Here is a 57,671-nt window from a genome sequence, read left to right as displayed (position 1 = left end):
CAACTCGGCACGCTGAGAAATTGGGAGCAAGGTCGACGTGAGCCGACCGGCCCGGCCAAAGCACTGCTAAGGGCAATTCATAATGACCCTGAGCATGTGCTCAACGCCCTGGCAATTTGAAATCAGCCAACATACTGAATTCGGTTTTCCATCGCGCGGATAGATCTTGTGCGACTAAAAACAAATCGGCCGGGCTCCCATGGGGACCCGGCCGATTTCGTGAAGCCATGGCAGAAACTAGATCAGCAGAAACAGTGCCAGCAAGCCACCGAAGATTACCCACTTTTCCAGGTAGTAGCGGGTACGGTTGGTCTTCTTCAAGGCCTTGCCGCGCACGCGAATGCCGTAGATCTTGGCGAAAAACTTGTTGATCCCACCGGTCTTGTCGTTGGCATCATTCGGCGACGCCGCAGCCGACATCACATTACGGCTGAACCAGCGGTTGAACGCCGTTGCCCAGCGATATTTCAGCGGCCGCTCGACATCGCAGAACAGGATCACGCGGTTCTTGTCGGTCTTGTTTTCGGCGTAGTGGATAAAGGTTTCGTCGAACATCACCGGTTCGCCGTCGCGCCAGTGGTAGTCCTGGCCGTCGACATTGATGTAGCAGCCCGGATCGTTCGGCGTTTCCAGACCCAGGTGGTAACGCAAGGAACCGGCGTAGGGGTCGCGGTGGCGGACCAGGCGCGAACCCGGCGGCAACTCGGCGAACATCGCGGCCTTGATGCTGCCGATGCTATTGAGCAGTTCCGTGGTGCGTGGGCACAACTCGACGGCGGAAGGATGGTTGTCGCCGTACCACTTGAGGTAGAAACGCTTCCAGCCGGTCTTGAAGAACGAGTTGAAGCCCACGTCGTTGGGCGTCTCGGATTTCTTGATCTCACCGGCACGCAACAAGGCCAGGGCCTCGGTGCGGATTTCCTGCCAGTTGTCCTGCAACGGCTTGAGTTCGGGGAAGTCGGCCGGCTCCAGATACGGACGGCTCGGCACCTTGGAGAACAGGTAGAGGAAGCAGTTGATCGGGGCCAGGAAGGTCGAATGGTCGCTCAGTTGCCGGCCCAGCTTGTGCCGGACCTTGCCGCGCAGGTGTACGTACGCGATGGACAAAACGTAAACAGCAATGATGATGAGTTTCACGGGCGTCGTCACAGAAGTCGAAAGGACACGCTACCTTTCATGTATCCGGTGGCCCGGTGCACACAGGCCGGGGTCCAGACATCGCAAAGGTAGCCAACGCACTAGGGTAGAACAGCAGGCGTATGGGTTTCCAGTGTTTCATCTCCCGGATGAAAGCAAACCGCTATCTATTACAGGATTTTCTTACAGTTTTACCGGTCCTCCGACCTCTCCTGTAGGAGCGAGCTTGCTCGCTCCTACAGGAGAGTCTTCAGCCTTCAGCCAGCATGGCATCCACTTCCGGCTTCCCGGGCGAAGTCGCCGGCCCCCAGCGCGTCACCGCCAGGGCCGCCGCCGCATTGGCGCGCCGGGCCGCCTCGGGGGCATCCAGCCCCGCCGCCAGCCCGGCGAGGAACACACCGCAATGGGCATCGCCCGCACCGTTGCTGTCCACCGCCTGCACCTTGAAACCGGGAACATGCTGGTGCTCCCCAGCCCGGCTGACCCAGCAACCGTTCGGGCCGTCACGCACCACCAGCAGAGCCCCCTTGGCCAGCCGCTCGCTCAAGCTGTCGAGGGAGCCGGCAATATCCGCCGCTCCGGTAAAACCCAGGGATTCGACGCTGTTGCTGGTCCAGATATCGATGCGCGGCAGCAAGGCCGCCATCGGCGCGGCGTCCGGCGAGTTGACCAACGGTCCCGGATCGAACACCACGCTCACCTCCTCAGGCAAGGCCAGCAACCACGCCAGCAACGCCGGCGCCTTGTCCGGGTATTGTAGGCTGTAGCCGCTGACATAGACGTAGTCGTCGGCCTGCACCGCAACCCGGGCCAGCTCTTCAGCCGAGACGCCGCCCTCCGCGCCGATATAGGAAATGAACGTACGCTCGGCGCTGGCTTCAGTCAGCGACACGCAGAGCCCGGTGTCCTTTTCGCTGTCGCGGTCGAGGGCGATCTCGACCCCTTCCGCCGTCATCGCCTGCCGGGCCAGGTCGCCGAAACGCCCATGACCGTGGCGCCCGAGGTAGACCACGGGCAAACCGTTGCGCCGGGCAGCGGCCATGACGTTGAAACCCGCACCGGCTTCGAAACTGGCGGCGTTCGCCAGGGCGTCGCCGCCGGTGCTCGGCAGTTGGTCGAGGGACATGACCAGGTCAACCATGACCTGGCCGGTATGCAGCAATCTAGCCATTGGCATTCTCTACAAACGCGGCACGGCGATCCGCCGCACCACCGAGCACGGCGTAAATACCGCCGGCAACCAGAAAGGTGACGATCCAGCCCAGGCCGTTGTGACCCAGCCAGGAGTCGGAGAGGAAACCGCGGAACCAGGTGGTCTCGGCGGTGGTGCCGATGGTGGTGAAGCTGAAACCCAGGACAATGGCCACGGCCCAGGCACCGAACGCGCGCCATTCGATACCACCGCTATACCAGTAGGCACTGCTCGGACTGACGTCCAGCAGGTCTTTGGGGCTGTAGTACTGGCGATGCACCAGGTCGACCACGAAGATCCCGACCCAGGCGGTGATCGGCACTGCCAGCAACGAGATAAAGGTGATGAACGGGCCGTAGAAGCTGTCGGCGATCAACATGAAGTAGATGGAGCCGGCGAAGATCGCCACGATATCGACGATCACCGCATGCACGCGCTTGACCTTCAGACCCAGGGTCAAGGTGGTCAGGCCTGCCGAGTACACCGACAGGTTGTTCGACAGCAGCAGCCCGCCGAACGCGGTGATCAGGTACGGCACGGCCATCCAGGTCGGCAGCATGTCGCGGATCGCGATGATCGGGTCGGTCGCCTGGGCCAGATCGTGGTTGCCCACCGACAGCAGGCCGCCGAGGGTAATCAGCAGCACCAGCGGGATACCGGCGCCGAAAGCCGCCGAAGCCACCAGACGCACTGCCTTGACGCTCTTGTGCTGGTAGCGCGACATGTCCGCGCCAGCGTTGGCCCAACCGATCCCGGTGCCGGCCGCCATGGTGCCGATGCCGATGATCATTGCGCTCATCGGTGCCGGGGTGGCATTGAACACCGCGCTCCAGTCGATGGTCGCGCAGAGGAAACCGCCCACCAGGATATTCAGGGCACCGAAGACATAGGTCGCCCACTTCTGGATCACCAGCAGGGTCGCATGCCCCAGGCCCGAGACCGACAGGGTCAGCAGCACGAAGATGGCGATAAACAGCAGCGTCAGTACCGGGGCGCTCTTGGCCTCCACCGGCGAGTGGAACAGGATCGAACACAACGACAGCAGCACAAATGCCGCGGTGGTGGTGTTGACCGTTTCCCAGCCCAGGCGCGACATCAGCGAAACGATGGTCGGGCCGATATTGCCGCGCACGCCGAAGATCGCTCGCGACAGGGTCAGGCTCGGTGCGTGGCCGCGACGACCGGCGATGGAGATAACCCCCACCACCGCGAAGGAACCCGCCGCGCCGAGAATCGCGACGATGATCGCCTGCCAGATCGCCAGCCCGCGAAAGGCCACCAGGGTCGCCCCCAGCGGCAGGCCGAGAATACTGATGTTGGCCGCGAACCAGACCCAGAACAGTTGCAGCGGATGGCCGTTGCATTCGGCTTCCGGAACGGGTTCTATGCCGCGGGTTTCCAGTTGGCCGGCACTTTGGCCGGCGTTTGATGAAGTCATGGTAGTTCGCTCCTGATGCCAATTGTTGTGGTTGTTGGGCAGTGCGGAAGGTGTAGAAACCCCTGGGCCACTTCCGGGCCCCCTTCGTCTGCAGTCCATTGCGTGTTGTTGTGTGTCAGGCGTTGCGCAGGGCGATCAGCCCTTGAACCAGTGGCACCAGTTCCAGCGCATTGACTTCGATGATTTTCGCGATCATCTCGGCGGGCCAGCAGTCCAGGCCATCGCAGGCCCCGAGCATGGCGCCGAGGATGCCGGCGATGGTGTCGGTGTCGCCGCCGATGCTGGCGGCCAGGCACAGGGCCTCGAAGGCCTTGAGCTTGCCGAGCGCGACCCGTTGGGCCAGCGCAAAGGCCACGACCACCGACTCCTGGGACGCCACCGAGGTGCCGACCACGTCATACAGCAGGTCGGCCAGTTCGGCGTCCGGGCAATCGCGACTGAGCTCACGGGCCCAGCGAATCCGCGGCCCCAGGCGCCCACCAGCGACCCAGTGACCCTGCTTTTCGGCGGTAAAGGCCATCTCGGTGCCGATATCCAGCGCCTGCGCCAGACTCTGGCGATTGATACCGCTGGAGATCACCGCAGCCACCGCGGCTGCGCTGGAGATTCCCAGGCTGGTGTTGTGGGTGACCTGGCACGCCTGGACCACCGCCTTGAGAAAGCTCAGGGGCTGGGCGATATCGGCGGCGATGCCCACCGGGGTAATGCGCATGGCCGCGCCGTTGGTGGTGCCGTAACGCCCGGATTCTTCCGGGCTGTGGCCAGCGAGGATCATTTCAATGGCGCGCTTGGTCGACGGCCCGAGCAGGTCCTGCGAACCCTTGGCCTGCATCTGCGCTTCCCAGGCGATCAGCCGCTCGGCCAGCAGGGCCGGTTCGATATAACCGTTGCCATCGATCAGCAACTGCGCGACCAGGATCGCCTGCTCGGTGTCGTCAGTGATGGAGCCGGCTGGCATGTTCGGCGCGATAGGCTGGTCGGGACCGGCGTCGATCAAGGTGGTGATGCTGCCGAAGCGAGCCTGGATTTCGGCGCGGCTCAAAGATTGGGTCGGCATGCCCAGGGCATCGCCCAGGGCGAGGCCGTAGAAGGCACCGAGGGCGCGATGAATCGGGGTCATGTCGGGTTTCCAAACGCCAGGTGCAGGCGGAAATGCAAAGGGTCCAGCAGGCTTTCGACCTGCTCCATGAAACGTCCCTGCTTGTCGTAGGTGGTGCGCAAGGCCTTGAGGAAGACCGTGCCCAAAGGGCGCCCGAGCAACTCGGCGTCTTCCACGGACAAGGGTTCGGCGCCGATCCATTGATCGCCGCGATCACCGACATAGCCGTAGGCCGCCAGGGTGATGGTCAGGGAGTTGTCGATCAGTCCGACGCTGGGCAGGCCTTCCAGGCCGCCGCTGGCCGGTATCAGCGAATGTTCGAGGGAGACCGCGGTGCCTTCGGTATTGCGCCGGCGCCGGTCGAGGGCGATGAACTGTTCGATGCCGTAGCGACTGAACAGGTCCGGCCGCGTCACCGCCTCCAGGCGCAACACCTCGGTGTTGATCATCGCTCCACTGTCTGCCAGGGCCTGGGCCCAGCCGGCGCGCTGGTCGAGGGGAATGCCATCGTAGGTGACGATGGAGCCCACGCCGCTCTGGGTCGCGATGTAATTGCGCCGCTTGAGCTCGGCCAGGGCCTCACGCAGCGTGCCACGGCTCACCGAGAATTCTTCGGCCAACTGATGTTCACCCGGCAACAGCAAGCCGTCTTCAAGAAGACCGCTTTCGATGCGCCGGATCAGCTCATCGACCACCTTTTTTTTCTTATCAAATCGGACATGTCTAATCATGTACAAATTGATAACCGAAACAGGCTCAGGGACGCAAGGATTTTATGTTGCTGGGAGATGAATGGTGGTGTTCTTCAGGACGCTATCGCCAGCAAGACGACTCCCACAGGACTGCGTCTCAGCACAAAAGGATCGTGCTACCGAGGTTTCTGCAGGAGCAGCCGATCGACGCTCGATTGCTCGCGATCCGCCGATAGGCGGAATCCAATCAGGGCTCGAGACCGATGGGAAAAAACTCGCCGCAGCTCCAGACGCCCAGCCAGGATTGACCGTCAATTTCCCGGGTTACCGCCAGTTCCACCAATTGGTAGAACACATTGCGGTGAATCAGAGCCTCGAGATTGACGCGCACATGCAGGTACGGCGCCGGCTCCTGGGTCAGTGGATCGATGACTACGCGGATCGGATGTTCAACGCCCGCCACCACCTGTTCATCGACATTGCTGGTGAACAGCAGCCGTTGCGCCTCACCCTCGCCTTCGACGCTCAAGGTCAGCGCCACGAACGGCGCATCGTCGACCTTGATTCCGACCTTTTCCACCGGCGTGATCAGGAAATAATCATCGCCGTCACGGCGAATAATGGTGGAGAACAATTTGACCATCGGCTTGCGGCCAATCGGCGTGCCCTGGTAATACCAGGTGCCATCACGGGCGATACGCATGTCGATATCGCCGCAGAATTGCGGATTCCACAAGTGAACCGGCGGCAGCCCCTTGTCCGTCCTGGGGATTTGCGCCAACAGATCGCTGGTCTTGCCCGGCTCACTCATACTCAATCCGACATCCACTGTTCACCGATGCCCAACAGACTACGCGCATATTCGGCCAAGGGGGCGGCGATCTGGTCTTCGGGCTTGTTGTTGTGGAACGTCAACAAGCCACCACGGCTCTTGATCCGCGCGCTATCGATCAGGTATTGGGTGCCGGTCTCAAGCAACATGATCTGGATCACACCGGTGTCCACGCCCAGGCGGTCGACGGATTGCTGGTCGGCCCATTCGTCGGAGTTGCCGATGCGGTCGTCAGCCTTGGCGAAGCGCGTGTACAGCAGGTAGTGCGCGCCAGCGGAACGGGCTTCGGCCATGGCCTGGTCAAGACCGAGGGGCGCACGGGCGCGACGCACCATGGGGAAATATTCGATGAAGCCGTTGAAGGCTTCCTCGGCCACCACGTTGGGACGCGGGTAAGCACTGCCGGGAGGCGTAAAGGCGCCTTGGGCAATATAGATAAAGGAGTCCGGCTGGATGCGCAGCGAATGGAGCCGGCGCGTATCACTATGATCGAGCAGGCCCGCATCACTCATCTGAGAGCGAACACCTTCGCCCATGTCACTGACACTCATGCAGCCGCCCAGCGCCAATAACGCCAGCAGCACAACCAGGCTACGCATCCTACCCTCCAGAGGCCGGTGACGGAAAACCGGCGAATAATCGCGAGGATGCAGCTTCCGCGCCAGATCAGCCACCGATGATTTTCATCACCGTCGCACCGCCCGAGAATGCCACTTCCTGCTTGTCGCCCAAGGCCTTGACCAGCAGCCGCTGCAACGCCGGCAGCGCCTCGTGGCGGGGCTTGTCGAGCAGGTCGCCGACATAATGCCGGTTGCTCGACGACAGGCAGCCATGCAGCCAGCCGGTGGACGACAGCCGCAAGCGCGAGCAGGTCCGGCAGAACGGCACGCTTTCGTTGGCGATCACGCCGAAGTGACCGCGCCCCGGAATCGCGTAACGCACCGCGGTGGCATCCACCGGGGCATCGGCCTGCAGGTATTCATAGCGCTCGCCGATCAACCCCAGCAACTGCTGGAGGCTGACGAACTGCTGGAGAAAGGCATTGCCGTCACTGGCCAGGTGGCCCATGCGCATCAGTTCGATAAAACGCAGCTCGTAGCCGCGTTCAAGGCAGTAGTCCAGCAGCGGCATCACCTGGTCGAGGTTCTGCCCCCGCAACGGCACCATATTGACCTTGATCTTCAGCCCCGCCGCCCTCGCCTGCGCCATGCCGTCGAGCACGCTGGCCAGGTCGCCGCCGCGGGCAATCGAACGAAAGGCGTCAGCGTCCAGGGTATCGAGGGAGACGTTGATCCGCCGGATCCCGGCATCCACCAGCAACGGCAGTTTGCGCGCCAGCAACTGACCGTTGGTGGTCAGGCTGATGTCTTCCAGGCCCATCTGGCCGACCGCGCCCATGAAGGCTTCCAGCTTCGGACTGACCAACGGCTCGCCGCCGGTAATGCGCAGGCGTTCGATCCCCGCCGCCTCGATCAGATAGGCCACGCCACGCGCCATGGCCTGCGCCGACAACTCATCCTGGGCAGCCACCAGCCGCTTGCCGTTGGGCACGCAGTAGGTACAGGCGTAGTTGCAGGCGGAGGTCAGGCTGATGCGCAGGTTACGAAAACGCCTGCCTTGACGGTCAACGATCATGGAACACTCCGGCGATGGACTCTGGAACGCGCAAAACTTGACTCATAAATCAAGTTTTGACAAGCCCTATCCCTGAGTATAGGCCTGGGGCATTGCGCCATATAGGAAAACATGACGCAATCACCCGGCCGAATGCCTTAACTGGCGGGCAGTTCGGGGTCGCGCTTGCGCTTGTTGCCCATGCGCACGCCGATATCCATCAGGAACTGGAAGAAACCTTCCTGATCTTCCAGCACATTGCTCCAGAACGGCGAGTGGTACAGCGCGACAGCGCCATGCACCAGGGCCCAGGCGGCGCAATAGTGGAAATACGGCGGCACGTCCTCGAGCTTGCCTTCGCTGATACGCCCCTTGATCAGCAAGGTCAGGCGTTCGAAGTTGGACGCACGGATCTTGTGCAACTCCTCGACCATCTCCGGCACCTGGTGGCCCTTGACCACTTTTTCTTCCAGGCGGTCGAACAGGCGGTAACGTTGGGGATCGCGCATACGGAATTCGAAGTAGGCCCGGGACAGGGCTTCCTTGTCCTTGTCGACATCCGCCGAGTGCAGCAGCTCGTTCAAATCACGCTCGTAGTCGAGCATCAGGCGCAGGTAGATTTCCGCCTTGGATTTGAAGTGCTTGTAGATGGTGCCTTTGCCGATACCGACGGCATCCGCGATCATCTCGACGGTGACACTGTCTTCACCTTGTTCGAGGAACAGCTTTAGCGCGGTATCGAGAATTTCTTGCTCGCGGCGACGAAACTCACGGACCTTACGGGGTTCTTTGTGCATAAGAAAAGGTCTGTAGGGGCAAAATCGAAGCCAAGCATTATGCCTGACTCACGCCAAATTGCACGAATCATCCGAGGCCTTTCGTTTTCACTGTCGACGAATCAGGCCGCACCAGTCAGAAAGGCTTCGCGACGGTCACGGATCGTCGCCGTCGGCAGCCGCTGAAAAGCGTTCCGGCGCGAAGAGAACTCAACAGAAGCGCCGGTATTCCAAATCTGTTTAAAAAATGAGCAACGGTCACTGGACGTCGAGCGATCCTGACCAATACTTGAATTGTCGGCGCGACATCTCCCCCAAGTGGCGCGTCGATAAAGGCACCAATGGACTGTGAGCCTTTGTTTTACTCCTAATGGTCTTAACCCGGATTCACCCCCCAGAACCCGGGTTTTTTTTGCCCACGATTTGAGCCTTCCACTAGCTTGTGGGAGCCGGCTTGCTGGCGATGGGAGCGACGCGCTGCCCTGTCAGACCGCGTTGCCGGAATCGCCAGCAAACCCGCGCTACGCTCAAGAGGCCACATGAGCCAACGGAAACAGGCGCTTGAAGTTCTCGGTGGTCTGCTCGGCGAACTGCTCGTACGGCACCCCGCGCAGCATCGCCAGGTAGTCGGCGACATCCCGTACATACTGCGGCAGGTTCGGCTTGCCACGATGGGGAATCGGCGCCAGGTACGGTGAGTCGGTTTCCACCAGCAGGCGATCGGCCGGCACTTGCCGAGCGACGTCACGCAAGGCATCGGCATTGCGGAAAGTGACGATGCCCGAGAGGGAAATGTAGAAGCCCAGGTCCAGCGCCGCCTTGGCCATCTCCCAGTCTTCGGTGAAGCAATGCAGCACGCCGGCCTGGGGCAGTTGCGCTTCACGCAGCAACGCCAGGGTATCGGCGCGTGCGCCTCGGGTGTGGACGATCACCGGCTTGCCGGTCTGCCCGGCCGCCTCCAGGTGCAAGCGGAAGGACGCCTGTTGCACGTCGGCGGCTTCGGGCTCGTAGTGATAGTCGAGACCGGTTTCACCAATGGCCACGACGCGCGGATGCTCAAGCTCGCGCAGCAACCAGTCGAGGGCCGGAGCGGCGTCGGGCTTGACGTCCAGCGGGTGGACGCCGACCGAACAGTCGACATCGGCATAACGCTCGGCCAAGGCTTTCACGTCGGCTGCATTATCGACACTCACGCCGATACACAGGAAGTGCCCGACCCCGCGCTGACGCGCCGCGTCGAGGGCTGCATCGAGAGAGCCCGCATGTTCAGCGAGATCCAGGCGGTCGAGGTGGCAATGGGAATCTACAAGCATAAAAAGGCGACAACTACATCGTATGGGTGGGACGGTCGGACTTCAGAGCGCCGGCCAGATGGGTTTCGATCTTGCTGCGGGCGGTGTTGTCGCCGTCGTTGAATTGCACGCCGACTCCCGCCGCACGGTTGCCCTGGGCTCCCTTGGGAGTAATCCAGGCGACCTTGCCGGCGACCGGAATCTTTTCCGGTTCGTCCATCAGGTTGAGCAACATGAACACCTCGTCGCCCAGCTTGTAGCTCTTGCTGGTGGGGATGAACAGGCCACCGTTCTTGATAAAAGGCATATAGGCCGCGTACAGCACGGACTTGTCCTTGATGGTCAGGGACAGGATACCGTTGCGCGGGCCGGGACCAATGGGTTCGTTCATACTCGCTCCGGTCATGCAGATAGCCGATTCTAGGCCCATCGCCTCAGTGTTGGGTAGGTAAAGCTGCCCATTGCACCAACAGTGCTTCGAGCAACAACACCCGATTGAGGTTGGCCTTGCTCAGGACCTTCTGGCGCTGGGCGAGAATCCAGTCCTGGATCGACAGAACCTTGTCGCGGGTCGTTTTCTGCGCCAGGTATTGCACCACCTTGCGCATATCCCCCAGACCCAGGCCGGCTTCGTCCTCGGTCAGTTGATAACGCAGGATCAAACTCGACCAATCGCAGAACCAGTCGAACAGCAACAACAACGGAATGGCGTTCCAGCCTTCAGCCAGCTGGGTGGCCGATTGCTGCTGCTTGAGCAATTTCTTCACCCCGTCGACCACCAGCGCCCGCTGTTCGCGAACGCCCTGGGCCTGGAGGCTGACAGCAGCCAGGGGTGAACCCGCCGCCAGGGTCAGCAGCTCGACCCGTTCTTCTTCGCTGCTGTCCGGCAACGCCGTCGCCAGCCATTGCAGGCTCATGGCCTCGCTCGGCAGCGGACAGGCCTGTTGCACGCAACGGCTGCGGATGGTCGGCAGCAAACGGCTGGACTGGTGACTGACCAGCAGCAACACGGTATCGCCGGAAGGTTCCTCAAGGCTCTTGAGCAAGGCGTTGGCGGCGTTGATATTCATCGACTCCACCGGCTCGATCAGCACCACCTTGCGCCCGCCCAGTTGTGCGGTCTGGACCACGAAGCTGACCAGATCGCGGACCTGGTCGACCTTGATCGCCTTGTCGGCTTCTTCCGGCTCCAGAATGTAGTTGTCCGGATGGCTGCCGGCGTTCAGCAACAGGCAGGACTTGCACTGTCCGCAGGCATTGAGGTTTGCCGGGCTCTTGCACAGCAGCAGCGCCATCAGCCGTTCGGCCAGGGCGCGCTTGCCGATGCCCGCCGGGCCGTGGAGCAGATAGGCATGGGCGTGCTGGGGCCGCCCGGCCATTTGCTGCCAGAGGCCGTCCTGCCAGGGATAGGCTTCAGCCACGGTGCCGCTCCAGGATTTCCGGCAGCAGCAAGTCGAGGGACTGTTGCACCTGGGCCAGCGTCTGGGCCGCATCCACCAAGCGGTAGCGCGACGGATCGGCTTCGGCGCGTTTCAGGTAGGTGCTGCGCACGGCGTCGAAAAACACCCGGCCTTCCTGCTCGAAACGGTCCAGCCGGCCCCGGGCGCTGGCGCGGGCCAGGCCGACTTCCACCGGCAGGTCGAAGACCAGGGTGAGGTCAGGGCGCAGCTCGCCCTGGACAAAATGCTCCAGGGTGGCAATACGCTCCGGGGACAGGCCGCGACCACCGCCCTGGTAGGCATAGGTGGCATCGGTAAAGCGGTCACACAGCACTATCGCGCCACGGGCCAGGGCCGGACGGATCACCGTGGCCAGGTGCTGGGCGCGCGCGGCGAACACCAGCAGCAGCTCGGTGTCGGCACACATGGCCTCGTCGCTGGTCGCCAGCAGCAGTTCGCGGATCCGTTCGGCCAGCGGCGTACCACCGGGCTCGCGGGTCAGCAGGACATCGACGCCCTGGGCCCGCAGGCACGCAGCCAGGTAATCGCGGTTGGTGCTTTTGCCGGCGCCTTCCGGGCCTTCCAGAGTGATAAACAAGCCAGTCACGGGCAGTCCTTAATCAGGGTCATTGCGAGTCTTTCGCCTCGGCGTCGGTTGACGCCGGTGCCGCGGGTACAGGTTCGACAGCCGGGGCCGATGCGGGTTTCGGCGTAGGCCCGGGCGCCTCGGGCGTCGGGCTCTGGGCCGGGGCCACCGTTGGAGTCGTCGGTGCTGGCGCAGTTGCCGGAGCAGAAGCCGGAACCGTCGGCGCCGGTACAGCTGCCGGAGCAGAAGTAGGAACCGGCGGCGCGGGTGCAGCCGTCGGAGCCGTGGCCGGCGCCGGGCTGGAACGATAGTCGGCCCGACGCTTGAGCTGGAACTCACGCACCGCATTATTGTGGGAGTCCAGGTCGTCGGAGAAGACATGGCTGCCATCGCCGCGCGCCACAAAATACAGGCTGTTACCCGCTACCGGGTTCAACGCGGCGTGAATCGCCTCGCGGCCGACCATGGCAATCGGGGTCGGCGGCAAGCCGGCGTTCATATAGGTATTGTAGGGGTTGGCCTCCCGCAGGTGAGCACGAGTGAGCTTGCCGGTATAACGCTCGCCCAGGCCGTAGATCACCGTCGGGTCGGTCTGCAACAACATGCCCTGTTGCATGCGCCGGACAAACACCCCGGCGATCTGGCCACGTTCCTGGGGTACGCCGGTTTCCTTTTCCACCAGCGAGGCCATGATCAGGGCCTGGTAAGGCTCGGTATAAGGTGCATCGGCAGAACGTTTCTGCCACTCCTGGGCCAGGACACTGTCGAGGCGATCGTAGGCTTTCTCCAGCAGTTCGGCATCGCTCATCCCGCGCACGAAGCGATAGGTATCCGGGAAGAAGCGACCTTCGGCGAAGACATCCTTGTGCCCCAGCTTGGTCATGACTTCGCTGTCACTGAGACCGGCCAGGGTTTGCTGGAGCTTTTCGTTCTTGGCCAAGGCCGCACGCACCTGGCGGAAGTTCCAGCCTTCGACCAGGGTCAGGCTATACTGCACCACTTCGCCGCGTTGCCACAGGGACAGCAGCGAACGCACATCCATACCCGGCGTCAGCCGATACTCGCCGCTGTGCAACGGCACACCGGCAAGATTGAAGCGCCAGTAGAGGCGCAGCCAGAAGGCGTCCTTGAGCAAGCCTTCGGATTCGAGGCGATTGAAGGTGCCCGTCGGTGTCGCACCGGCCGGAACATCCAGCAATTGTTCCTGCTTCAGGTTGAGGGGCTGTTCCAGCGCCGAATGCAACTTCCAGGCGGAACCGCCCAGGAGCAAACCGGCCAGCACCAGAACGGCTTGCAGCAGCACCAAGAATTTACGTCTCAATTCAAACTTCCAATAGCGCGCGGGCAATGCCTTGCAGTTTACGGGTGAGCGGGCCAACCGACCAGCTCAGGTCGGCAAAAGCCCGGACGGGCCAAACGCCGTAGACGCTGTTACAGAGAAAGACTTCATCAGCCTGTCGGAATTGCTCCAGGCTGATATCGGAAATATCGACAGGAATCGCCAGGGCTTGCGCCTCGTCCAACAGCTGCGCCCGCATCACCCCCGCCACGCCACAACGGCTAAAATCAGCGCTACGCAGCACACCGGCCTGCACCAGGAACAGATTGCTGAACACGCCTTCGATCACCCGACCCGAGGTGTCGAGCATCAAGCCTTCGGCATATTCGGTACCCTGCCATTCGGCACGGGCCAGGACCTGTTCCAGGCGATTGAGATGCTTGAGCCCGGCCAGCAAGGGCTGCTCGGACAAACGCGTGGTACAGGGGAAAAGAGCAATACCCTGCTGCTGGTAGGCCTGTGGATAAGTCGCTGGCGGACTGCCTTGCAGGATACGCCGCGGCTGCACATCCGCCGACGCCGCGTAACCGCGCTGGCTGTCACCACGGGTGACGATCAGCTTGAGCACGCCCTCGCCCAACGCCGCGCTGTAGGCGAGCAGCTCGCGGCGAATCAGCCCGTGATCCGCCGCGATACCCAGGCGCCGACAACCGTCAGCCAGGCGTTGCAGGTGCCGTTCGAGCAGCACCGGCTCGCCGGCTTTCACGGCGAGGGTCTCGAACAGACCATCGCCGTAGGCCAGGCCACGGTCCTTGAGGGACAACACATCGCCCGGCTGGCCGTCGACCCAGCTGTCCATCACTCGGCGAACCGGCGGAACACCAGGGAGCCGTTGGTACCGCCAAAGCCGAAGGAGTTGGACAACACCACATCAATGGGCATGCGCCGAGCTTCGTGGGGAACGAAATCCAGGTCGCAGCCTTCATCGGGCTCATCGAGGTTGATGGTCGGCGGCGCCACCTGATCGGCAATCGCCAGCACGCTGAAGATCGCCTCGATGGCACCGGCGGCACCCAACAGGTGACCCGTCATCGACTTGGTGGAACTGATCGCCAGCTTGTAGGCCTGCTCACCGAACACCTGCTTGATCGCCTGGGCTTCGGCCAGGTCGCCAGCCGGTGTCGAAGTGCCATGGGCATTGATGTACTGCACCTGATCCAGGTTCAGCTTGGCATCGCGCATGGCGTTGGCAATGCAACGGGCCGCACCGGCGCCGTCGGCGGGTGGCGAGGTCATGTGGTAGGCATCGCCGCTCATCCCGAAGCCGATCAGCTCGGCGTAGATGGTCGCGCCACGAGCCTTGGCGTGCTCCAGCTCTTCGAGCACCAGGGCACCGGCACCGTCGGACAGCACGAAGCCGTCACGGCCCTTGTCCCACGGACGGCTGGCACGGGCCGGCTCGTCATTGCGCGTGGACAGCGCACGGGATGCGCCAAAACCGCCCATGCCGAGACCGCAGGCAGCCATTTCGGCACCACCGGCAATCATCACATCGGCTTCATCGTAGGCAATGTTGCGCGCGGCCATGCCGATGCTGTGGGTGCCCGTGGTGCACGCCGTCGCGATGGCATAGTTCGGCCCCTGGGCACCCAGGTGGATGGACAGGAAACCGGAAATCATGTTGATGATCGAACCGGGGACGAAGAACGGCGAAATGCGCCGTGGGCCCTGGTCGTGCAGCGTGCGGCAGGTTTCCTCGATATTGGTCAGACCACCAATACCCGAACCCATGGCGACGCCGATGCGCTCACGGTTGGCGTCGGTGACCTCGAGGCCGGCGTTACGCACCGCCTGGAAGCCGGCTGCCAAGCCGTATTGAATGAATAGGTCGAGTTTGCGAGCTTCTTTGGCCGACAAGTACTCTTCGACATTGAAGCCTTTTACCGAGCCGCCAAAACGGGTGGTATAGGCAGAAAGGTCCGTGTGTTCGATCAGACCAATGCCACTGCGGCCAGCCAGAATGCCCTGCCAGGTACTCGGAACATCGGTACCCAATGGCGACAACATCCCCATGCCGGTGACTACGACGCGTCTACGCGACACAGCACTCTCCTTTATCCTGTTGACGACACTTTGCCTCACACCTAAAGAAAAAACCGCACGCCATAATGGCAGTGCGGTTTTTCCATGACAGCAGGCAACGATTACAAACTATTACGCCTGATGCTTGGTAACGTAGTCGATAGCGGCTTGAACGGTAGTGATTTTTTCAGCTTCTTCGTCAGGGATTTCAGTCTCGAATTCCTCTTCCAGAGCCATCACAAGCTCAACGGTGTCAAGGGAGTCGGCACCCAGGTCTTCAACGAAGGAAGCAGCGTTAGTCACTTCTTCTTCTTTGACGCCCAGTTGCTCGGCAACGATTTTCTTGACGCGTTCTTCGATGTTGCTCATACCTTGTTTTCACTCCTAATGGAAAAATTCAGGCAGCTGGCCGGTGAGTCAGTGTATAGAAAGGCTTTTCAGCTTTTCAACCGAAAGCTTCAGCCTTTGTCCCCCTTTGCCCTCTGCCCCTGAATAAGTTGCAGCTTTATAACGGATTTTAGACAGCTGGTATGACATTTTTTTGAAGCAATCCGTCACATTTGAATTACATGTACATCCCGCCGTTCACCGGGATTGTAGCCCCAGTCACGTAAGCCGCACCGTCCGAAGCCAGAAAAGCGACCACTTGCGCGATCTCTTGAGCCTGGCCCAGACGGCCCAGCGGAATCTGCGTCAGCAAAGCTTCACGCTGCGCTTCAGGCAATTCGCGGGTCATATCGGTGTCGATGAACCCTGGAGCCACCGAGTTTACCGTAATCGAGCGCGAACCGACTTCACGCGCCAATGCACGGCTGAAACCTTCGAGACCGGCCTTGGCTGCTGCGTAGTTTACTTGGCCTGCGTTGCCCATGGCACCCACAACCGAACCAATATTGATGATTCGACCCCAACGCGCCTTGGTCATGCCACGAAGAACGCCCTTGGACAGGCGGAACAGACTGTTGAGGTTGGTATCGACCACGTCGTACCACTCGTCATCTTTCATGCGCATCATCAGGTTATCGCGGGTGATACCGGCATTATTGACCAGGATCGCCGGTGCGCCGAACTGCTCGCTGATGCTCGCCAGGACGGCGGCAACCGATTCATCGCTGGTTACATTAAGTTCCAGGCCGGTGCCCTGAATGCCGTGCTCCTTGAGGGTTGCGGCAATCCGTTCGGCACCCGAGGCCGAGGTCGCGGTGCCGATGACCACGGCGCCAAGACGCCCCAGTTCAAGGGCGATGGCTTGGCCGATACCACGGCTGGCGCCGGTGACCAGTGCAACTTTACCTTGCAGACTCATGCAGGCTTCTCCTGATTCAGGCCCGCGCCGCGCGCGTGGCGGCGAAGGCATCCGGGGTGTTGAGGTTGGAAGTATTGACGCCGTCGGCGCAACGCTTGTTCAGGCCGGCCAGCACTTTGCCGGGGCCGCATTCGACCAGCTCGGTAGCGCCGTTGGCGGCCAGGCACTGGACCGACTCGACCCAGCGTACCGGCTTGTAGAGTTGTTCCAGCAGATCGCGCTTGAGGGTCACCAGGTCAGTGGCCACCTGGGCACTGACGTTCTGTACCAACGGGATCTGCGGTGCCTGCCAGTCGATGGCGGCAACGGATTCGGCAAAACGCTCGGCAGCCGGGCGCATCAGCTCGCAATGCGAGGGTACGCTGACCGGCAGCGGCAAGGCGCGCTTGGCGCCTTTGGCCTTGCAGGCCTCCATGGCGCGCTCGACGGCGGCCTTGGACCCGGCGATCACCACCTGGCCCGGCGAGTTGAAGTTCACCGCACTGACCACTTCGCCCTGGGCGGATTCGGCGCATGCGGCAATCACGTCGGCATCGTCCAGGCCGAGGATCGCCGCCATGGCGCCCTGCCCGGCCGGAACCGCTTCCTGCATCAACTGACCGCGGCGCTCCACCAGCTTCACCGCATCACCCAGGCTCAGGCTGCCGGCGGCGACCAGCGCGCTGTATTCGCCCAGGCTGTGGCCGGCGACATAGGCCGGACGCGCACCGCCTTCAGCCAACCACAGACGCCACAGGGCAATCGAGGCGGTGAGAATGGCCGGTTGAGTCTTGTCGGTCTGGTTGAGCTGCTCTTCCGGGCCCTGCTGGGTCAGCGCCCAGAGGTCATAACCCAGGGCATCGGAGGCTTCTTTGAAGGTCTCCAGGATCAGCGGGTATTGCGCGCCCAACTCGGCCAGCATGCCGAGGGACTGCGAACCCTGTCCTGGAAAGACGAATGCGAGGGATGTAGACATGTAACAAGCCCCTAATGATCTTGTCGTCGGAGAATTGACGTCCCGCCGTGGCGGACGCAAGAAACTGTCAGTTTGGATGGCTGATTGAACTGAGCGGTCACATTTAAGCATTCCCGCGGGAAAACGCCTAAAGCAATAGCTCCTCCAGGCGACCGTGCAGGCGCTCGGGGAGGTTTTCCTGGATCTCGATCAAGGCCCGCGCAATCGCGCTCTGGAAACCCTCGACCCCGGCGGAGCCGTGACTCTTGACGACAATGCCCTGCAAGCCGAGAAAACTCGCGCCGTTATGTCGTGCCGGGGCGAGATCGGCCTGCAGGCGCTTGAGCAGCGGCAGGGCCAGGGCACCAACCAGCCGCGAAGCCAGGCTCTGCTTGAACAGCGCCTCGATCCGCGCAGCGATCATGGTCGCCAGGCCTTCGCTGGACTTGAGCAGGATATTGCCGACAAAACCGTCGCACACCACCACGTCGGCCTCACCGCGATACAGCCCATCACCTTCGACGAAACCGATGTAGTTCAGCCCCCGCGCTTGCTGCAACAGCGTCGCTGCCAACTTGACCTGCTGGTTGCCCTTGATGTCCTCGGTGCCGACATTGAGCAGGGCCACACGCGGCCGCACCACGCCAAGGGCCTCGGCGGCCACCGCGCCCATCACGGCGAACTGGAACAGATGTTCGGCACTGCAATCGACATTCGCCCCCAGGTCCAGCAACTGGCAATAGCCACGCTGGGTCGGGATGGCCGCCACCATCGCCGGACGATCGATACCCGGCAAGGTCTTCAGCACATGCCGCGACAAGGCCATCAAGGCACCGGTATTACCGGCACTGACACAGGCCTGGACCTTGTCATCGCGCAGCAACTGCAAAGCCACCCGCATCGACGAATCCGGCTTGCCACGCAGGGCCTGGGACGGACGCTCGTCCATGGTGATGATTTCGCTGGCGGGGGTAATCGTCAGGCGCGCGCGATCCACAGCCGGCTGGCTGGCGATCAGGGGTTCAAGCTGGGAAGGTTGACCGACGAGGGTCAGGTGCAGCGAGGGTGTAGCAGACAGGCAGGCAATACTGGCCTGGACAATGCTGCGGGGACCGAAGTCCCCGCCCATTGCGTCGATCGCGATGATCTGAGCGGACAAGATTTACTCGTCAGCGCCCTTGTCGATCACTTTACGGCCACGGTATACGCCTTCTGGCGATACGTGGTGACGCAGGTGAACTTCACCGGTGGTCTTTTCCACGGACAGGGTGCTTGCCTCGAGGGCGTCGTGCGAACGACGCATGTCACGGGCGGAGCGGGATTTTTTGTTCTGCTGAACAGCCATAATTGATTAACTCCTAAACGTTTGGGTCACGCTTTAACTGCGCCAATACACTGAACGGGTTGGACCGCGTTACCTCGTCCTCGCTCGGTTCGGGCTCATCGAGCCCCGCCGGCTGCTGGCATTCTTCCGGATGATGAGCAGGCACAATGGGCAAGGCGAGCAGAAGCTCTTCCTCGATCAATGCCTGCAGATCCAAAGGATCTTCGCCCAGTTCCAGCACGTCATAACCTTTCGGCAACGACTGGGTATTCGCACCCTCCTTCACCACAGCGTAACTGCATTCGCTGTGAATCGGCAGGGTGACCAGCTCAAGACAACGCTGGCAAACCATTTTGACTTCGGTGTCGATAAAGCTGTGAATCATCACAGATTTACGTTCATCTCGCTCAAAAACGAATTTAGCCTGCACCGTACCGACAGTGTCGGAAAGCGAGTCGCAGAGTCTCTCCAAATCGGCCAGCAGCATTTCACCTTGAAGGGTGGTGCCACGATCAGCCAATTTGCGCGGGTCAACGTGAGGTGGAATCGGGTCATTCAACATAGGCGCAGCATTCTAGGGATGCACCCTGCCACTGTCAAAGGAAATTAGACCCTGTCCGTCAGCTGGCGACCCGACTAGAATCCCTGGCCTGCTCAGGAGAACCGCATGCTGCCCTTGTTACTCGCCTCAAGCTCGACTTATCGCCGGGAATTGCTGTCCCGCCTGCGCCTGCCTTTTACCTGCGCCTCACCGGACATCGACGAAAGCCAGCACCCTGGCGAAGCCGCCATCGCGCTGGTCAAACGCCTGGCCGAGGAAAAGGCCCGGGCCCTGGCCAGCCTCCATCCGGCACACCTGATCATCGGCTCGGACCAGGTCGCCGTACTCGACGGACGGATACTCGGCAAGCCCCACAGCTTCGAGAAGGCCCGCGAACAACTCATGGCCGCCAGCGGCACCCGCGTCAGCTTCCTCACCGGGCTGGCCCTGCTCAACAGCCGCACAGGGAGGTGCCAGGTGGACTGTATCCCCTTCAGCGTGCAGATGCGCACTCTCGACGTCGAGCGCATCGAACGCTACCTGCACGCCGAACAACCCTACGACTGCGCTGGCAGCTTCAAGGCCGAGGGACTGGGCGTGAGCCTGTTCCAGAGCACGGAAGGCCCGGATGCCACCAGCCTGATCGGACTGCCACTGATTCGCCTGGTGGACATGCTGCTGGCCGAGGACGTGCAGATTCCGTGATATTTTTATCGCGCAACCCTCAGCCTGCCGGCTGATCGCGAGCAAGCTTGCTCCTACCTACCGGAACCCTGCATTCCACCCATAAAAAAACCGGTCGCTGGCGACCGGTTTTTTATGACTGCACAAGCTATCAGCGCAGGGTCGGCCCCTGGAAGCCCATCCACATTGCCAACTGCTCCGCGACACTGGCACCGAGCTTTTTCGAGAAGCGATCGAAAGGCGACTCCTGAACGGTAAAGTCCACCAACTCCTTCTCGCCGATCACATCCCGCGCCACCGAACTGGCACTGCCCAGGCCATCGATCAACCCCAATGGCAACGCCTGCTCGCCAGACCAGACCAACCCGGAGAACAGCTCGGGGTGATCCTTGTCCTTCAGGCGATCGCCACGCCCCTTCTTCACACTGGCGATGAATTGGTTGTGGGTCGTGTCCAGCACACCCTGCCAGAACTTGGTCTCGTCAGCCTTCTGCGGCTGGAACGGATCAAGAAACGCCTTGTGCTCCCCCGAGGAGTAGGCACGCCGCTCCACCCCCAGCTTCTCCATGGTGCCGACAAAACCGTAGCCGGCCGCCGTCACACCGATGGAACCGACCAGGCTCGACTTGTCGGCATAGATCTCGTCCGCCGCACTGGCGATGTAGTAGGCACCGGAAGCACCAATGTCGGAAATCACCGCATAGACCTTGGTATCCGGGTGCAGGCCACGCAGGCGACGAATCTCGTCAAACACATAACCCGACTGCACCGGACTGCCGCCCGGGCTGTTGATGCGCATGATGATCGCCTTGACCTTGGGGTCCTCGAAGGCGCTGCGCAGGCTGCCGACGATATTGTCGGCACTGGCCGACTCCTTGTCCGCAATCACCCCACGCACTTCGATCAGGGCGGTGTAGTGAGCCCCACGACTGGCGTTCTTCTCCATATTGATCAACGGCGAAAACATCACCAGCGCACCAAACAGATACACGAAGGTCAACAGCTTGAAGAAGATCCCCCAACGCCGCGAACGACGCTGCTCCTGCACACCGGCCAGCAGGGTCTTTTCCAGCAGCTTCCAGCTCTTGTCATCACCCGATTCGGCATTCGCCTTTGGCGGCGCGCCCCATTCATCAGACATGCGTACTCACCCCAACGAATTCAATTGACCCGGCCATCGAGCCAGGCATGCAACTCAGGAAAACTGTCAATCGCCAAACGCGGCTCGAACACCCGCAGCTCATCCAGCGACAAGGCACCATAACCTACAGCCACTGAATCCATGCCAGCATTGCGCGCCATTTGCAAATCGAAAGCCGAGTCCCCGATCATCAGGGCCTGGGAAGCAGGGACAGCACAATGAGCAAGAATCTGCTCGAGCATCAGCGGATGCGGCTTGCTCGCGGTTTCATCGGCGGCACGGGTGATATCGAAATAATCCAGCCAGCCATGGGCTTTCAGCACCCGATCCAGCCCGCGACGATTCTTGCCGGTCGCGACCGCCAACTGGTAACCGGCGGCGCGAAACGCCGTCATGGACTCCAGGACACCCGGAAACAGCGGCGAAGGCTCCGTCTCAAGGGCAATGTAGCTGTCGGCATAGTGCTGGCGAAAGACCACCAACTCAGCATCGCTGATCGCCGGGTACAGGGTGCAGATCGCTTCCGGCAAGCCGAGACCGATAATTCCCTTGACCGCCGTCTCATCGCGCAGGACAAAACCCGAACGAGCGGCCGCCACCCCCATCGCCTCGACAATCCGACCAATGGAATCGGCCAGGGTGCCGTCCCAATCAAAAATCAGCAGCTTGTATTCAGACCGCACTCAGTCGCTCCACCGTCTTGGCCCACATTTCATCCACCGGCGCCTGCAACTTCAATTCGCCGCCATCGGGCAGCGGCACCGTCAACATATAGGCGTGAAGGAACAGGCGTTTGCCACCCAGATCACGAATTTCCTTGGTGAAGCTGTCATCGCCGTACTTGCTGTCACCGGCAATACAGTGCCCGGCGTGCAGGGTGTGCACACGAATCTGATGGGTACGACCGGTAACCGGCTTGGCCTCGACCATGGTGGCGAAATCACCGAAACGGCGCAGCACCTTGAATACCGTGAGCGCCTCCTTGCCCTCTTCGTTGACTTCGACCATGCGCTCGCCGGAGCGCAGGTTGCTCTTGAGCAAGGGCGCGCGCACCTGCTTGATGGAGGACGCCCAGTTACCGCGGACCAGGGCCATGTAACGCTTGTCGATGCCGTCGCCGCGCAGCGCTTCGTGCAGATGGCGCAACATGCTGCGTTTCTTGGCGATCATCAGCAGGCCCGAGGTATCACGGTCCAGGCGATGGACCAGTTCCAGCTCCTTGGTATCAGGGCGCAGCTGACGGAAGGCTTCGATCACGCCGAAATTCAGGCCACTGCCACCGTGCACGGCAATGCCGGCCGGCTTGTTGATCACGATCAGCGCCTTGTCTTCAAAGACAATCGAGGCCTCCAGGCGCTGCAACAGGCCTTGGGCCAGAGGCACCGGCTCGTCACGCTCGGGGACGCGCACGGGCGGAACCCGCACGATATCGCCGGCCTGGAGTTTGTACTCGGGCTTGATGCGCCCCTTGTTCACCCGCACTTCGCCTTTGCGCAAAATGCGGTAAATCAAGGTCTTGGGCACACCCTTGAGCCGGGCGAGAAGGAAGTTGTCAATGCGCTGGCCGGCATATTCCGGCGAGACCTCAAGCAGTTGTACGCCTGGAGTCGGGGGGGTAGTCGTCGTCATGTCGGCGATGATAACAATTTTTTATGGAATTGAAGCACTTAATCATTGCTGCTATAGTCGCGAACGCCGCCAAAAGCGGCTGGACAGAGGACAAACGGCCAACAGCCGGCCCTGCCCAACGCAATTCATCAGGATGCGAGGCCGTCCTACGGGGCTTTCGCCGTTCGAGGAAAGGTTTGCGATCGTAACAAGCGCAGGTGACATGAGGCCTGAAGCGCGCCGGTAAACTGAGTCAACACTCGTTTCCCGAGCCGATATTAACGGCCAGTTCACAAAGTGCAGTCGGTCATGAATCACACCTGGGCGAAGGCATCGGAAACAACGCCTAATTAGCCATGAGCGTGCTTTTCCCTTTCGGAAAACACGGTAAATGCCAACCCGCTGCGGATTCTGCGCGCGGCCGCACCCGAATTATCAGGGATACGTGTAGGGTGGAGATGCACAACCGTCGGACTGTGTAGCATTAGGCTTTATCAAGACGCTTCATATCGTCCACACCCGCGGTTGATTCCTCCTCCTGACAGAGCTTTTGCTTGTGAGGTGTCTTATGTCACCCCAAGAAGCAGGACGCGTGAGTCGCGACTTCGTCCCCTTTGGATGAACCTCGCAGACACAGGAGTGGCCAACCACTCCTGACGCACCTGACACCGACCGTGAGAAGTCGTGTGTGCCGAACGCCGTTTCCGGCAGCCCGGAAACCGACGGTACTACATGAAAAGAATGCTGATTAACGCAACTCAACCCGAAGAGTTGCGTGTTGCTCTGGTAGATGGCCAGCGCCTCTACGACCTGGACATCGAGTCCGGTGCCCGCGAGCAGAAGAAGGCCAACATCTATAAAGGCCGGATTACTCGCATCGAGCCAAGCCTTGAGGCTGCCTTTGTCGATTTCGGCTCTGAGCGCCACGGCTTCCTGCCGCTGAAAGAAATCTCCCGCGAATACTTCAAGAAAGCCCCTGAAGGCCGCGTCAACATCAAGGACGTCCTGAGCGAAGGCCAGGAAGTTATCGTCCAGGTCGAAAAAGAAGAACGTGGCAACAAGGGCGCCGCCCTGACCACCTTCATCAGCCTGGCCGGTCGTTACCTGGTACTGATGCCGAACAACCCGCGTGCCGGCGGCATTTCCCGTCGCATCGAAGGCGAAGAGCGCAATGAACTGCGTGAAGCGCTGAACGGCCTGGTTGCACCAGCCGACATGGGCCTGATCGTGCGCACTGCCGGCCTGGGCCGCAGCAGCGAAGAAATGCAGTGGGACCTCGACTACCTGCTGCAACTCTGGACCGCCATCAAAGAAGCTTCGCTGGATCGTTCCGCGCCTTTCCTGATCTACCAGGAAAGCAACGTGATCATCCGCGCCATCCGCGACTACCTGCGCCAGGACATCGGCGAAGTGCTGATCGACAGCGTTGAAGCCCAGGACGAAGCCCTGACCTTCATCCGCCAGGTGATGCCGCAGTACGCCAGCAAGATCAAGCTGTACGAAGACAGCGTGCCGCTGTTCAACCGTTTCCAGATCGAAAGCCAGATCGAGACCGCCTTCCAGCGCGTCGTCGAACTGCCTTCCGGCGGCTCCATCGTGATCGATCCGACCGAAGCCCTGGTGTCCATCGACATCAACTCGGCGCGCGCCACCAAAGGCAGCGACATCGAAGAAACCGCGCTGCAGACCAACCTCGAAGCCGCTGAAGAAATCGCCCGTCAGTTGCGCCTGCGCGACATCGGCGGCCTGATCGTCATCGACTTCATCGACATGACCCCGGCCAAGAACCAGCGCGCCGTGGAAGAAAAAGTCCGCGAGTGCCTGGAAGCCGACCGTGCCCGCGTACAAGTGGGTCGCATCTCGCGCTTCGGCCTGCTGGAAATGTCCCGTCAGCGCCTGCGTCCGTCCCTGGGCGAAAGCAGCGGCATCGTCTGCCCGCGTTGCAACGGCACCGGCATCATCCGTGACGTTGAATCGCTGTCCCTGGCGATCCTGCGCCTGATCGAAGAAGAAGCCCTGAAAGACCGCACCGCCGAAGTCCGCGCCCAGGTGCCGATCCCGGTTGCAGCCTTCCTGCTCAACGAAAAACGCAACTCGATCACCAAGATCGAACTGCGCACCCGTGCACGCATCGTGATCCTGCCGAACGATCATCTCGAGACCCCGCACTTCGAAGTGCAACGTCTGCGTGATGACAGCCCGGAAGCCCACACCAACCAGTCCAGCTACGAAATCGCCGCTGCCGCTGCCGAAGTGGAAGAAGTCCAGCCCGCCGCGGCGACCCGCACCCTGGTTCGCCAGGAAGCAGCGGTCAAGACCGCTCCGGTCCGCGCCAACGCTCCGGTTCCGGCCGAAGAGGTTGCCGCTCCGGTTGCCGCGCCGGCACCGGTTGTCGCCGAGCCAAGCCTGTTCAAGGGCCTGGTGAAGTCGCTGGTCAGCCTGTTCGCCAGCAAGGAAGAGCCTGTTGCACCGGCCGTGGTTGAAAAACCCGCAGCCGAGCGTCCGGCGCGCAATGAAGAGCGCCGCAACGGTCGCCAGCAGAGCCGCAACCGTAATGGTCGCCGCGATGAAGAGCGCAAGCCACGCGAAGACCGTGCTCCACGTGAAGAACGTGCGCCGCGCGAGCCGCGTGAAGAACGCGCCCCACGGGAAGAACGTGCACCGCGTGAAGAGCGTGCGCCACGTGAAGTCCGCGAAGTGCGTGATGAAGCGCCGGCCGTTGCCCGCGAAGAACGCGCTCCACGTGCACCGCGCGAAGAACGTGCACCACGCGCTCCGCGTGAAGATCGCAAGCCTCGTGGCGAGCGTGAAGAACGCGTCCGTGAACTGCGTGAACCGCTGGATGCCGCACCGGCTGTCGCCGCTGCTGCAACCGCTGCCGTAGTCGCCGAAGAACGTCCGGCCCGTGCTCCACGTGAAGAACGCCAGCCGCGTGCACCGCGTGAAGAACGTCAGCCACGCGCCGAGCAGGCTGTTGTCGCCGGTGAAGAAGAAGAGGTGTTGCAGGGCGAAGAGCATCTGCAGGACGACGGCCAGGACAACGCCGAAGGTGGCGATCGTCCACGTCGCCGTTCCCGTGGTCAGCGTCGCCGCAGCAACCGTCGTGAGCGTCAGCGTGATGCCAACGGCAATGTGATCGAAGGTTCGGAAGAAGGCAGCGAAGAACACCACGAGCCTGCTACCGGTGCCGAACTGGCTGCCGGCCTGGCCGTGACCGCCGCCGTTGCCAGCAGCGTGATCAGCGCTCCAGCCGAAGCCGAAGCGCATCAGCAAGCCGAACTGGCCACTGCCGCGATCCAGGAAACGCCAGCGGTTGAAGCGCCGGTCGTTGAAGCCACCACCCCGGTGGAAGCACCTGCGGTACCGGAAGTCGAAGTGGCTCCGGTTCGTGAAGCCGAGCCTGTGGTTGAAGCGGCTGTAGAAGCGGCCGTTGTTGCTGAACTGCCGGTGTTCGTGGCGCCTGAACCGGCCATCGAAACGCCGGTTGTTGAAGCACCGGTTGTCGCGGCCCCCGTAGTGGAAGAGCCTGTTGCTCAAGCCCCTGTCGCTGAAGCAGTCGCTGTTGAAGCGCCGGCTGCAGAAGTTGCGCCAGAGCCCGCCAAGGAAGTCCAGGCCACGTTCCAATGGTCCGAGCCAGCCGTCGAAGCACCTCAGGCACCTGTGGCTGAAACGGTGGTGGCTGAAGAGCCGGCCGTGGTTGCACAGCCAGAGCCTGCTCCGGTGGTTGTCCCGGTAGTGGCTGAAGTCGCTGCACCGGTTGTCGAGTCGGCTCCCGCCAGCGCCCTGGGCAGCAACGGTCGCGCACCGAACGACCCACGTGAAGTGCGTCGTCGCCGTCTGGCCCAGGAAGCTGCCGAACGCGCCGCTGCTGCCCCGGCAGTAGAAGCCGTGGTCGCTGCCGAACCGGCGCCTGCGCCTGAAGCCGCTCCGGTCGCGTTCGTACCGGCTGAAAGCGAAGCGGTTGCACCGACCATCGACGAAAACCTGCAGTCCGTCGAAGAAGTGGTTGAGCACAGCCCAAAAGCCCTGGAAGAAGTCCACGAGCCTAAACCCCTCGCCTGATTCTGACGGCTGTTGAAAAGCCCCGCCTGCAGCGATGCAGGCGGGGCTTTTTTTGCCCTCGACTTAGCCCCCTCCTCGCCCACCTGAAGATTCGGCCGCCAAACTTCAAGGAAAAGCCCCACATTACGGCGTGAAGTCCACTGACTGACGCCTCTGTTTCGTCGGAGCACAGTCAAGCCTCTCAGGGACGGGTGAGAGGGCAATGTTCATGACGGACACAAACAAGACGCTGGCCTGGTGCTTTCCTTTCAGGACGGCAGGCGCCCACAGCCAGGAAGTGGCTGACCCGCAAATCTGCTACGACGCGCTGGCCAAAGCCACGGGCGGCACCTACCCGTTGGGACAAGGCGGGCTCTGGCACGGCGGAGTGCATTTCGACAAGCACACGGCAATGCTCCTCAATCAGGAAGCCGTGCGCTGCATCGCCGATGGCGAGGTTATTGCCTACCGTATCGATCAGGTCTACCCCACCAGCCCCAAGGCCAACGGCGAACCGTCGACCTATTCAACGGGGTTCATATTGGTCAAACATTGCCTGGGCCTGGCTGGAGAACCCTGCAACACCGTCACCTCAGCGCCATCGCCGACACTGACGTTCTACAGCCTGTATATGCATCTGCTCAGTTGGGAGCATTACCTGCGCGACCCCGACAAAGCCAGGCCCGCATTCTGGATCGGAGAGCCGGAGGCCGAGGCTCGGGTCATCCTGCTCGACACCCCGTTTGCCATCAAGGCCGGGGAATTGATCGGCCATCCCGGGACCTTCAGTACACCCCGTCATGGGGATGGCGAGGGCCTGCTGCATCTGGAAATCTTCAGTTGCGACGATGTACCGGGTTTTATCGAAACAAGCAGGGCCTATGCCGCTGACCTTCCCGAGGGCGAAAGGAACCTGGCCGGCATCAGCACGATCGCCAGTGCGTTGGTGCCCCATACGCCGGAGATCAATGCCGCCAATCCACCGAAAATGACCCAGCGCAGCCTGCGGACACTCCCGGGTCTGATCCTGCCAAGGGTCGTCCTCGACAATCTGCCGTCCGACCACCGGATCCGCGACAGCTTTGCCCCTCCCGGCCTGAAGCCTTACACCCGGAACTGGTGGCATCTCAAGAACCGCATGGCCGATGCCAACGGCCAGCGTCTCAGCGGCTGGCTGGGCGAAAGTACCTTGTTCTTCGACCACTACAGCCCGTGGGATTGGGCAGGCTTCGACTGCTTGCAGGAGACAACCTGCCATAGCGAACAACTGGCCTGCCACTTTCAGGCCCTGAAGTTGCTCAGCAAGGCGCAACAAGCCGACTATGACTTGCTGGTGCACCAGGCCAACAACGGTCCGATCAAGACCCGCCTGCGCCAGATCATCCAGGGCAATGCCGATTCCATTGCGGTCAGCCCACTGCTGACATCCAAGCAAATTCGCGCCGCACTGGACAATCCCCATCACGCCCAAGCCATTTCACAGTTGATTGTCCATTACGAAAGCGAGTGGTTCTGGAACCCCGTCAAATGGAATGAACTGGATCACCTGCTGCGGCATAGGGACGGCGAGCCCAATAAACGCTGGGCAGAGGAGAAAAAGCGGATTCAGAAACTGTCTTGGTGGGCAGAGCTGGCGGGCAAACACGGGATCCGCCCGGACGGGAAAGCCTGGCACTTCCATCCCATCGGGTTATTGGCAAACTTTGTTTATATAGAAGATGAACACGACCTCAAGTGGCTCACGGTGGAGCGAGGACAACTGACGTTTGATGTGGAAGGTAACGATATTGATGACCCTGGCCATCCGCTGCATATCTACTTCAGTCGCAAGGTTCATTGGCCGGGCGGGGCTTCGGGAGTCACGATTGGTCGTGGCTATGATCTAGGGCAGAACAAAAATGCTGAAACCGACCTGGCATCAGCCAATATTCCCGAGCCGCTGTATAGCTGGTTGATTGGGGCCATGGGGCTGCAGGGTCAGACAGCAAGAAACTATATCAAGGCGGCCAGTCCGGAGATCAAGAGGTTTTCCATTTCCAGAAAGCAGCAGCATGATTTGTTTATCCCCGTCTATGAGTTCATGAAGAGTGAAGTTATCCGGATCTCAGAGAAGCTCGCTAAAGATCGCGAATATGGAGCACTGAACTGGGACTCGATAGAGAACAGGATTCAGGATCTGATAGTCGATTTGAGATACAGAGGAGACTACAACACGGACTCCAGAATTCTATTGCAAAGACACTTCGTAGCCAACGACCGCCCAAGGCTATTGGACATCATGAGCAACAGCTTGAATTGGCCCAACGTACCATCCGACAGATTTAACAGACGCATAAGGCACTTGAGGTGACTCCATGAAAAAAATAATAACGCTAGCGCTTATCTACACGGCAAGCACAATGGCCGAAGAAATTAGCTACCGATCGATCTTCGAGGTGGATTCCAAGCGCTTTGGAAATACAGTCGTACGCTATTTGATAAGCCGCGACAACTACCCCTGTTTGAATGTAGAAATTTTAGATCCTGAAAAAAACTGGAGTATTTCTTCAAGGAAAAAATTCTGTCGCTTTGAGGGAAAATCTTTAAGAGCCGACTTTACCGACGCCGACTTCGAAAATATAAGATTTTCGAAAATCGGAATAGAAACAACACTCTCAATTACTCCACTTGCCTTGACCGGAGAGGAACACTTTATCTGCTTGATCCCTATAGAGAGCAATCGTATAGGAAACCTCAGCTGTAGCCGCCAGGAGTAAGCATTGCAGGTATATCAACATCCCACAGCACACCGGGATCCTCGACAGACAACACTCGCACTTTGCCTTCCGCAAACAACGGCTTGGCTCCGCGATCCCCCGACAACCCCATCAAGGCAGGCCCGAACCCACGCCCGAATCCCACCGGATGCCCATGCTCACCCTGAAACACCGGCACGCAGATACCGTCGTCTTCAATCCCCGCCATCACCCGCGCAAGTGTCTGCGGCAGGATAAACGGCATATCCCCCAACACCACCAGCCACCCCGCCTGATCGGCCGTCGCCGTCACTGCGGCAGCAAGGCTGTCGCCCATGCCCGTCGACTCGATCATTAACACTCGACAGCCATACGCCCGCGCCAGACGAATCACCTCCAGCCTGTCCGCCGTCGTGACCAGCAATCGAGTGCCGAGCACCTGCGGCAAGCTCAACAGCACATGCTCCAACACCGCACGCTCGACACCATCACGCCCAACGCAACGCGCCAGCAACTTGTCCTGATCGGCCCCCGCCGCCTGTCGAAAGCGGCTGCCCTGCCCTGCCGCCAGGATAACGGCCGCAATCCCATCACTCACTGGTCGCCAACTCCGGTTTCTTCTGCCGCAATTCAACACCGTTCTTGATCGCCACAATTTCCGCCATCAGGGACAGGGCAATCTCCGCCGGTGTATGACTGCCGATATGCAATCCAATAGGCCCATGCAAGCGCCCGATGGCCTCACGGCTCAGGCCCAGCAACGCCAGGTTGTCCCGGCGCTTGCGACTATTGACCCGAGAGCCCAACGCCCCGATATAAAACGCCCGGGAGTTCAGCGCCGTGAGCAGCGCCATATCGTCCAGGCGCGGATCGTGGGTCAGGGCGACAATCGCCGTGCGTTCATCGGTTTCAATACCGAGCACCGCCTCATCCGGCATACCCGGCACAAAACGCCCATGCTGCGCTTCCCAACCCTGGACGAACTCCGTGCGCGGGTCACAGACCAGCACCTCGAAATCCAGCATGCGCGCCACTTCCGCGACATAACGCGACAACTGTCCGGCGCCGATCAACAACAAGCGCCAGCGCGGCCCGTAGATCGCCCGCAAGGTCCGCTCGTCGAACATGAGCGCCTCCTGCTTACCCGCCGCACACAAGGTCACCGCCCCGCTGTGCAGATCCAGTTCCCGGGCCACAACCTGGTGATCTTCACAACGCTGCAACAGCTCGGCGACCCACGTCGGATCACCCACACGCTCCTCGGTCAGGCGCAAGGTCCCGCCACACGGCAGACCGAAACGCGCCGCCTCATCACGGCTCACACCGTAGGTCACCAATTGCACCGGCGGCCCCTCTTCGGGCAAGCGGCCATCCTGCAAGCGGGCAATCAAGTCGTCTTCAATGCAGCCCCCGGACACCGAGCCGATCACCACGCCATCACCGCGCAAGGCCAGCATTGCCCCCGGCTGGCGAGGCGCGCTACCCCAGGTCTGGACCACGCTGTACAACACCACCCGCTGCCCCGCACGGCGCCATTGCAGAACACTGCGCAGGACATTCAGATCAACACTGTCCATCAAGCTTTCACCGGGTTCCAGCCTTGCAGTTGGTAACGCACCGGCAGGTTGCGGATACGCCTGCCGGTGGCGGCAAAGATTGCATTGCACAGCGCCGGCGCAATCGGCGGCACGCCCGGTTCACCGACACCGCCCAAAGGAACCTCGCCCGGCGGCGTGACCAGATGCACCGCGACCTCCTTCGGTGCCAGGGACATACGCGCTACCTCATACATATGGAAGTTGTCCTGCTGAACCTTGCCTTCCTTGAAGCTGATCTCACCCAACACGGCGTTGCCCAAACCCATCACGCAAGCCCCCTCGAACTGCGAGCGAATCCGCTCGGGGTTGATCTGCGGGCCGCAATCCACGGCGATATCGGCCTTGTGCACGATCAGGCTGCCATCCTCCTTGACCTCCACCTCGATCACCGCCGCCACGTAGGTGACGAAGCTGTAATGCACCGCCAGCCCCAGGCCACGTCCTGGCGGCAGCTTGCGTCCCCAGCCGGCGGCCTTGGCCGCGGTTTCCAGGACCGCCCGCAGGCGCCCGGTGTCGATGGGATAACGCTCGGGGGATTCACCGTAGTTCCACTGATCGCTGAGGGTGCGTGGGTCGATCTGGCGATCCGGCCCCAGCAACTTGAGCTGATAGGCCAAGGGGTCCTGGCCGGCCTTGTGGGCCAGTTCGTCGACAAAACTCTGGATGGCGAAACCATGGGGGATATTCGACACCGAACGGTACCAGCCCACCCGCGTATGCACCTTCGCTTCCGGGTTCTCCAGACGCACATTGGGGATGTTGTAGGCCATGTTGGTGAAGCCCATGCCCAGCTCGAACGCCGCCTCATTGTTCATGTTGGGCGCGAACAAGGCCGTGATGCTTGGCGCCACGGTACGGTGCAACCAGCCAGAAGGCGTGCCGTCCTGGTTCAGGCTGGCGCGCAGGTATTCCGCCGACACGGTGTGGAAATACGAGTAGTGGATGTCGTCTTCCCGGGTCCACTGCACGCGCACGGGCTGGCCGGGCATCGCCTTGGCGAGAACGGCCGCCTCGATGATGTAGTCCGGCTTGGACTTGCGCCCGAAACCGCCGCCGAGCAGGGTCACGTTGACGGTCACCTGATCGAAACCTATGCCCAGGCGCTCGGCGATCCGCTCGCGGGTGACCTGGGGGGCCTGGGTCGGGGCCCAGGCTTCACAGTGGCCATCGCTGAAACGGGCGATGGCAACCATCGGTTCCATCGGCGACTGGGACAGGTGCGGCAGGTAATAACCGGCGTCGAACTGACTGTCGGCACGTTTCAAGGCTTCGTCGACATTACCGGTATCACGCACCACCTTGCCGGGCTGACGCGCCGAAGCTTCCAGTTCCTGGCGATAGGCAATCGAATCATAACTGGCGTTGGCGCCGTCATCCCAGACGATGTTCAGCGCCTCACGGCCCTTGATCGCTGCCCAGGTGTTGCTCGCGATCACCGCCACCCCACCCAGTGGCTGGAACTCCGAAGGCAATGGCCGGGCTTCGATCTCCAGGACCTTGAGCACACCCGGCACCTTCAGCGCGGCGGCCGAATCGAAGGACTTGACCTTGCCGCCATAGACCGGGGGACGGGCGATGGTGGCGTAGACCATGCCATCGAAATGGATATCGGCACCGTACAAGGCACGGCCATTGACGATATCCGCGCCGTCGATGGCCCGCGTCGACTCCTTGCCGATGTAGCGAAACTCGGCGGGCTGCTTGAGCTTCAGGCTGTCCCGGGGCGGAATCGCCAGGGCGCCGGCAGCGGCAGCCAAGGCGCCGTAACCCAGTTCACGCCCGCTCGGGCTGTGGATAACCTTGTGCAACTGGGCGCGGCACTCGCTCACCGGGACTTTCCACTGCTGCGCCGCCGCCTGCTCGAGCATGGTCCGGGCGGCCGCGCCGCAACGCCGCATCGGTTCATACCAATGGCGCATGCTGCGCGAACCGTCGGTGTCCTGGTTGCCGAAACGCACTTCATCCGCCGGTGCCTGCCTGACCCTGACCAACGCCCAGTCGGCTTCCAGTTCGTCGGCCACCACCATGCTCAGGCTGGTGCGCACCCCCTGGCCCATCTCGGAGCGGTTGCAGATCACCGTGACGCTGCCATCGGCCTCGATGCTGACATAGACCTTGGGATCATCGATCCAGCCATGGGGCATACCGTCGGCGCCGTACTTCTTCTCCCCCTCGGCCCATGCATCGGGGAGGCCCCAGGTCGCCGCCAGGAGCAATGCACCGGTCGCACCGACACCCTTGAGAAAGCCGCGTCGACTGAGATTGCTCAGGGCGAAATCATTCAGGGACTGGCTCATGCCTTGGCCTCCTGCAGATGGGCCGCCGCGCTGTGGATCGCGGTCTTGATCCGGTTGTAGGTGCCGCAGCGGCAGATATTGCCGACCATTGCCTCTTCGATCTGCGCATCGCTGGGCTTGGGGTTGACCTTGAGCAGCGCGGTAGCCGACATGATCTGTCCACCCTGGCAGAAGCCGCATTGCGCCACGCCGCCGTCCAGCCAGGCTTGCTGCACCGCCTGTCCGACCGGATCGCTGTGCAGGTTGTCGATGGTGCTGACACTCTGCCCCGCCACGGAACCGACGGGCGTGATGCAGGAGCGCGCCGGCAGCCCGTCGATATGCACGGTGCAGGCACCGCACAGGCCCATGCCGCAGCCGAATTTGGTCCCGGTATAACCCGCCACGTCGCGGATCGCCCATAGCAGCGGCATGTCCTCGGTGACGTCCAGTGGATGGTCTTGACCGTTGAGTTTCAGGGTAATCATAAGCACGCCCGCATAGTTCGAGGTTATGGGGTCGAGCCCTCTGCCAAGGGTAGCCGCACGCACGGCACAGCAGATGAACTCAGGCTAATCGGATTTTTCATGAAGTGAACGCTTCATGAATCCGTTATTGAAGTCAGTATGTACAGCGTTAATCGGCCCAAGGAAAGCCATATCAATAAAAAAGCCCCGTATACGCTACATATACAGGGCTTTCTCGGTGGNNAGAGGTTCGGCTCCATTTCCAGCTCAACGGCAAATCGTTGCAAAATGTCAGCCTGGATGCGCCGGGCCAGGGCCAGCAACTGCAGGCCGCTCGCCGCGCCGTAGTTGACCAGCACCAGGGACTGTAAACGGTGTACCCCGGCATCCCCCTCACGAAAACCTTTCCAACCCGCCGCCTCGATCAACCAGCCCGCCGCCAGTTTCACCTGGCCTTCAGGCTGTGGATAACTCACCAGGCCGGGATGCACCAACTTCAATTCGGCAGCCTGGGCAGCCGACACCAAGGGGTTCTTGAAGAAACTCCCGGCGTTGCCCAGCACAGCCGGATCGGGCAGTTTTTCGCTGCGGATGCTGCAAATCGCCCGACTGACATCGCTGGCGGTCGGTTGGCTGACGCCCTGCTCGGCCAGGCGCGTGGCCACCGGGCCGTAACCCAGGTGCAGATGCTCGGCGCGGCTCAAGGCAAAGCGTACACGCAGGATCAACCAGCGTCCGGCGGCGTGCTTGAACAGACTGTCGCGATAACCGAACTGGCACTCTTGCAGGGAAAACTCGCGCAACTCGCCCGTCTCGCGATCCAGCGCGGTCAGGCCGGCAAACACATCCTTGATCTCGACCCCATAAGCACCGATGTTCTGCATCGGTGCCGCGCCCACAGTGCCAGGAATCAGGCTGAGGTTTTCCAGACCACTCCAGCCCTGGGCCAGGGTCGACAGCACAAAGGGATGCCAGGGCTCGCCGGCCTCGGCTTCGATCACGACCTTGTCGCCGTCATCGTGCAGCAGCCGAATCCCCCGGGTGCCCATGCGCAACACCAGCGCCTGGATATCGGCGGTCAGCAGCAGGTTGCTGCCGCCACCGATCACCAGCAACGGCAGTTGCCGCGCCGCCGCATAGGCCAGGGCCTCACGGACATCGTCATCGCCATGGGCCTCGGCGAACCACTGCGCGCGGACGTCGACGCCGAAACTGTTATAGGGCTTGAGGGACACCCCGGCTTGCACTTGCAGGCTCATAGACGCCCCTTGAGTTCGATCACCAGCCGATCGCTGGCCTGTTCGATCAGGTCCAGTACCTGCTCGAAACCGTGTTCTTCGTCGTAGTACGGATCCGGCACGTCCTCCACCGCCCCGTCATAACGCCGCAGGAACAAGTCCAGTTCGGCCTTGCCCTGGGCCGGCTGCAATAACTTGAGGTTACGCAGGTTGCTCTGGTCCATGGCCAGGATCAGGTCATAGCGGTTGAAGTCCGCCGCGCCGACCTGCCGGGCGCGCTGGGCCGACAGGTCATAGCCGCGCATCCGCGCCGCCCGCTGGCTGCGACTGTCCGGCGCCTTGCCGACATGCCAGGCACCGGTGCCGGCGGAAGCCACTTCGATCTGTTCGGCCAATCCGGCCTCACGCAATTTGTGCCGCAAGACACCTTCGGCCGTGGGCGAACGACAGATATTGCCCAGGCAGACAAACAGAACCCGCATCAGGCCTCCAGCAAACGACGAACGCGATCAAGGTCTTCCGCGGTATCGACGCCAGTGGGTGGCGCCTCCAGGGCATCGGCAACGTGGATCCGCACGCCGTGCCACAGCGCCCGTAGTTGCTCCAGGCGCTCGGTGGTTTCCAGCCAGCACGGACCCCAGCTGACGAAATCATGCAGGAAGCCGGCACGATAGGCGTAGATGCCGATATGTCGGCGGAATGGCACACCTTGCGGCATCTGCTCACGACTGATGGCAAAGTCATCCCGCGCCCAGGGCAAGGTCGCGCGACTGAAGGTCAGGGCCAGGCCGTTGATGTCGCTGACCACCTTGACCACATTCGGATTGAACAGGGCTTCGAGGTCATGGATCGGCTCGGCCAGGGTCGCCATGCGCGCCTCGCCATGGGCCGCGAGGTTGGCCGCGACCTGATCGATCACCACGGGAGGGATCAGCGGTTCGTCGCCCTGGACATTGACGACGATGTCATCCGCCGCCAAGCCCAGCAAGGTAGCCACCTCGGCCAGGCGATCGGTGCCGGACTCGTGATCTTCGCGAGTCAGCAGCACTTCGGCACCAAAGGCCCGGCAGGCCTCGACGATACGTGCATCATCGGTGGCCACCACCACCCGCTGGGCGCTGCTTTTGCAGGCCTGTTCCCAGGTGTGCTGGATCATCGGCTTGCCGGCGATCAGTTGCAGCGGCTTGGCCGGCAGGCGGGTGGAGGAAAAACGCGCCGGAATGACAACGACGAACGGGGTGCTCATTTGTCCAGACGCTCGTCGGTGCTCAGGGTACGGGCTTCGCTTTCCAGCATCACCGGGATGCCGTCGCGGATCGGATAGGCCAGGCCCGCGCCCTTGCTGATCAGTTCGGTCTTGTCGGCGCTGAGCTTGAGGGGGCCTTTGCAGATCGGGCAGGCGAGGATGTCGAGCAGTTTGGTGTCCATGAAGGTTCCCTGGATAAAAACGGGTTTAGGGCAAAAGACGGTTGGGCAGCAGGCGCAGCAGTTGGGTGTCGAACCAGGCCGTGAAGGCCTCGGACGGCAACGCATCCACCGCCAGGTACCACCAGTCGGGCGCCGCGAAGGCCCGGCATTTCACCGCATCCTTTTCGGTCATGACCAGCGGCAGCGTCGGTTCGAAGCTCAAGGTCGCGGCGCTGTACTCGGCATGGTCGGCAAAGGCATGGGGCACAGGCTGCAAGTGTAGCGTTTCGAGGGTATTGAAGAAACGTTGCGGGTTACCGATGCCGGCGACCGCGTGCACGGCCTGTCCGGGCGCAAAGTGGTCGACGGGCTTGCGTTCGCCGGTCAGCAGGTTGACCAATGCCGTCGGCTGCAGGCGAAAGGCAAAGCCGCTGTCACGGTCCTCGCTGGCGCCGTTGTAAAGCACCCCATCGACACTTTGCAGGCGTTCGATCGGCTCACGCAGCGGACCGGCGGGCAGACAACGGCCATTGCCCACCCCCCGGGCGGCGTCGATCAACACCAGTTCCAGGTCGCGGGCCAGGCGGTAATGCTGCAGGCCATCGTCGGACAGGATCAGGTCGAGCTTTTCCGTGGCCAGCAAGGCCTTGACCGCTTGGCTGCGGTCCGGATCGATCATCAACGGCACGCCGTTGCGCTGGACGATCAGCAACGGCTCGTCACCGGCCAGCGCCGCCGCCTGGTCGGCCTGCACACGCCAGGGCAACTGCGGCGGCTTGGCGCCATAACCGCGACTGACCACCCCAACCCGCAGGCCTCGCTGCCGACAGTGCTCGATCAGCCAGAGAATCATCGGCGTCTTGCCAGTACCACCGACGGTGATATTGCCCACCACGATCAACGGCACCGGCGGCTGGTAGATCGATCCTTCGCCCGCGACGAAACGCGCTCGCTTGCCGTCGACCACCCGGCGGTACAACCACTCCAGCGGGCGCAACAGGCTCAACGCCGGATGACCGTTGTACCAGGCGGCGAGCAGACGCTCGGAAAAGCTCATCAGGGGGCCGGCGCCGCTTCGACGGTGGTCATGCGCAGATGACTGAAGCCCAGCTTGCCGGCCGCATCCATAGCGGTGATCACCGCCTGGTGCTGGGTCTTGCCATCGGCACTGATGGACAGTGGCAAGCTGGTATCGCCGCCGGACTCTTTCTGCACCGCGTCCATCAGGCTCGCCAGATCATTGGCCGGCAGGCGCTGGTTGTTCACCGTGTAGACGCCCTCGGCGCTGATGGCGATATCCAGCTCCTTGGGAATATGGTCTTCGGCCGGCGAGCCGCTGACCGCCTGCGGCAGGTCGACCCGTAGCTCGGTCTGGCGGGTAAAGGTGGTGGTGGTGACGAAAAACAGCAGCAGAACGAACACCACGTCGATCAACGACGTCACGTTGATGTCCACGGGTTCCAGGGGCTTGCGGCGGAATTTCACGCTTTACCCTCTGGCATGTCGACGTCGCGGTCGCCCTGTATCACCTCGACCAGCTTGATCGCTTCCTGCTCCATGCCCATCACCAGCTCATCGACCCGGCGCAACAGGAAACGATGGAAGAACACTGCGGGAATCCCGACCATCAAGCCTGAAGCCGTGGTGATCAGCGCCTTGGAAATCCCCCCGGCGAGCACCGAGGCATTGGTGGTCATGCCCGTGCCCATGAATGAACTGAAGATATCGATCATGCCCAGCACCGTGCCCAGCAGCCCGAGCAAGGGCGCCATGGCGGCAATGGTGCCGAGGGCGCTGAGGTAGCGCTCCAGTTCATGGATGACCCGGGCAGCGGCTTCCTGAATACACTCCTTCATGATCTCGCGACCATGCTTGGAGTTCGCCAGGCCCGCGGCGAGGATCTCGCCCAGGGGCGAATCGGCGCGCAGTTGCTTGAGCTTTTCCTTGTCCAGTTGCTTGTCCTTGATCCAGCGCCAGACCTGCCCGAGCAGATGCTCCGGGGTCACGCGGCTGGCCCGTAGCGTCCACAGACGCTCAGCGACGATGGCCGTTGCAGCGATGGAACTCAAAATGATCGGCAGCATCATCCAGCCGCCGGACTTGACCAATTCCCACACAGTGACAGTCCCCTCGAAAAAGTGCGCCACTCTAACATAGGGGTTGCGCGGGCCGAAGATCGTGATGTCCCATGGCGGCGTACTTTAATAACCCAGGGTTATTGAAAAGCATCGGGCTATTGCCGCCAGAAGCGCCGCGCGGCGTGCAGGGACCGCGGTTCGTCGAAGCGTCCCAGTAGCAAACGCAGCGCGCCCTGTTCCGCGCTGTCGTAGATCGCCATGTCCAAGGCTTTGTAACGTGCCATGACCTGTGGATGGGGATGACCGAAGGCATTGCCGCGTCCACGGGAAATCAGCACACCGCGGGGGGCCAGGCGTTGCAGGAAAACCAGTGACGAGGAACTGCGGCTGCCGTGGTGAGGGGCCTGAAGCCAGTCGCTGCCGATCGCCAGCGGACTGTCGAGAAAGGCTCGCTCGGCCTCGATATCGATATCGCCGGTCAGCAGCAGGCGCTCGCCATTGGCCTCGATCTGCAGGACGCAGGAAGATTGATTGCTGTCCCGGGCCAGGGGCCAGCGCCACAGGGTAAAACCCACACCGTCCCACTGCCAGTGCCGGCCACTGACACAGGGCTGGGCCTGCAATATTGCGGGCAAACCCTCGATATCGCCGCCAAGCACCTCGCTCACCGGCAGCCCGCGCCGCACGGCCAACGCCCCGCCGGCGTGATCGGCATCGGCATGACTGAGCAACAGCGTATCGAGTTGGCGCACACCCAGTTTGCGCAAGGACGGCAGCACCACCCGCTCCCCCTGGTCGAACTCGCCGAAGCGCGGCCCGGCGTCATACAACAGGCTGTGCTGGCGGGTTCGCACAAGGATCGCCAGCCCCTGGCCGACATCCAGCTGCCAGACCTCGGCTTCCCCCGGCGCCACTCGCTCCGTGGGCGCAAACAGCGCCAGTGCCGCCAGCGGCCAACCCAAGGGTCGCAAAGGGATACCAGCCGGCAGCAACAGCAGCAGGATACCCAGGCCACTCAGCGCCCAGGCCCACAACGGAACGGCTGCCGGCACCCAGGCCGGCACTTGCGCGGCCAGCCATTCGAGCCCCTGAAACAACCCGCCCAGCAGACCGCCGGCCAGCCACAGCAAAACCTCCCCCAGCCAGGGCAGCGGCAACAGTAATGTGCCGAGCAAGGCCAGGGGCAATACCAGCAGACCGATCAAGGGCACGGCGACCCAGTTGGCCAGCGGTGCGCTGAGACTGACCGGCAGGCCCAGCAGCAGCAAGGCGGGAAACAAGCCGAGGGCGATCACCCATTGCGCGCGGGTCCAGCTCTGCCAGAAGCTCCAGGCGCCCAACCGTGCGCTGAAGGTGAAGATCAGCACCACCACGGCGGCAAAGGACAACCAGAACCCCGCTTGCAGACTCACCAACGGGTCGAACAGCAGCACCAGGTTCAAGGCCGCCAGCAGCGGCGTCACGGCCCCCAGGTGGCGATAACGCAAACGCCACAGCAGCACCATGGCGAGCATCACACAGGCCCGCCGCACCGGCACGCCGAAACCGGCCAGCAGCCCGTAGCCCAGCGCCGCCGCAAAGGCCAGGCCACACGCCCAGGGCAGCCAGGGCCAGCGACCCGGCCACAGGCCATAACGCGCCAACCCGGCGATCAACACGTAGACCAGCCCGGCGCACAGCCCGATATGCTGGCCGGAAATAACCAGCAGATGCAGGGTGCCGGTGTCCTGCAACACGCGCCAGGTCTGCGCGGACAGGCCCGAGCCATCACCGAGGACCAAGGCCACCAGGGTTGCCGATTGTCCTTGGGCATCGACTTGCAGCAAGCGCCGTCGAATCGTCTCGCGCCAGGCGCCGCTGGCCGGCGCCAGCAACTGTCCGTCCTTGATCGTACCGGTGGCGCCGATGCGCCGGGCGAGCAGCCAGGCTTCATAATCGAACCCCGCGGGGTTGAGCAAACCCTGCCCACGCTTGAGCTGCACCGCCAGCCGCCAGCGTTCGCCGCTGCGCAGATCCGGCCCGCCGAACCAGGACAGCCGCAGCCGGACCGGCAACCGGGCTCGGCGCGAAGTCGCGCCTTCCAGCTCGAAGCGCACGCCCTGTGCATGACGTTGCGGCAAACCGACCACCCGGCCTTCCAGCCACAGCGTCTGGCCGTCCAGCACGGGCGCCAGCCGATCGTCCAGCGCCCGTTGCGCCTGGAAACAGGCCCAACTGAAGCCAAACAGAAACAATGCCAGTGGATAAGTGCGAAACGGCAACAGCATCAAGCCGAGTACCGGCAGTACCAACAGCAGCCCGCCCGGTGGCAATTGCGGCAAAAACCGCAAGACCAGCAGCCCCGCCGCCAGCGCCAACATCCCTGTGCGCATAAGACCTTTCCCGAATCCATTCCATTTTTGGAATAGCCGGATTACACGCAGGCTGCTTTATTTATTGTCACAAAGTCTGAATTGGCTGCCGGTAAAATCCGGGCATACTGGCCATCTGAACTGTCCGAGAAGTCTTATGCCGCGCCGTTTTTTCAAACGTTATATGCCGGACCCGGCCCGTATCAGGGAACATAAGCACTTACGATTTTTCGGCGCCCTGCTCCACGACCCGAACCTCTGGCACCTCAATCGGCATTCAGTGGCGCGCGCGATGGCGGTGGGTTTGTTTGCCGCACTGATGCCCATTCCATTGCAGATGTTGCTGGCGGCGTTCCTGGCGATCCTGGTACGCGGCAATATGCCGATTGCCGTCAGCCTGGTGTGGCTGACCAATCCGCTGACCATGCCGCCGATCTTCTACATTACCTATCGAATTGGCGCCTGGCTGATGGACGTCCCGCCCCGCAACCTGCCGGACGAGCTGACATGGGAGTGGATCAGTGGGCAGTTGTCGACGCTGTGGCAACCCTTTTTGCTGGGGTCGCTGATCACCGGGCTGGTACTCGCCGTCCTCGGCTACTGCCTGACCATGGCCTATTGGCGCTGGTGGGTGGCCCGGCAGTGGAAACGGCGCCAGGAACGGCGCCGCAACAGATGAGGACCGGGTTTTAACGGGCTACTGGCGCATACCACGGCCGCTGACCAGCAGCCGCGCACAACCGATATACAGGGCCAGCGTCGCCACGAGCATAAAGGTGATGGCCACGCTGATACGGATGTCCGAGACGCCGAGAATGCCGTAGCGGAAGGCGTTGACCATGTGCAGCACCGGGTTGGCCAGGGACACGGTCTGCCAGAACGGTGGCAGCAGGGTAATCGAGTAGAACACCCCACCGAGGTAGGTCAGCGGCGTCAGCACGAAGGTCGGGATAATCGAGATATCGTCGAAGTTACGTGCAAATACCGCGTTGATGAACCCCAGCAGCGAGAAGATCGTCGCCGTCAGGATCACCACCAACAGGGTCACACCCAGGTGATGGACCTGCAAATGGGTGAAAAACAGCGAAAGCAGGGTCACGATGATCCCCACCATCAGCCCGCGCAGGACACCGCCGAGGGTGTAGCCGATCAGGATGGTATGGGGCGAAACCGGCGAAACCATCAATTCTTCGATGGAGCGCTGGAACTTGCTGCCGAAGAAACTCGAGACCACGTTGCCGTAGGAGTTGGTGATCACCGACATCATGATCAGGCCCGGCACGATGTACTCCATGTAGGTGAAACCACCCATGCCGCCGATCTGCTTGCCGATCAGGTTACCGAAGATCACGAAGTACAGGACCATGGTGATGGCCGGCGGTAGCAGGGTCTGCGGCCAGATCCGGGTAAAACGCCGGACTTCGCGGTAAACGATGGTGTTGAGGGCGACCAGGTTGGGTTGCAGTTCCGAACTCATACCGCCACCTTCGACAGATTTTTTTCCACCAGGGACACGAACAGCTCCTCGAGGCGATTGGTTTTGTTACGCAGGCTCAGGACTTCGACCTGCTGCGTGGCCAGTTGCCCGAACAGCGCCGTGATGCCCACCGCCTTGTCGACCTGGACTTCCAGGGTGCGGCTGTCCAGCAGCTTGCTCGGATAACCGATCAACTGCGGCGCGTGCTGCAGATCGTTCTTCAGGTCGAGCAGGAAGGTCTCCACATGCAGTTGGCTGAGCAACTGGCGCATGCTGGTGTTTTCGACAATGGTGCCGTGATCGATGATGCCGATATTGCGGCACAACTGTTCAGCCTCTTCCAGGTAATGGGTGGTGAGGATGATGGTGATGCCTTTCTGGTTCAGCTCGGTGAGGAAGGTCCACATCGAACGACGCAGTTCGATGTCGACCCCCGCGGTCGGCTCGTCGAGGATCAGCAGGCGCGGTTCATGCACCAGCGCCCGGGCGATCATCAGGCGACGCTTCATGCCGCCGGACAACGAGCGAGACGGTACGTCGCGCTTGTCCCACAGGCCCAGCTGGGTCAGGTACTGCTCGGCGCGTTCCTTGGCGACTTTCGCCGGAATGCCGTAGTACCCGGCCTGGGTCACGACGATATCGAAGGTCTTCTCGAACTGGTTGAAGTTGAACTCCTGCGGCACCACGCCAATACAGCGCTTGAGTGCGGCGGGTTCGCGATCCAGATCGTGACCGAACACCTTCACCGTACCGCCGGACTTGTTCACCAGGGTCGAGAGGATGCCGATGGTGGTGGATTTGCCGGCGCCGTTAGGGCCGAGCAAGGCGAAAAAATCACCTTCGGCGACGTCCAGATCGATACCACTCAGGGCCTGGAAACCGTTGCCGTAGGTTTTGGTTAGCTGCCGGATGGACAGAGCGGAACTCATATCGGATTCATGCACCAAGAAGGGAGGAAAGAACTAAATAAGGGCACACCGTTTTGAATGCAACGGCGGCGAACCAGCAGCATGGTGCTTGGCCTCGCCGCACAAGTACAGCAACCGGCGTTAATAATGGCTATTAAGTCAACGCGGTCATAACTGCCCGCTGATAGGCCGGACGCTGTTTAAGGCGCTCGTACCAGGCACTCAAATGGGGCATTTCAGGGCGTTCGATGGGCATTTCGAACCAGGCATAGATAAAGCTGCCAAGGGGGATATCGCCCATGCCGATCTCGTCGCCCGAGAGGTAGGGTTGCTCGGCCAACGCTTCATCAACCCTCTGCAGCAGGTCGGCGCAGGTTTTCAACGAAGCGTTGATCGCGGTCCAATCCTGTTGCTCGACGGGGGTGCGCAATACGCCCCAGAAAACCCCGCGAAACGGCGTGGCAAAGGACGAGGTGGTCCAGTCCATCCACTTGTCCGCCTTGGCCCGCACCTGCAGATCGGCGGGATACCAGTTGGACCCGGCGGCATGCTTGGCGGTCAGGTAACGCACGATGGTGTTCGATTCCCAGAGGACAAAATCGCCGTCCTCGATCATCGGCACCAACTTGTTAGGGTTTTTCGCACGATATTCGGGAGTATCAACGACACCGAAGGCTCCGCCGGCATCCAGAGCCTCGTAGGGCAAGCCAAGTTCCTCGGCACACCACAAGGCTTTTCTGACGTTCGACGAATTTTTCCTACCCCAGATTTTCAGCATGACAGCCTCTCTCATGGATAAATGCCGACGCAGTCTACGCCCGAACGGTCCGGGCTCAAATCCTTGCGCACAAGGAAAATAGCAGAGCGGATGACACCAGTCGCACCCCGGAGCATGACGAAATCGGCGAACTCCGCCGGCAGCGGGCGGTCACTATCGATAGCCTGCTAGCTTTTTCACCAGGCTGCCCGGGCCGTTGAACGTGCAAGAAGATGCCCGCCAATGTGCCTACAGATTTGGACACACAGCCCCAAGCCCTGTTTAGCGGATGCCGACTAAGCTCAATCGGTACCTTGGCGCTGCCCTTGAGGAGGATTGAATATGCTGTTGTTGTGGATACTGGTATTGGTGATTGGCATCGCCTGGCTCGCCCATCGCCGAATCGCTGCGCTTCCCATACTCGGCATGGTCGCCGTCTACCTCATCGCGATGGGCCGGTTCGGCCATGGACCGGGCACACTGATGCTGGTGCTCTGGGTCTTGCTGGCGGTCGCCGCCGCCACGTTGCTGTTACCCGATCTGCGCCGCAAGCTGTTCACCGCCCCGCTGTTCGCCTGGTTCCGCAAGGTCCTGCCGCCGATGTCCGAGACCGAGCGCGACGCCATCGACGCCGGCACCGTCTGGTGGGACGGCGAGCTGTTCAGCGGGCGTCCGGACTGGAACAAGCTGCTGGCTTATCCCAAGGCCCAGCTGACCGAGGAAGAACAGGCGTTTATCGACGGTCCGACCGAAGAACTCTGCGCCATGGTCAGCGACTGGCAGATCGGCCAGGACATGGACCTGCCGCCCGAAGCCTGGGCGCATATCAAGCAGCACGGTTTTTTTGCCCTGATCATTCCCAAGGAATTCGGCGGCAAGGGCTTTTCCGCCTACGCCCATTCCCAGGTAGCGATGAAACTGGCGACCCGCAGTGGCGACCTCGCCTCCACCGTGATGGTCCCCAACTCCCTGGGCCCTGCGGAACTGCTGCTGCATTACGGTACCGATGAACAACGCAATCACTACCTGCCCCGCCTGGCCCGTGGCGACGATATTCCGTGCTTTGCCCTGACCGGCCCGCTGGCCGGTTCCGATGCCGGTTCCATGCCGGACACCGGGGTTATCTGCAAGGGCCAATGGCAGGGCGAGGAAGTCCTCGGCCTGCGCCTGAACTGGGAAAAACGCTACATCACCCTGGGGCCGGTGGCGACTCTGCTGGGCCTGGCCTTCAAGGCCCATGACCCGGAACACCTGCTGGGCGATGAAGAAGACCTGGGCATCAGCCTCGCGCTGATTCCCACCGATACCCCGGGAGTCGAGATCGGCCGGCGTCACCTGCCCCTCGGCGCGGCCTTCATGAACGGCCCGAACTCGGGCAAGGACGTGTTTATCCCGCTGTCGTTCCTGATCGGCGGTCAGGACATGCTCGGCAAGGGCTGGATGATGCTGATGAACTGCCTGTCGGTGGGTCGCTCGATCTCGCTGCCGGCCGTCGGCACGGGGGCAGCCAAGTTCACCAGCCTGGTGACCGGCCAGTACAGCCAGGTCCGCGAACAGTTCAATGTGCCGCTCGCCGCCTTCGAGGGCATCCAGGAAGCCCTGGCCCGTATCGGCGGCAACGCCTGGCTGATGGACAGCGCGCGGATGCTCACGGCCAACGCCGTGGATTTGGGCGAGAAACCCTCGGTGCTCTCGGCGATTCTCAAGTACCACCTGACCGAGCGCGGTCGCGAGTGCATCGGCCACGCCATGGACGTGCACGGCGGCAAGGGCATCATCATGGGCCCGAACAACTACCTGGGCCGCAGTTGGCAGGGCGCGCCGATCTTCATCACCGTGGAAGGCGCGAATATCCTCTCGCGCAACCTGATGATCTTCGGCCAGGGGGCGATTCGCTGCCATCCGTTCGTCCTCAAGGAAATGGCCCTGGCCGCCCGCGAGGATCACGACCAGGCGCTGGTGGAGTTCGACAAGCTGCTGCTCGATCACATCGGCTTTGCCATCAGCAATGCCGCCAGCACCCTGGTCCTGAACCTGGGGCTCGGGCATTTCGAAACGGCGCCGGGCAATCGCTTGAGCCAGGGCTATTTCCGTGCACTGAACCGCCAGACGGCGGCGTTCGCCCTGCTGGCGGACCTGTGCATGATGCTGCTGGGCGGCGAACTGAAGCGCCGCGAGCGACTGTCGGCCCGCCTGGGGGATGTGCTCAGCCACCTGTACCTGGCGTCGGCGGCCCTCAAGCGTTACCACGACCTGGACTCTGCGGAATATCTGCAACCCCTGTTCACCTGGGCCATGGAAGAAAGCCTCGGGCACTCCGAACGGGCCCTGGACGAGTTGTTGAAAAACTTCCCGAACCGCGTGCTTGGCTGCTTGCTGCGGGTGATCGTGTTTCCGTTCGGTCGCCGACACACCGGGCCCTCCGATGAACTGGATGCCGAAGTCGCCGCAGTGCTGGGCCGGGCCAAGGGCGATCCAGCGCTGGAAGCCGTGCTTGAAGGCTGCTACCGCCCGCAATCGGCCAGCGACCCGGTCGGCGCCCTGCAACACGCCTGCGACTTGCTCGGTGCCAGTCATGAACTGCAGAAAAAATTGCATACCGCGCTCAAGTCCGGCCAGCTCAAGCCAGGTGCCGAAGAGTCGGCTATCGATGCCGCGCTGGAGGCCGGCGTGCTGCAGCCCGCCGAAGCCGAAACCCTGCGCCAGGCAGAAGCAGCGCGGCGCAAGGTCATCGACGTGGATGATTTCAGCAAGGAAGAACTGAGCCCTGGCGTTGGCAAGGTTCGCTAGGAGCGGAGCCCTGCTCGGGCGACCGGGTAGAGAGCCTGAGACGACAACGGGCGCCGAGAGCCTTATACTCTCGCGCCCGTTTTACCCTTGAGGACCCCTGTCATGTCCAACCTCGTTGCCGATCATCTGATCCTGCTCGACCACCTGCGCAGCATTCTGGTCGCCGTCGGCGAAGCCGAACAGGTACCCGAAGAAAGCCATGCGCTGTTCCTGGAGCGTTTCGATGAGTTGCGCGCGCAACTGCCGGTCGAGCCGGTGGAAAGCCAGTACCTGGGCCAAGACCTGCTGTGCCAGGTAATCCAGCGTTACCCGCAAATTGCCCATCTGGTACCGCGCGACCTGCTGTGGTTCTTTGGCGGAGACTGCCTGCATTACATGCCGGATGAAGAGCTGGAGCTGTACCAGGCGCTGGAAGAGCGCCGCTATGAAGCCGAACAGAACGACGAACCGTTCGACTGGAACCAGGAAAAGCAGTTGCTGGCGCTCTCGGCCCAGGACAGCAAGCACTGATACAAGCCGCACGGTCAGGCCGGGAGCCTACAATGCCTTGCGCAATGTCGGTTCCCGGGCCAGGCGCTCCACCAGATAGTCGATAAACACCCGCAGCTTCGGCGACAGATAGGGCGTCGGCGTATACAACAGCCACAACCCACCATGATAGGACGCCAGGAACGTCCAGGCCGGCAACACCTGAACGATCAAGCCCTGCTCCAGCGCGTGCCGCGCCGTGAAATACGGCAGGCTGCCAATCCCGATATGCTGCAATACCGCATCCAGCCTCACCCCCGTGTGATTGGCCGCATAACGCCCGCGCACCCCGACCGTCACCGACTTGCTGCCCTGCCTGAACTTCCAGCGCGCGTCGTTGGGCGTATCCCCCAGATAGATGCAACTGTGCTCCAGCAGATCATGGGGGTGCTGCGGCGTGCCGTGCTCGGCCAGGTACTGCGGCGTCGCACAGAGCAGATGTTCGATGGGCATCAACTGGCGCCCCACCAACCCGACCGGCGGATGGTCGGTAATACGCAGGATCAGGTCGACGTTGTCCTCGATCAGGTCCACCGGTCGGTCCTCGAGAATCATCTGCACATCCACCTGTGGATAACGTCGCAGAAACTCCGGCATATGTGGATGCACCACAAAGCGCCCCACCGCCTTCGGCACGCTGACCCGCACCAACCCTTGGGCCTCATGGGTGTACTGACCGCTGATCTCCATCACCGAACGGGCCGCACTGACCATTTCCCGACAACGTTTGAAGGTTTCCTCGCCACTGTCGCTCAGACGCAATTTGCGCGTGGTGCGCTGCAACAGCCGGGTCGCCAGGGCCTTTTCCAATCGGGAAATCGAGCGACTCACCGCCGAAGGTGATAAGCCAAGCTGGCGTGCTGCTTCCGAGAAGCTGCCGGTCTCGACCACCTTGACGAAAATCGCCATTTCGCTCAGCAACGTCAGGGGAAGATTGATGCTCATGACGCACAGGTCCATTGATATTTGATCGGATTATCACAAGCTAGCAGCCTTTTTATACTGGCGACACCCACCCGATCTGTACCTGAAACCGATCATTCATCTCTGGAATCAGCATGAATCCCCACTACCTGAACGAATTTCTGGCCCTGGCGGCCATTCACTTTCTCGCCGTGGTCGCCCCCGGACCCGATTTCGCCGTGACCATCCGTCAGAGCGTGCGTTTCGGCCGACTCATCGGCGTGATCACCGCCTTGGGCATCGGTGCCGGAATCTCGGTGCACGTGCTCTACACCCTGCTCGGCGTCGGTGCGCTGATGCACAGCGCGCCCTGGTTGCTGAACGTCGCCAAGGTGATCGGCGCCGGTTATATCCTGTACCTGGGCATCAACCTGCTGCGCAGCAAAGCCCAGGCGGCGCGCGCGGATTTCGGCGAATCCGTCCAGGGCCTCCCGCAGCAAAGCCTGACCAAGGCATTTATGGTCGGCTTCCTGACCAACGCCACCAACCCCAAGGCCACGTTGTTCTTCCTGGCGATCTTCACCACCGTGGTCAGCGCCTCGACCCCCATGAAGATCCAGGCTCTCTATGGCCTGTGGATGTGCAGCGTGAATGCGTTGTGGTTCATCCTGGTCAGCCTGCTGTTTTCCAGCGAACGGGTACGCCAGGCATTTCTGAAGATGGGTCACTGGTTCGAACGCACCATGGGCGTGGTGCTGATTCTGTTTGCCGGGCGCCTGATGCTGTCTCTATAAATGCCCCCACAGTAGGAAATATCTCACTTCAGGGACTCCCGCACTGAGCCTCCATGGTGTTAGTTTGGAAAAATATCTGCCTTATCGGTCAGATTTTTCTCACAAACTCTCTGCAAAGGAATGCTCCCTGCGATGAATTTCCCACTCAAGCACCTGGCCACCACCACCCTGATGCTGGCCAGCCTTTCGTCGTTCACCACCCCCGCAAACGCCAACGTCACCCCACAACAGAGCGCGGCCATCCTCAGTACCTTCAGTGACGCCTCCGTTACGGATTTCAGGCAGTTCCTCGGGCGTCTGGCCAAGAACGACCTGGCCAAAACCGACGACCTCGGCCCGGCAATCAACGCCTTTCTCGACAACAAGAGCCTTTCCCCGGAACAGCAAAACGAGATCCATCGCCTGCTCGGCCTCTATGCACGGGTGAAATACGGCAGCGCGGCCACCGAGACCCTGCGTGAACTGGTGGCCATCCCGACCTATCACGTGGACGGCGTGGCCCAGCACGAGAATCCCGAATTCATCAAGATCGCCGACAAACTCAAGGGCTTGGCCCAGGCTTTCAACCTGAACTTTCGCAACATCGACAACCGTGTCTATGAGATCTCCCTGGACGGCAGTGGCGACGAAGTCGTGGGCATTCACGCCCATGCCGATGTGGTGCCAGTGACGCCGGAGAACTGGGTACTGAAAGACGGCACCCGCCTCGACCCGTTCAAGGTCACCCTGATTGGCGACCGCATGTACGGCCGGGGCACCGAGGACGACAAGAACGGCATCGTGGTCGCGCTCTACGCCATGAAGATCATCAAGGAAGAAAAGCTGCCACTGGCCAGGCATTTCAAACTGCTGGTGGACACCACCGAAGAGACCAGCGGCGACGCTATCCCCTATTACTTCGAACACAACCCGGTCCCCCACTACAACCTGGCGCTGGATGGCGGCTACCCGGTGGTGATCGCCGAGAAAGGCTACGGCACCGTCATGGCCAACTTTGCCCGACGCAAAGCCGAGGGCCAGGGCGCGGAAATCACCTCGATGACCGGGGGCATGGCCACCAACCAGATCCCATCGACGTCAGTGGCCACACTGCTGACTGACCAGCCCGCCGAACTCGCCGCCAGCCTGCAGCAGGCCGGTAGCGAGTATGCCAAGCGCAACGGCGGCAACTTCGACATCGCCGCCAAGGTCGACGGCAAGGACGTCAAACTGACGGTCACCGGCGTTTCCGCCCACTCTTCCGAACCCGAATCGGGGGTCAACCCGGTGGCGAGGATGCTGGACTTTATCAACAGCCTCGATGGCAAGGTCGCGCTCAAGCACAACCACATCACCGACGCCGCCCGCTACGCCGCCGACAACTGGGGCCTGGACTACCTGGGTGGCAAATTGGGCGTGGGCTTTTCCGACGCCTTCATGGGACCGCTGACCACCTCACTGACCTATGTCGGGATGAATGAAAAAGCCTTCAAGCTCGCCGTCAATCTGCGGGTACCGAAGGGCAAGTCCCCGGAAGTGCTCAAGCGCGAAATCGCCGACAAGCTCAGCGCCTGGAGCCAGAAAACCCATATTGCGCCAGCCTTCGACTACTCGATCGCCGAGCCGATGTACCGCAACCCGGAAGGTGAATGGACCAAGGCCCTGCTGGCCGTCGCCAGCGAAAACCTGGGCATGGAACACAAGTTCGGCACCTCCGCCGGCGCGACCTCGGTCCATGAACTGCCCAATGGCGTGCAATTCGGCCTGGCCAGGCCCGAGGTCAAGTACACCGGCCACACCGACAACGAGTTCAAGACCGTCGACCAGTTCCTCCTGGACCTGCAGATCGTCACCGAAATGATGGGGCGCATCGGGCAGTTGCCGAAGCTCTGAGCCCATGCAGGGAGCGGTCTTCATCGACCGCTGCCCTGCCCCGGCAGCGCCGTTTCTTTCAACCCCGTGCGGTATCACTCAACGCACGGCTCAAGGCCTCATGGAAACGCTCCGCCAGGACGTCGATTTCGGCCTCGCGAATGATCAGCGGTGGCAGGAAACGCACCACCGCGCCATGTCGCCCGCCCAATTCAAGAATGACCCCGAGTTCCAGGCTACGGCGCTGAATGGCTTGTGCCAGCGCCGTATCGCCCTGGGGTGCACGCCCGGGTTGCGCAGGCGTTTTGACAATTTCCACGCCGATCATCAAGCCGCGCCCGCGCACATCGCCCAGGCAGGTGTAATCGCTTTGCAGCTGTCGCAATTGACGCATCAAGCGTTGCCCCATTGCTTCGGCATGAGCCGGTAGCTGCTGGTCGACGATGTGCCTGAGGGTCGCCGTGCCAGCCGCCATCGCCATCTGATTGCCCCGAAACGTTCCGGCATGGGCCCCGGGCTTCCAGGTGTCGAGTTCATCCCGGTAGAGCATCACGGCCAGGGGCAAACCTCCACCGATGGCCTTGGACAGCACCAGAATGTCGGGCTCGATATTGGCGTGTTCAAAGGCAAACAATTTGCCCGTGCGACCGAGGCCGGTCTGGACTTCGTCGATGATCAGGACGATGCCATGGCGCCGGGTCAACTCACGCAAGCCTTGCAGCCAGCGCACCGGCGCCGGGATCACCCCGCCCTCGCCCTGCACCACTTCGACGATGATCGCGGCGGGGGGCAGCACGCCGGATTCCGGATCGCCCAACAGTTGCTCGATAAAGTGCAGTCCCGCGTCGATACCGGCTTCACCCCCGATGCCGAACGGGCAGCGGTAATCATACGGATAGGGTAGAAACTGCACATCGGCCATCATCGAGCCCAAGGCCTGCTTGGGTCCCAGGTTGCCCATCAGGCTGAGGGTGCCCAGGGTCATGCCGTGATAGCCGCCGGAAAACGACAGGATCGGCTTGCGCCCGGTGGCGATTCGCGCCAGCTTCAACGCCGCCTCGATACCATCGGCGCCGGTGGGACCGCAGAACTGGATACGCGCCTGCCGGGCAAAGCCTGCGGGCAAGGCGGCGAACAGGGTTTCGACAAAATGGTCCTTCACCGGAGTGGTCAAGTCCAGGGTATGCAAAGGCAGCCCCGAGTCCAGCGTGCCACGCATGGCCTCGATGGTCACCGGATGGTTGTGGCCCAGGGCAAGCGTGCCCGCACCGGCCAGGCAGTCCATGAAGAGTTGCCCCTGGGTGTCACGCACGTACAGACCGTGGGCCTTGGCCAGGGCCAGCGGGATACGCCTCGGGTAGGAGCGGGCATTCGATTCGCGGGCGGCCTGGCGTTCCAGGTAGGCATTGCTGCCCAGGTCGCGTAACGGCTGCTGACGAAAATGCTCCAGGGTGAAACCCGTCTCGACCGGTGAGAGTTGCGCAATGCTTTCCATGGAAGATACCTGTTATGCAAACAAAGGCCTGGTGCGAGTGGCCGCTAAGGAAACGAGCAAGAGCGCGCGCGGGCAATCAGCCCTGCCCGTTCGCCTGCATGGCCTGACGCAAGCTCAGAGGCCGCATGTCAGTCCAGACCGACTCGATATAGGCCAGGCACTCCTGCTTGCTGCCGGCTTGATCGACCGCCGTCCAGCCTTGCGGAACCGCCTTGTACTGCGGCCAGATCGAGTACTGCTGCTCGTCGTTGACGACAACGAGGAAACGGGTATCAGGGTTGTCCAGGCTCATTTTTCGTTCCTTTGATAGGTGGCTAGAGGTGTAAGGTCAGTGGCACATGCCGCAACTCGGTGACGAGACGGCAAGCATACAGCATCACTGTTAACAATTATCATTAGCAGTCATGTCGATCCGTTCTCAAATGTGTTCAATGCTCGTGTCCGTTGGGTCTCCTGTTTATACTCGCGGCAAGAACGCTAACGCCTCTCACTCTCGTACTGCGCCTGGATGCGTCGATGATTGCCAGCCTCGCCCCGCTATTCAGTGGCCCCCTGCTTGCCTACGCGGAAAAACTGCAACCGGCGGACAACGCCGACGCCGTATCGGCGCAGGCGTTTTTTCGCCCCGAATCCCTGAACGCATTCATGGATGCCTTGCAGGAGCGCCACCAGGCCCATGACCGCCGCGCGCTGGTATCGATCTGGTCGAAGTGGTATTTCAGCACCTTCCTGGCGCCGGTCTTGGCCGCCGATCTGTTGTTGCAACGGGCTTTGCCAATCGCCCTGGCCGATGTCGGCCTTGTCCTCGACGCCAACGGCAAGCCCTCGGCCCTGACCTTGCCCGACGCCGGACAGGAACGTCAGCAGGCTTGCGGCTTCAGCCGTTTCGCCAGCTTGATCGAGGGGCATCTGGTACCCGTGATCGACGCATTCGCCTCGGTCTGTCGCGCCTCGCCACGGCTGTTCTGGAGCAATGCCGGGAACACCTTTGAATTCGCCACCAGCCGAATCGAACTGCATCCGCTGGCCACACCCGACTGCACCGCCAGCGCCCATCAGGTCCTCGGCAGCCGGCTGCGCCCCGACGGCGAGCGCAACCCGCTGTTCGAGCCGGTGACCTACCGCGACATCGGCGAAAGCGAACCGCAGCGCTTGCGCCGCATCTGCTGCATCCGCTACCGATTGCCCGGCGTCGGTTACTGCAGCAGTTGCCCGATCGAGGTCAGCAAGCGGCGTTGACTCACGCCGCCCGACGTCAGGCCGACTGAAACGGACTTTCGACAGCATGGTCGTAAGCCACCAGATGACCGTAATCCAGCCGATAGATATGGTCGGCCTGATCGAAGTAGCGGTCGTCGTGGGTAATGGCAATGACCGTCTTGCCGTCGGCTTTAAGCTCCGGCAGCAACTCGTGATAAAACACATGCCGGAACACCGGATCCTGGTCCGCCGCCCACTCATCGAGCAACAGCACCTCGCGCCCTTCCATCATCATCAGCAACAACGCCAGGCGCTTGCGCTGGCCCTGGGACAACGCCGTGGTCGACAGGCTGCCATCGTTCAGTCGGACCTTGTGTTCCAACCCCAGACGCTTGAGATAGTGTTCGACCCGCGCTTCGAGCCCTTCGCGATTGCCCTGCTCGCCAAGCACATCGGCGAACAGGTAGAAATCGGAAAAAATCGCCGCGAAATGTTCGCGATGCCATTCGCCATCATCGGCCCCGAGCACTGTGCCGTTGAGCAACACCCGGCCGGAACTCGGTGAATACAGACCGGTCAGCAGCTTGGCCAGGGTCGATTTGCCGCTGCCGTTGCCGCCGACGATAAACACCAGTTCGCCACGGCGAATCGTCAGGTCCATGGGCCCCAGCTTGAAGGCGAACTCATCGTTCTGCCCCGGATAGCGGTAATGCACGCCTTCCAGGCGCAACTCGCGAAACGGCTCGGACTTTTGCGTCGGCAGGTCGAAACGGGTCATCTCACCCAGCGCCAGGGCGTCAATGGACTGCAACGCCACATGACCACGGATCACCGCCGGGATCGCATCGAGGATCATTGAAATCGGCGTGCGCAGGAACATGATCGCCAGCACATAACCGACCACCACTTGCTGGCTGAGCAAGCCCAGACCCTGGCCGAAGAAAAACAGCGTGCCGATCAGCAGAAAGACCAGCAGCGTGGTCCAGTTCAGGTTGATTGCCCACAGGGTGTCGGCGCGCACCGAGGCGACCAGCGAATCCCGCGCAATCGGCTCCAGTCGATAGTGGAAGAGAAAGCTCCGTCGCTCACGGCTCAAGCCCAGTTCCGCACGCCCCTGGATCGACGCCTCGAACTGCTCGGTCAGTTGATCCTCCTGAAGCCGCACGGCCTGCATCAGCACTTTGACCTTGCGCCCGAGCACCAGGTCCAGGCCCACACCAAAGGCGATCACCAGCAATGTCAGCAGGAAGAACGGCAAACTCAGCCAGGCCATATACGCCAGCCCGGTCAGCAGCAACAAGCCGTTGTACAGGGAGATCGGCAGTTGCTTGAAGGCCGTGGCGACCGTCATCACGTCCTTGGTCAGCGCGTTATGGATGCGCGCGCTGCCCAGGCGCTCGATCCGCTCCAGTGCAGTGCCGAGCAGGCGCGCGACCAGCCGCAAGCGCAACTGATAGACCAGCCGATGACCGATCTGTACCAGCAGCCACTGGGAAACCACCCCACTGGCGAACAGCAACAGCAGCAAACCGCCGAACAACAGCGCGCCGCTCACCAGGCTGCCGATACCCTGATCCAGGCTGCGGTTGATGTAACCGATCAGACCGACGCTGGTGGCGGCACTCAAGGCACTGCTGAGGATCGCCAGGAAGATGCGCCAGCGGGCGTTGTGAAGAAGCTCTTTCAATAGGTTCATGAAATCGATGGTGCCTCGGCAAAGGGGGCTGGCAATGCGGCGTGCAGGCTGTCCAGCAACAGAGGATCGGTAAGCATCTCGTGGTGCCCGAGATCCACTGTCCAGTCACGCAACGGCCTGGAGCTGTGGGCCTGCCAGGTGGCACGCAGGTCACCATGGGCATTACCGCGCCACAACAGGATCGGAACGTCGACCACCGGCAGGCGTTGCTCATACAGCGCGACCTTGATCCGCCGGTACTGTGTCAGGTGCGTTTGCAATGCCGGGTCCTCGACCTGCCATTGCAGATGCTCGCGTAGCTGCGGATCCTCCAGCAGCTGTTGCACGCATTCAGCATAGGTGCCAACCGACAGTTGAGCGGACAACCGATCCAGCAGCATTGGCGGCAACGGTTGCTGGCGACTGCGACAGAAAAACGCCAGGTCCGCGAGCAATTGCCCGCTTTCATCGCCCTCGCCCGCCAGATCACGCTGCGGATCATGGTCCAGAACCAGCAACGCCCCGACCTGGAAGCCGTGTCTGAGCAAATGCGGTATCAGCAACAGCGCCAATCGCGAAGCCAAACTCCAACCCAGCAGGTGCAGCGGCCGTGACTTGAGTGCAGCGGGAATCGACTGCACATAACGCTCAAGCAGCGTGTCGAGCACGACCTGCGGTTGCCAGTCCTCCTCCAGCGCACTCAGGCCGTACACCGCGAAGCGCGGGTCCAGGCCGGCAATCAGCGGGGTGTAGGCCTGCAAATGACCTTGCGCACCATGCACCACCAACAGCACCGGAGCATCGTCCGCCGCCGCACGCAGCAGCCGGCAATGACCACTGGCGGCCTGAGCGAGGCTGCCCACCAGTTCGCGTACGGTCTGGTGGCTGAACAACAGGTTGGTCGGCGGATTGAGCCCCAACCGCTCGCGAATCATCGACACCACTTTGATGGCCGCAAGGGAATGCCCACCCACGGCAAAGAAGTTGTCCATCACCCCCAGTGTTTCGACCCCCAGCGCACTGCACCAGATCTCCAGCACCGCCGTTTCCAGTGCCCCCACGGGGGCGACCCGGGTGCTCGATTGCTGCAAGCGCGCACGCTCCAGCAACACCGTGCCATCCAGCTTTCCATTGGCGTTGAGCGGTAATGAACGCATCGACACGATCAGCGCCGGGCGCATGTAATCGGGCAAGCGCCCGGCCAGCGCCTGCTGGCGCTGCTCGGTACTTTCGCGCGGGGTCGAATCCTCGACAACAAACGCCAGCAGACGTGCATGCTCACCACTGCCGTCCAGCAACACGGCGGCTTGCTCGATCCCCGGCAAGTCACGCAAGGCCACTTCGACTTCGGCCAGTTCCAGACGGAAGCCGCGTATTTTCACCTGTTGATCGTTGCGTCCCAACAAGCGCAAGGCACCGTCGGCCTGACGCAGGGCCAGGTCGCCGGTGCGGTAGCAACGCCCGGCCGCGAACGGGTCTTGGCCAAACGCTCCGGCACCGACCTCGGTCCCGCCGACATAACCGCGTCCGACGCTGCTCCCGGCGACATAGACCTCGGCGACCTGCCCCGGCGGCACCGGCTGACGCGACTCGTCCAGCAGGTAAATACGGTTGTCGCCAATCACCTGATCCAGCGCCGCTCCAAGGCTGCCCCGAAGCGGGTCGAATCGACGCCAGAGCACACCGACCGTGGTTTCGGTCGGACCGTAGTGGTTGTACACACGACAATCCGTCGCGGCAGCACTCAAGCGGTTGGCCAGGCTGTCGCCGATCGGCTCGCCACCGAGCACCAGCACCTGGCGCGGCAGCACCGCAGTGGGCTCGCGCTCCCCCATCAGGGCTTCGAGGTGCGATGGGACGATTTTCAGGACGTCCAGCGGATGTCGCGCCAGTTCTTCGGCAAACGCCTGGGCATCGGTCACCACCGTCTGGGACAGCAAATGCACGCAGCCGCCCTGCAGCCAGGCGGGATAGAGCACGGTATTGCCCAGGTCGGCGAGCAACGAAGAGACCAGGCCGTAATGCCCGCCCTGGGGCAGTTGCAAGGCCTGGCTGACCTGGTTCACGTAGTGCCGCAGTTGTCCGTGTTCGATCTGCACACCCTTG

At 61.8% G+C, this 57,671-nt stretch carries 55 protein-coding genes and 1 pseudogene (2 of these 56 only partly in view); 11 read left to right on the top strand and 45 right to left on the bottom strand.

Features of this window, described 5'->3' with window-relative positions; translation table 11 throughout:
• On the top strand, positions 1-120 hold the 3' end of the coding sequence (locus tag HX866_RS22695) for a helix-turn-helix domain-containing protein (RefSeq protein ID WP_177094723.1). It extends 168 nt beyond the left edge of the window; only the last 120 of its 288 coding nucleotides appear in the window; the start codon falls outside the window, past its left edge; its stop codon occupies positions 118-120.
• Between the two features lie 117 nt (positions 121-237).
• Here the strand turns inward: HX866_RS22695 and lpxO are convergent, their stop codons facing one another.
• The 22 genes from lpxO to HX866_RS22585 form a co-directional block, all read right to left on the bottom strand.
• On the bottom strand, positions 238-1,137 hold the full coding sequence (lpxO, locus tag HX866_RS22690) for a lipid A hydroxylase LpxO (protein WP_177140442.1): 900 nt from the start codon (positions 1,135-1,137) through the stop codon (positions 238-240).
• 250 nt (positions 1,138-1,387) lie between these two features.
• Positions 1,388-2,308, bottom strand: coding sequence for a PfkB family carbohydrate kinase (locus HX866_RS22685; RefSeq protein ID WP_177094719.1), 921 nt, complete (start codon positions 2,306-2,308; stop codon positions 1,388-1,390).
• On the bottom strand, positions 2,301-3,767 hold the full coding sequence (locus tag HX866_RS22680) for a purine-cytosine permease family protein (protein ID WP_177094717.1): 1,467 nt from the start codon (positions 3,765-3,767) through the stop codon (positions 2,301-2,303). Before HX866_RS22680 ends, HX866_RS22685 begins: the two co-directional genes overlap by 8 nt.
• 115 nt (positions 3,768-3,882) lie before the next feature.
• Positions 3,883-4,887 (bottom strand): ADP-ribosylglycohydrolase family protein, encoded by a 1,005-nt coding sequence (locus HX866_RS22675; protein ID WP_177105649.1) that lies wholly within the window; start codon positions 4,885-4,887, stop codon positions 3,883-3,885.
• Entirely contained in the window at positions 4,884-5,597 is a 714-nt protein-coding gene (locus tag HX866_RS22670) for a GntR family transcriptional regulator (RefSeq protein WP_177124668.1), read from the bottom strand. The genes HX866_RS22675 and HX866_RS22670 overlap by 4 nt, the downstream gene beginning before the upstream one ends.
• Positions 5,598-5,805: 208 nt before the next feature.
• Positions 5,806-6,369, bottom strand: a complete 564-nt coding sequence (locus tag HX866_RS22665) for a DUF1285 domain-containing protein (RefSeq protein WP_177094711.1) — start codon at positions 6,367-6,369, stop codon at positions 5,806-5,808.
• 2 nt (positions 6,370-6,371) lie between these two features.
• Positions 6,372-6,989, bottom strand: coding sequence for a DUF4823 domain-containing protein (locus HX866_RS22660; RefSeq protein WP_177094709.1), 618 nt, complete (start codon positions 6,987-6,989; stop codon positions 6,372-6,374).
• A gap of 67 nt (positions 6,990-7,056) precedes the next feature.
• On the bottom strand, positions 7,057-8,025 hold the full coding sequence (locus tag HX866_RS22655) for a GTP 3',8-cyclase MoaA (RefSeq protein WP_177140441.1): 969 nt from the start codon (positions 8,023-8,025) through the stop codon (positions 7,057-7,059).
• Positions 8,026-8,162: 137 nt separating this feature from the next.
• A complete protein-coding gene (locus HX866_RS22650; protein ID WP_177094706.1) occupies positions 8,163-8,801 on the bottom strand; it encodes a TetR/AcrR family transcriptional regulator in 639 nt (212 codons plus the stop codon).
• A 506-nt stretch (positions 8,802-9,307) separates the two neighbouring features.
• Positions 9,308-10,093 carry a TatD family hydrolase gene (locus tag HX866_RS22645; RefSeq protein ID WP_177105652.1) on the bottom strand — a complete coding sequence of 262 codons (786 nt, stop codon included), beginning with the start codon at positions 10,091-10,093 and terminating at the stop codon, positions 9,308-9,310.
• Between the two features lie 13 nt (positions 10,094-10,106).
• Positions 10,107-10,463 carry a PilZ domain-containing protein gene (locus tag HX866_RS22640; RefSeq protein ID WP_103496781.1) on the bottom strand — a complete coding sequence of 119 codons (357 nt, stop codon included), beginning with the start codon at positions 10,461-10,463 and terminating at the stop codon, positions 10,107-10,109.
• A 43-nt stretch (positions 10,464-10,506) separates the two neighbouring features.
• Positions 10,507-11,493 (bottom strand): DNA polymerase III subunit delta', encoded by a 987-nt coding sequence (locus HX866_RS22635; RefSeq protein WP_177140440.1) that lies wholly within the window; start codon positions 11,491-11,493, stop codon positions 10,507-10,509.
• Positions 11,486-12,118, bottom strand: coding sequence for a dTMP kinase (gene tmk / locus HX866_RS22630; protein ID WP_177094701.1), 633 nt, complete (start codon positions 12,116-12,118; stop codon positions 11,486-11,488). Before tmk ends, HX866_RS22635 begins: the two co-directional genes overlap by 8 nt.
• A gap of 19 nt (positions 12,119-12,137) precedes the next feature.
• Positions 12,138-13,418 (bottom strand): endolytic transglycosylase MltG, encoded by a 1,281-nt coding sequence (gene mltG / locus HX866_RS22625; RefSeq protein WP_177140439.1) that lies wholly within the window; start codon positions 13,416-13,418, stop codon positions 12,138-12,140.
• A gap of 1 nt (position 13,419) precedes the next feature.
• Entirely contained in the window at positions 13,420-14,235 is an 816-nt protein-coding gene (pabC, locus tag HX866_RS22620; RefSeq protein ID WP_177140438.1) for an aminodeoxychorismate lyase, read from the bottom strand.
• A complete protein-coding gene (gene fabF / locus HX866_RS22615; RefSeq protein WP_177094694.1) occupies positions 14,235-15,479 on the bottom strand; it encodes a beta-ketoacyl-ACP synthase II in 1,245 nt (414 codons plus the stop codon). The genes pabC and fabF overlap by 1 nt, the downstream gene beginning before the upstream one ends.
• A gap of 111 nt (positions 15,480-15,590) precedes the next feature.
• Positions 15,591-15,827 carry an acyl carrier protein gene (gene acpP / locus HX866_RS22610; RefSeq protein ID WP_177094692.1) on the bottom strand — a complete coding sequence of 79 codons (237 nt, stop codon included), beginning with the start codon at positions 15,825-15,827 and terminating at the stop codon, positions 15,591-15,593.
• Between the two features lie 196 nt (positions 15,828-16,023).
• Positions 16,024-16,764, bottom strand: coding sequence for a 3-oxoacyl-ACP reductase FabG (gene fabG, locus HX866_RS22605; RefSeq protein ID WP_121133400.1), 741 nt, complete (start codon positions 16,762-16,764; stop codon positions 16,024-16,026).
• 16 nt (positions 16,765-16,780) lie between these two features.
• Positions 16,781-17,719, bottom strand: coding sequence for an ACP S-malonyltransferase (gene fabD, locus HX866_RS22600; RefSeq protein ID WP_177094690.1), 939 nt, complete (start codon positions 17,717-17,719; stop codon positions 16,781-16,783).
• A gap of 127 nt (positions 17,720-17,846) precedes the next feature.
• On the bottom strand, positions 17,847-18,857 hold the full coding sequence (gene plsX / locus HX866_RS22595; RefSeq protein WP_177094688.1) for a phosphate acyltransferase PlsX: 1,011 nt from the start codon (positions 18,855-18,857) through the stop codon (positions 17,847-17,849).
• A 3-nt stretch (positions 18,858-18,860) separates the two neighbouring features.
• Positions 18,861-19,043 carry a 50S ribosomal protein L32 gene (rpmF, locus tag HX866_RS22590; protein ID WP_003179396.1) on the bottom strand — a complete coding sequence of 61 codons (183 nt, stop codon included), beginning with the start codon at positions 19,041-19,043 and terminating at the stop codon, positions 18,861-18,863.
• 13 nt (positions 19,044-19,056) lie between these two features.
• On the bottom strand, positions 19,057-19,584 hold the full coding sequence (locus HX866_RS22585; RefSeq protein WP_177094686.1) for a YceD family protein: 528 nt from the start codon (positions 19,582-19,584) through the stop codon (positions 19,057-19,059).
• A gap of 105 nt (positions 19,585-19,689) precedes the next feature.
• Here HX866_RS22585 and HX866_RS22580 point away from each other — a divergent pair, with 105 nt between their 5' ends.
• Positions 19,690-20,268, top strand: a complete 579-nt coding sequence (locus tag HX866_RS22580) for a Maf family protein (protein ID WP_177094684.1) — start codon at positions 19,690-19,692, stop codon at positions 20,266-20,268.
• 130 nt (positions 20,269-20,398) lie between these two features.
• On the opposite strand, the gene HX866_RS22575 is transcribed toward HX866_RS22580, so the two are convergent.
• Genes HX866_RS22575 through rluC form a run of 3 tightly spaced genes read right to left on the bottom strand, consistent with a single transcriptional unit; the run spans position 20,399 to position 23,017 of the window.
• On the bottom strand, positions 20,399-21,388 hold the full coding sequence (locus tag HX866_RS22575) for a S49 family peptidase (RefSeq protein WP_177094683.1): 990 nt from the start codon (positions 21,386-21,388) through the stop codon (positions 20,399-20,401).
• Positions 21,389-21,408: 20 nt separating this feature from the next.
• Positions 21,409-22,071: an HAD-IA family hydrolase gene (locus tag HX866_RS22570; RefSeq protein ID WP_177094681.1), complete on the bottom strand. Its 663-nt coding sequence runs from the start codon at positions 22,069-22,071 to the stop codon at positions 21,409-21,411.
• Positions 22,061-23,017 (bottom strand): 23S rRNA pseudouridine(955/2504/2580) synthase RluC, encoded by a 957-nt coding sequence (gene rluC, locus HX866_RS22565; protein ID WP_177094679.1) that lies wholly within the window; start codon positions 23,015-23,017, stop codon positions 22,061-22,063. Before rluC ends, HX866_RS22570 begins: the two co-directional genes overlap by 11 nt.
• Before the next feature lie 711 nt (positions 23,018-23,728).
• Here rluC and rne point away from each other — a divergent pair.
• From rne to HX866_RS22550, 3 genes are all read left to right on the top strand, one after another.
• Positions 23,729-27,058: a ribonuclease E gene (gene rne, locus HX866_RS22560; RefSeq protein ID WP_442604704.1), complete on the top strand. Its 3,330-nt coding sequence runs from the start codon at positions 23,729-23,731 to the stop codon at positions 27,056-27,058.
• Positions 27,059-27,260: 202 nt separating this feature from the next.
• A complete protein-coding gene (locus tag HX866_RS22555; RefSeq protein WP_177140436.1) occupies positions 27,261-29,387 on the top strand; it encodes a hypothetical protein in 2,127 nt (708 codons plus the stop codon).
• Between the two features lie 4 nt (positions 29,388-29,391).
• A complete protein-coding gene (locus HX866_RS22550; RefSeq protein ID WP_177140435.1) occupies positions 29,392-29,793 on the top strand; it encodes a hypothetical protein in 402 nt (133 codons plus the stop codon).
• On the opposite strand, the gene HX866_RS22545 is transcribed toward HX866_RS22550, so the two are convergent.
• The 12 genes and pseudogenes from HX866_RS22545 to HX866_RS22490 all read right to left on the bottom strand — a co-directional run bounded on the left by HX866_RS22545 (position 29,771) and on the right by HX866_RS22490 (position 41,208).
• The gene (locus HX866_RS22545; protein ID WP_177140434.1) at positions 29,771-30,370 is read right to left on the bottom strand and encodes a nucleotidyltransferase family protein; all 600 of its coding nucleotides are present in this window, start codon (positions 30,368-30,370) and stop codon (positions 29,771-29,773) included. The genes HX866_RS22550 and HX866_RS22545 overlap by 23 nt on opposite strands.
• Entirely contained in the window at positions 30,363-31,349 is a 987-nt protein-coding gene (locus HX866_RS22540; protein WP_177094669.1) for an XdhC family protein, read from the bottom strand. The genes HX866_RS22545 and HX866_RS22540 overlap by 8 nt, the downstream gene beginning before the upstream one ends.
• Positions 31,349-33,667: a xanthine dehydrogenase family protein molybdopterin-binding subunit gene (locus HX866_RS22535; RefSeq protein WP_177140433.1), complete on the bottom strand. Its 2,319-nt coding sequence runs from the start codon at positions 33,665-33,667 to the stop codon at positions 31,349-31,351. Before HX866_RS22535 ends, HX866_RS22540 begins: the two co-directional genes overlap by 1 nt.
• Positions 33,664-34,134, bottom strand: coding sequence for a (2Fe-2S)-binding protein (locus HX866_RS22530; protein WP_177105662.1), 471 nt, complete (start codon positions 34,132-34,134; stop codon positions 33,664-33,666). Before HX866_RS22530 ends, HX866_RS22535 begins: the two co-directional genes overlap by 4 nt.
• 227 nt (positions 34,135-34,361) lie before the next feature.
• Positions 34,362-35,372, bottom strand: a pseudogene (gene murB, locus HX866_RS22525) (UDP-N-acetylmuramate dehydrogenase); the annotation flags it as partial.
• The gene (locus HX866_RS22520) at positions 35,369-35,833 is read right to left on the bottom strand and encodes a low molecular weight protein-tyrosine-phosphatase (protein ID WP_177140431.1); all 465 of its coding nucleotides are present in this window, start codon (positions 35,831-35,833) and stop codon (positions 35,369-35,371) included. The gene HX866_RS22520 and the pseudogene murB, both read right to left, overlap by 4 nt.
• The gene (gene kdsB / locus HX866_RS22515) at positions 35,833-36,597 is read right to left on the bottom strand and encodes a 3-deoxy-manno-octulosonate cytidylyltransferase (protein WP_177094664.1); all 765 of its coding nucleotides are present in this window, start codon (positions 36,595-36,597) and stop codon (positions 35,833-35,835) included. Before kdsB ends, HX866_RS22520 begins: the two co-directional genes overlap by 1 nt.
• Complete coding sequence (locus HX866_RS22510; protein WP_007931663.1) at positions 36,594-36,779, bottom strand: Trm112 family protein; 186 nt, start codon at positions 36,777-36,779, stop codon at positions 36,594-36,596. The genes kdsB and HX866_RS22510 overlap by 4 nt, the downstream gene beginning before the upstream one ends.
• Before the next feature lie 25 nt (positions 36,780-36,804).
• A complete protein-coding gene (lpxK, locus tag HX866_RS22505; protein ID WP_177140430.1) occupies positions 36,805-37,815 on the bottom strand; it encodes a tetraacyldisaccharide 4'-kinase in 1,011 nt (336 codons plus the stop codon).
• The gene (locus HX866_RS22500) at positions 37,815-38,243 is read right to left on the bottom strand and encodes an ExbD/TolR family protein (RefSeq protein ID WP_100940776.1); all 429 of its coding nucleotides are present in this window, start codon (positions 38,241-38,243) and stop codon (positions 37,815-37,817) included. Before HX866_RS22500 ends, lpxK begins: the two co-directional genes overlap by 1 nt.
• On the bottom strand, positions 38,240-38,875 hold the full coding sequence (locus HX866_RS22495) for a MotA/TolQ/ExbB proton channel family protein (RefSeq protein ID WP_177094662.1): 636 nt from the start codon (positions 38,873-38,875) through the stop codon (positions 38,240-38,242). The genes HX866_RS22500 and HX866_RS22495 overlap by 4 nt, the downstream gene beginning before the upstream one ends.
• Positions 38,876-38,991: 116 nt before the next feature.
• Positions 38,992-41,208, bottom strand: a complete 2,217-nt coding sequence (locus tag HX866_RS22490) for a DNA internalization-related competence protein ComEC/Rec2 (RefSeq protein WP_177140429.1) — start codon at positions 41,206-41,208, stop codon at positions 38,992-38,994.
• A gap of 136 nt (positions 41,209-41,344) precedes the next feature.
• On the opposite strand from HX866_RS22490, the gene HX866_RS22485 reads away from it, so the two are divergent.
• A complete protein-coding gene (locus HX866_RS22485; RefSeq protein WP_177140428.1) occupies positions 41,345-41,866 on the top strand; it encodes a DUF2062 domain-containing protein in 522 nt (173 codons plus the stop codon).
• Positions 41,867-41,884: 18 nt separating this feature from the next.
• On the opposite strand, the gene HX866_RS22480 is transcribed toward HX866_RS22485, so the two are convergent.
• From HX866_RS22480 to HX866_RS22470, 3 genes are all read right to left on the bottom strand, one after another.
• Positions 41,885-42,664, bottom strand: coding sequence for an ABC transporter permease (locus HX866_RS22480; protein WP_177094656.1), 780 nt, complete (start codon positions 42,662-42,664; stop codon positions 41,885-41,887).
• Positions 42,661-43,593 (bottom strand): ABC transporter ATP-binding protein, encoded by a 933-nt coding sequence (locus tag HX866_RS22475; protein ID WP_177140427.1) that lies wholly within the window; start codon positions 43,591-43,593, stop codon positions 42,661-42,663. Before HX866_RS22475 ends, HX866_RS22480 begins: the two co-directional genes overlap by 4 nt.
• Positions 43,594-43,726: 133 nt before the next feature.
• Entirely contained in the window at positions 43,727-44,350 is a 624-nt protein-coding gene (locus tag HX866_RS22470) for a glutathione S-transferase family protein (protein ID WP_177140426.1), read from the bottom strand.
• A 321-nt stretch (positions 44,351-44,671) separates the two neighbouring features.
• On the opposite strand from HX866_RS22470, the gene HX866_RS22465 reads away from it, so the two are divergent.
• Together HX866_RS22465 and HX866_RS22460 are read left to right on the top strand one after the other, a co-directional pair.
• Positions 44,672-47,119, top strand: a complete 2,448-nt coding sequence (locus tag HX866_RS22465; protein WP_177140425.1) for an acyl-CoA dehydrogenase — start codon at positions 44,672-44,674, stop codon at positions 47,117-47,119.
• Positions 47,120-47,221: 102 nt separating this feature from the next.
• Positions 47,222-47,629 carry a PA2817 family protein gene (locus HX866_RS22460; protein ID WP_177094648.1) on the top strand — a complete coding sequence of 136 codons (408 nt, stop codon included), beginning with the start codon at positions 47,222-47,224 and terminating at the stop codon, positions 47,627-47,629.
• 27 nt (positions 47,630-47,656) lie between these two features.
• Here HX866_RS22460 and HX866_RS22455 read toward each other — a convergent pair whose 3' ends face one another.
• The gene (locus HX866_RS22455; protein ID WP_177140424.1) at positions 47,657-48,592 is read right to left on the bottom strand and encodes a LysR family transcriptional regulator; all 936 of its coding nucleotides are present in this window, start codon (positions 48,590-48,592) and stop codon (positions 47,657-47,659) included.
• A gap of 113 nt (positions 48,593-48,705) precedes the next feature.
• Here HX866_RS22455 and HX866_RS22450 point away from each other — a divergent pair, with 113 nt between their 5' ends.
• Both HX866_RS22450 and HX866_RS22445 read left to right on the top strand, forming a co-directional pair.
• Complete coding sequence (locus HX866_RS22450) at positions 48,706-49,344, top strand: LysE family translocator (RefSeq protein ID WP_177124686.1); 639 nt, start codon at positions 48,706-48,708, stop codon at positions 49,342-49,344.
• Between the two features lie 132 nt (positions 49,345-49,476).
• Entirely contained in the window at positions 49,477-51,216 is a 1,740-nt protein-coding gene (locus HX866_RS22445; RefSeq protein WP_177124687.1) for a dipeptidase, read from the top strand.
• 58 nt (positions 51,217-51,274) lie between these two features.
• Here the strand turns inward: HX866_RS22445 and HX866_RS22440 are convergent, their stop codons facing one another.
• Both HX866_RS22440 and HX866_RS22435 read right to left on the bottom strand, forming a co-directional pair.
• On the bottom strand, positions 51,275-52,690 hold the full coding sequence (locus tag HX866_RS22440; RefSeq protein ID WP_177124688.1) for a diaminobutyrate--2-oxoglutarate transaminase: 1,416 nt from the start codon (positions 52,688-52,690) through the stop codon (positions 51,275-51,277).
• A 76-nt stretch (positions 52,691-52,766) separates the two neighbouring features.
• Positions 52,767-52,982, bottom strand: coding sequence for an MbtH family protein (locus HX866_RS22435; protein WP_177094638.1), 216 nt, complete (start codon positions 52,980-52,982; stop codon positions 52,767-52,769).
• A 224-nt stretch (positions 52,983-53,206) separates the two neighbouring features.
• Between HX866_RS22435 and fhuF the strand changes: the two genes are divergently transcribed.
• Complete coding sequence (fhuF, locus tag HX866_RS22430; RefSeq protein ID WP_177124689.1) at positions 53,207-53,929, top strand: siderophore-iron reductase FhuF; 723 nt, start codon at positions 53,207-53,209, stop codon at positions 53,927-53,929.
• Between the two features lie 16 nt (positions 53,930-53,945).
• Here fhuF and HX866_RS22425 read toward each other — a convergent pair whose 3' ends face one another.
• Positions 53,946-55,586: a cyclic peptide export ABC transporter gene (locus HX866_RS22425; protein WP_177140423.1), complete on the bottom strand. Its 1,641-nt coding sequence runs from the start codon at positions 55,584-55,586 to the stop codon at positions 53,946-53,948.
• Positions 55,583-57,671, bottom strand: partial view of an amino acid adenylation domain-containing protein gene (locus HX866_RS22420; protein WP_177140422.1) — the 3' portion only. The gene runs 1,724 nt beyond the window's last position; only the last 2,089 of its 3,813 coding nucleotides appear in the window; its start codon lies off the right edge, out of view; it ends in the stop codon at positions 55,583-55,585. The genes HX866_RS22425 and HX866_RS22420 overlap by 4 nt, the downstream gene beginning before the upstream one ends.

This window comes from Pseudomonas gingeri, assembly GCF_013386165.1.
GTDB lineage: Bacteria > Pseudomonadota > Gammaproteobacteria > Pseudomonadales > Pseudomonadaceae > Aquipseudomonas > Aquipseudomonas gingeri_C.
The sequence above is the reverse complement of the archived record's forward strand: the minus strand, read 5'-3'. Positions and strand labels throughout refer to the sequence as shown.

Coding starts and splice junctions, on each gene's coding strand:
- fabD (WP_177094690.1), bottom strand. CDS start 17,719: ATGTCTACATCCCTCGCATTCGTCTTTCCAGGACAGGGTTCGCAGTCC.
- HX866_RS22585 (WP_177094686.1), bottom strand. CDS start 19,584: ATGTTGAATGACCCGATTCCACCTCACGTTGACCCGCGCAAATTGGCT.
- HX866_RS22460 (WP_177094648.1), top strand. CDS start 47,222: ATGTCCAACCTCGTTGCCGATCATCTGATCCTGCTCGACCACCTGCGC.
- HX866_RS22640 (WP_103496781.1), bottom strand. CDS start 10,463: ATGAACGAACCCATTGGTCCCGGCCCGCGCAACGGTATCCTGTCCCTG.
- HX866_RS22520 (WP_177140431.1), bottom strand. CDS start 35,833: ATGCGGGTTCTGTTTGTCTGCCTGGGCAATATCTGTCGTTCGCCCACG.
- HX866_RS22445 (WP_177124687.1), top strand. CDS start 49,477: ATGAATTTCCCACTCAAGCACCTGGCCACCACCACCCTGATGCTGGCC.
- kdsB (WP_177094664.1), bottom strand. CDS start 36,597: ATGAGCACCCCGTTCGTCGTTGTCATTCCGGCGCGTTTTTCCTCCACC.
- HX866_RS22575 (WP_177094683.1), bottom strand. CDS start 21,388: ATGTCTGATGAATGGGGCGCGCCGCCAAAGGCGAATGCCGAATCGGGT.
- fhuF (WP_177124689.1), top strand. CDS start 53,207: ATGATTGCCAGCCTCGCCCCGCTATTCAGTGGCCCCCTGCTTGCCTAC.
- HX866_RS22680 (WP_177094717.1), bottom strand. CDS start 3,767: ATGACTTCATCAAACGCCGGCCAAAGTGCCGGCCAACTGGAAACCCGC.
- HX866_RS22665 (WP_177094711.1), bottom strand. CDS start 6,369: ATGAGTGAGCCGGGCAAGACCAGCGATCTGTTGGCGCAAATCCCCAGG.
- HX866_RS22435 (WP_177094638.1), bottom strand. CDS start 52,982: ATGAGCCTGGACAACCCTGATACCCGTTTCCTCGTTGTCGTCAACGAC.
- lpxK (WP_177140430.1), bottom strand. CDS start 37,815: ATGAGCTTTTCCGAGCGTCTGCTCGCCGCCTGGTACAACGGTCATCCG.
- HX866_RS22440 (WP_177124688.1), bottom strand. CDS start 52,690: ATGGAAAGCATTGCGCAACTCTCACCGGTCGAGACGGGTTTCACCCTG.
- HX866_RS22660 (WP_177094709.1), bottom strand. CDS start 6,989: ATGCGTAGCCTGGTTGTGCTGCTGGCGTTATTGGCGCTGGGCGGCTGC.
- rne (WP_442604704.1), top strand. CDS start 23,729: ATGAAAAGAATGCTGATTAACGCAACTCAACCCGAAGAGTTGCGTGTT.
- HX866_RS22475 (WP_177140427.1), bottom strand. CDS start 43,593: ATGAGTTCCGCTCTGTCCATCCGGCAGCTAACCAAAACCTACGGCAAC.
- HX866_RS22530 (WP_177105662.1), bottom strand. CDS start 34,134: ATGATTACCCTGAAACTCAACGGTCAAGACCATCCACTGGACGTCACC.
- HX866_RS22550 (WP_177140435.1), top strand. CDS start 29,392: ATGAAAAAAATAATAACGCTAGCGCTTATCTACACGGCAAGCACAATG.
- rluC (WP_177094679.1), bottom strand. CDS start 23,017: ATGACGACGACTACCCCCCCGACTCCAGGCGTACAACTGCTTGAGGTC.
- HX866_RS22650 (WP_177094706.1), bottom strand. CDS start 8,801: ATGCACAAAGAACCCCGTAAGGTCCGTGAGTTTCGTCGCCGCGAGCAA.
- fabG (WP_121133400.1), bottom strand. CDS start 16,764: ATGAGTCTGCAAGGTAAAGTTGCACTGGTCACCGGCGCCAGCCGTGGT.
- acpP (WP_177094692.1), bottom strand. CDS start 15,827: ATGAGCAACATCGAAGAACGCGTCAAGAAAATCGTTGCCGAGCAACTG.
- HX866_RS22450 (WP_177124686.1), top strand. CDS start 48,706: ATGAATCCCCACTACCTGAACGAATTTCTGGCCCTGGCGGCCATTCAC.
- rpmF (WP_003179396.1), bottom strand. CDS start 19,043: ATGGCTGTTCAGCAGAACAAAAAATCCCGCTCCGCCCGTGACATGCGT.
- HX866_RS22425 (WP_177140423.1), bottom strand. CDS start 55,586: ATGAACCTATTGAAAGAGCTTCTTCACAACGCCCGCTGGCGCATCTTC.
- HX866_RS22645 (WP_177105652.1), bottom strand. CDS start 10,093: ATGCTTGTAGATTCCCATTGCCACCTCGACCGCCTGGATCTCGCTGAA.
- HX866_RS22685 (WP_177094719.1), bottom strand. CDS start 2,308: ATGGCTAGATTGCTGCATACCGGCCAGGTCATGGTTGACCTGGTCATG.
- HX866_RS22465 (WP_177140425.1), top strand. CDS start 44,672: ATGCTGTTGTTGTGGATACTGGTATTGGTGATTGGCATCGCCTGGCTC.
- HX866_RS22555 (WP_177140436.1), top strand. CDS start 27,261: ATGTTCATGACGGACACAAACAAGACGCTGGCCTGGTGCTTTCCTTTC.
- HX866_RS22675 (WP_177105649.1), bottom strand. CDS start 4,887: ATGACCCCGATTCATCGCGCCCTCGGTGCCTTCTACGGCCTCGCCCTG.
- HX866_RS22535 (WP_177140433.1), bottom strand. CDS start 33,667: ATGAGCCAGTCCCTGAATGATTTCGCCCTGAGCAATCTCAGTCGACGC.
- pabC (WP_177140438.1), bottom strand. CDS start 14,235: ATGGACAGCTGGGTCGACGGCCAGCCGGGCGATGTGTTGTCCCTCAAG.
- HX866_RS22655 (WP_177140441.1), bottom strand. CDS start 8,025: ATGATCGTTGACCGTCAAGGCAGGCGTTTTCGTAACCTGCGCATCAGC.
- HX866_RS22490 (WP_177140429.1), bottom strand. CDS start 41,208: ATGCGCACAGGGATGTTGGCGCTGGCGGCGGGGCTGCTGGTCTTGCGG.
- HX866_RS22580 (WP_177094684.1), top strand. CDS start 19,690: ATGCTGCCCTTGTTACTCGCCTCAAGCTCGACTTATCGCCGGGAATTG.
- HX866_RS22510 (WP_007931663.1), bottom strand. CDS start 36,779: ATGGACACCAAACTGCTCGACATCCTCGCCTGCCCGATCTGCAAAGGC.
- HX866_RS22455 (WP_177140424.1), bottom strand. CDS start 48,592: ATGAGCATCAATCTTCCCCTGACGTTGCTGAGCGAAATGGCGATTTTC.
- HX866_RS22480 (WP_177094656.1), bottom strand. CDS start 42,664: ATGAGTTCGGAACTGCAACCCAACCTGGTCGCCCTCAACACCATCGTT.
- HX866_RS22470 (WP_177140426.1), bottom strand. CDS start 44,350: ATGCTGAAAATCTGGGGTAGGAAAAATTCGTCGAACGTCAGAAAAGCC.
- HX866_RS22670 (WP_177124668.1), bottom strand. CDS start 5,597: ATGATTAGACATGTCCGATTTGATAAGAAAAAAAAGGTGGTCGATGAG.
- HX866_RS22485 (WP_177140428.1), top strand. CDS start 41,345: ATGCCGCGCCGTTTTTTCAAACGTTATATGCCGGACCCGGCCCGTATC.
- HX866_RS22540 (WP_177094669.1), bottom strand. CDS start 31,349: ATGGACAGTGTTGATCTGAATGTCCTGCGCAGTGTTCTGCAATGGCGC.